The 57671-nt window shown below is 52.1% G+C and carries 59 protein-coding genes (1 of these 59 running past the window's edge); 17 read left to right on the top strand and 42 right to left on the bottom strand.

Going from position 1 to position 57671, the window contains the following annotated elements; all coding sequences use genetic code 11:
• On the top strand, positions 1-189 hold the end of the coding sequence (gene yicI, locus AC07RN_RS17070) for an alpha-xylosidase (RefSeq protein WP_478336900.1). The gene continues 2130 nt to the left of window position 1, outside the view; 189 of the gene's 2319 nt are visible here — the last part of the coding sequence; its start codon lies beyond the left edge, outside the window; its stop codon occupies positions 187-189.
• 423 nt (positions 190-612) lie between these two features.
• On the opposite strand, the gene AC07RN_RS17065 is transcribed toward yicI, so the two are convergent.
• From AC07RN_RS17065 to gmk, 20 genes are all read right to left on the bottom strand, one after another.
• The gene (locus AC07RN_RS17065; protein ID WP_011915340.1) at positions 613-2334 is read right to left on the bottom strand and encodes an AsmA family protein; all 1722 of its coding nucleotides are present in this window, start codon (positions 2332-2334) and stop codon (positions 613-615) included.
• Between the two features lie 120 nt (positions 2335-2454).
• Positions 2455-3849, bottom strand: coding sequence for a nucleobase:cation symporter-2 family protein (locus tag AC07RN_RS17060; RefSeq protein WP_478336899.1), 1395 nt, complete (start codon positions 3847-3849; stop codon positions 2455-2457).
• Positions 3850-4077: 228 nt separating this feature from the next.
• Positions 4078-4620, bottom strand: coding sequence for a fimbrial protein (locus tag AC07RN_RS17055; protein ID WP_478336898.1), 543 nt, complete (start codon positions 4618-4620; stop codon positions 4078-4080).
• A 37-nt stretch (positions 4621-4657) separates the two neighbouring features.
• On the bottom strand, positions 4658-5242 hold the full coding sequence (locus AC07RN_RS17050) for a fimbrial protein (RefSeq protein WP_011915343.1): 585 nt from the start codon (positions 5240-5242) through the stop codon (positions 4658-4660).
• A gap of 67 nt (positions 5243-5309) precedes the next feature.
• Positions 5310-5840 (bottom strand): fimbrial protein, encoded by a 531-nt coding sequence (locus AC07RN_RS17045; protein WP_478336897.1) that lies wholly within the window; start codon positions 5838-5840, stop codon positions 5310-5312.
• 38 nt (positions 5841-5878) lie between these two features.
• Positions 5879-6403: a fimbrial protein gene (locus AC07RN_RS17040; RefSeq protein ID WP_478336896.1), complete on the bottom strand. Its 525-nt coding sequence runs from the start codon at positions 6401-6403 to the stop codon at positions 5879-5881.
• 40 nt (positions 6404-6443) lie between these two features.
• The gene (locus tag AC07RN_RS17035; protein WP_478336895.1) at positions 6444-6965 is read right to left on the bottom strand and encodes a fimbrial protein; all 522 of its coding nucleotides are present in this window, start codon (positions 6963-6965) and stop codon (positions 6444-6446) included.
• Between the two features lie 34 nt (positions 6966-6999).
• Positions 7000-7521: a fimbrial protein gene (locus AC07RN_RS17030; RefSeq protein ID WP_478336894.1), complete on the bottom strand. Its 522-nt coding sequence runs from the start codon at positions 7519-7521 to the stop codon at positions 7000-7002.
• A gap of 37 nt (positions 7522-7558) precedes the next feature.
• Entirely contained in the window at positions 7559-8083 is a 525-nt protein-coding gene (locus AC07RN_RS17025) for a fimbrial protein (protein WP_478336893.1), read from the bottom strand.
• A 35-nt stretch (positions 8084-8118) separates the two neighbouring features.
• A complete protein-coding gene (locus AC07RN_RS17020) occupies positions 8119-8637 on the bottom strand; it encodes a fimbrial protein (RefSeq protein WP_478336892.1) in 519 nt (172 codons plus the stop codon).
• 26 nt (positions 8638-8663) lie between these two features.
• A complete protein-coding gene (locus AC07RN_RS17015; RefSeq protein ID WP_478336891.1) occupies positions 8664-9221 on the bottom strand; it encodes a fimbrial protein in 558 nt (185 codons plus the stop codon).
• 83 nt (positions 9222-9304) lie between these two features.
• Complete coding sequence (locus AC07RN_RS17010; RefSeq protein WP_478336890.1) at positions 9305-10270, bottom strand: fimbrial protein; 966 nt, start codon at positions 10268-10270, stop codon at positions 9305-9307.
• A gap of 4 nt (positions 10271-10274) precedes the next feature.
• The gene (locus AC07RN_RS17005) at positions 10275-12731 is read right to left on the bottom strand and encodes a fimbria/pilus outer membrane usher protein (RefSeq protein ID WP_478336889.1); all 2457 of its coding nucleotides are present in this window, start codon (positions 12729-12731) and stop codon (positions 10275-10277) included.
• A 16-nt stretch (positions 12732-12747) separates the two neighbouring features.
• Positions 12748-13452, bottom strand: a complete 705-nt coding sequence (locus AC07RN_RS17000) for a fimbrial biogenesis chaperone (protein WP_011915353.1) — start codon at positions 13450-13452, stop codon at positions 12748-12750.
• A 43-nt stretch (positions 13453-13495) separates the two neighbouring features.
• Positions 13496-14026: a fimbrial protein gene (locus tag AC07RN_RS16995; RefSeq protein WP_478336888.1), complete on the bottom strand. Its 531-nt coding sequence runs from the start codon at positions 14024-14026 to the stop codon at positions 13496-13498.
• Positions 14027-14241: 215 nt separating this feature from the next.
• Positions 14242-16323, bottom strand: a complete 2082-nt coding sequence (gene recG / locus AC07RN_RS16990) for an ATP-dependent DNA helicase RecG (RefSeq protein WP_478336887.1) — start codon at positions 16321-16323, stop codon at positions 14242-14244.
• 3 nt (positions 16324-16326) lie between these two features.
• Positions 16327-17016, bottom strand: a complete 690-nt coding sequence (gene trmH, locus AC07RN_RS16985; protein WP_235134413.1) for a tRNA (guanosine(18)-2'-O)-methyltransferase TrmH — start codon at positions 17014-17016, stop codon at positions 16327-16329.
• Positions 17017-17020: 4 nt separating this feature from the next.
• Positions 17021-19132 carry a bifunctional GTP diphosphokinase/guanosine-3',5'-bis pyrophosphate 3'-pyrophosphohydrolase gene (gene spoT / locus AC07RN_RS16980; protein WP_011915357.1) on the bottom strand — a complete coding sequence of 704 codons (2112 nt, stop codon included), beginning with the start codon at positions 19130-19132 and terminating at the stop codon, positions 17021-17023.
• A 19-nt stretch (positions 19133-19151) separates the two neighbouring features.
• Positions 19152-19427, bottom strand: a complete 276-nt coding sequence (gene rpoZ / locus AC07RN_RS16975) for a DNA-directed RNA polymerase subunit omega (protein ID WP_011915358.1) — start codon at positions 19425-19427, stop codon at positions 19152-19154.
• 54 nt (positions 19428-19481) lie between these two features.
• Positions 19482-20105 carry a guanylate kinase gene (gmk, locus tag AC07RN_RS16970; protein WP_011915359.1) on the bottom strand — a complete coding sequence of 208 codons (624 nt, stop codon included), beginning with the start codon at positions 20103-20105 and terminating at the stop codon, positions 19482-19484.
• Between the two features lie 251 nt (positions 20106-20356).
• Between gmk and ligB the strand changes: the two genes are divergently transcribed.
• Entirely contained in the window at positions 20357-22027 is a 1671-nt protein-coding gene (ligB, locus tag AC07RN_RS16965; protein ID WP_478336886.1) for an NAD-dependent DNA ligase LigB, read from the top strand.
• On the opposite strand, the gene AC07RN_RS16960 is transcribed toward ligB, so the two are convergent.
• From AC07RN_RS16960 to AC07RN_RS16950, 3 genes are all read right to left on the bottom strand, one after another.
• Positions 22024-23676, bottom strand: coding sequence for a phosphoethanolamine transferase (locus AC07RN_RS16960; RefSeq protein ID WP_478336885.1), 1653 nt, complete (start codon positions 23674-23676; stop codon positions 22024-22026). The two genes, ligB and AC07RN_RS16960, sit on opposite strands and share 4 nt — an antisense overlap.
• Before the next feature lie 115 nt (positions 23677-23791).
• Positions 23792-24409, bottom strand: a complete 618-nt coding sequence (locus AC07RN_RS16955) for a trimeric intracellular cation channel family protein (RefSeq protein ID WP_011915362.1) — start codon at positions 24407-24409, stop codon at positions 23792-23794.
• Positions 24410-24728: 319 nt separating this feature from the next.
• A complete protein-coding gene (locus AC07RN_RS16950; protein WP_011915363.1) occupies positions 24729-25592 on the bottom strand; it encodes a YicC/YloC family endoribonuclease in 864 nt (287 codons plus the stop codon).
• Between the two features lie 124 nt (positions 25593-25716).
• Here AC07RN_RS16950 and rph point away from each other — a divergent pair, with 124 nt between their 5' ends.
• Positions 25717-26433, top strand: a complete 717-nt coding sequence (rph, locus tag AC07RN_RS16945; RefSeq protein WP_133632102.1) for a ribonuclease PH — start codon at positions 25717-25719, stop codon at positions 26431-26433.
• A 60-nt stretch (positions 26434-26493) separates the two neighbouring features.
• Complete coding sequence (pyrE, locus tag AC07RN_RS16940) at positions 26494-27135, top strand: orotate phosphoribosyltransferase (protein ID WP_011915365.1); 642 nt, start codon at positions 26494-26496, stop codon at positions 27133-27135.
• Positions 27136-27179: 44 nt separating this feature from the next.
• Here the strand turns inward: pyrE and slmA are convergent, their stop codons facing one another.
• The 3 genes from slmA to coaBC form a co-directional block, all read right to left on the bottom strand.
• Positions 27180-27776: a nucleoid occlusion factor SlmA gene (slmA, locus tag AC07RN_RS16935; RefSeq protein WP_011915366.1), complete on the bottom strand. Its 597-nt coding sequence runs from the start codon at positions 27774-27776 to the stop codon at positions 27180-27182.
• A 117-nt stretch (positions 27777-27893) separates the two neighbouring features.
• Positions 27894-28352, bottom strand: a complete 459-nt coding sequence (gene dut, locus AC07RN_RS16930; protein ID WP_166638675.1) for a dUTP diphosphatase — start codon at positions 28350-28352, stop codon at positions 27894-27896.
• A complete protein-coding gene (gene coaBC / locus AC07RN_RS16925) occupies positions 28330-29541 on the bottom strand; it encodes a bifunctional phosphopantothenoylcysteine decarboxylase/phosphopantothenate--cysteine ligase CoaBC (protein WP_478336954.1) in 1212 nt (403 codons plus the stop codon). The genes dut and coaBC overlap by 23 nt, the downstream gene beginning before the upstream one ends.
• A 174-nt stretch (positions 29542-29715) precedes the next feature.
• On the opposite strand from coaBC, the gene radC reads away from it, so the two are divergent.
• The 4 genes from radC (at position 29716) to mutM (ending at position 31908) form a co-directional block, all read left to right on the top strand.
• Positions 29716-30381 carry a RadC family protein gene (radC, locus tag AC07RN_RS16920; RefSeq protein WP_478336884.1) on the top strand — a complete coding sequence of 222 codons (666 nt, stop codon included), beginning with the start codon at positions 29716-29718 and terminating at the stop codon, positions 30379-30381.
• A 216-nt stretch (positions 30382-30597) separates the two neighbouring features.
• Positions 30598-30834, top strand: a complete 237-nt coding sequence (rpmB, locus tag AC07RN_RS16915) for a 50S ribosomal protein L28 (RefSeq protein ID WP_002436699.1) — start codon at positions 30598-30600, stop codon at positions 30832-30834.
• Positions 30835-30856: 22 nt separating this feature from the next.
• Positions 30857-31024, top strand: a complete 168-nt coding sequence (gene rpmG / locus AC07RN_RS16910; protein WP_003024094.1) for a 50S ribosomal protein L33 — start codon at positions 30857-30859, stop codon at positions 31022-31024.
• 74 nt (positions 31025-31098) lie between these two features.
• The gene (gene mutM / locus AC07RN_RS16905) at positions 31099-31908 is read left to right on the top strand and encodes a bifunctional DNA-formamidopyrimidine glycosylase/DNA-(apurinic or apyrimidinic site) lyase (protein WP_011915370.1); all 810 of its coding nucleotides are present in this window, start codon (positions 31099-31101) and stop codon (positions 31906-31908) included.
• A 1-nt stretch (position 31909) separates the two neighbouring features.
• On the opposite strand, the gene coaD is transcribed toward mutM, so the two are convergent.
• From coaD to AC07RN_RS16870, 7 genes are all read right to left on the bottom strand, one after another.
• Entirely contained in the window at positions 31910-32389 is a 480-nt protein-coding gene (gene coaD / locus AC07RN_RS16900) for a pantetheine-phosphate adenylyltransferase (protein WP_011915371.1), read from the bottom strand.
• Positions 32386-33162 (bottom strand): glycosyltransferase family 2 protein, encoded by a 777-nt coding sequence (locus AC07RN_RS16895; RefSeq protein ID WP_011915372.1) that lies wholly within the window; start codon positions 33160-33162, stop codon positions 32386-32388. The genes coaD and AC07RN_RS16895 overlap by 4 nt, the downstream gene beginning before the upstream one ends.
• Positions 33162-34436, bottom strand: coding sequence for a lipid IV(A) 3-deoxy-D-manno-octulosonic acid transferase (gene waaA, locus AC07RN_RS16890; protein ID WP_478336883.1), 1275 nt, complete (start codon positions 34434-34436; stop codon positions 33162-33164). The genes AC07RN_RS16895 and waaA overlap by 1 nt, the downstream gene beginning before the upstream one ends.
• A 155-nt stretch (positions 34437-34591) precedes the next feature.
• Positions 34592-36226, bottom strand: coding sequence for a sulfatase-like hydrolase/transferase (locus AC07RN_RS16885; RefSeq protein WP_235134419.1), 1635 nt, complete (start codon positions 36224-36226; stop codon positions 34592-34594).
• An 18-nt stretch (positions 36227-36244) separates the two neighbouring features.
• Positions 36245-37216 (bottom strand): glycosyltransferase family protein, encoded by a 972-nt coding sequence (locus tag AC07RN_RS16880; protein ID WP_011915375.1) that lies wholly within the window; start codon positions 37214-37216, stop codon positions 36245-36247.
• A gap of 8 nt (positions 37217-37224) precedes the next feature.
• Positions 37225-38208, bottom strand: coding sequence for a glycosyltransferase (locus AC07RN_RS16875; protein ID WP_478336882.1), 984 nt, complete (start codon positions 38206-38208; stop codon positions 37225-37227).
• Positions 38209-38353: 145 nt separating this feature from the next.
• A complete protein-coding gene (locus AC07RN_RS16870) occupies positions 38354-39724 on the bottom strand; it encodes an O-antigen ligase family protein (RefSeq protein WP_478336881.1) in 1371 nt (456 codons plus the stop codon).
• A 251-nt stretch (positions 39725-39975) separates the two neighbouring features.
• On the opposite strand from AC07RN_RS16870, the gene AC07RN_RS16865 reads away from it, so the two are divergent.
• Entirely contained in the window at positions 39976-41079 is a 1104-nt protein-coding gene (locus AC07RN_RS16865) for a glycosyltransferase family 4 protein (RefSeq protein WP_478336880.1), read from the top strand.
• Here the strand turns inward: AC07RN_RS16865 and AC07RN_RS16860 are convergent.
• The 5 genes from AC07RN_RS16860 to rfaD form a co-directional block, all read right to left on the bottom strand.
• Positions 41058-42167 (bottom strand): glycosyltransferase family 4 protein, encoded by a 1110-nt coding sequence (locus AC07RN_RS16860; protein WP_478336879.1) that lies wholly within the window; start codon positions 42165-42167, stop codon positions 41058-41060. The genes AC07RN_RS16865 and AC07RN_RS16860 overlap by 22 nt on opposite strands.
• Entirely contained in the window at positions 42164-43267 is a 1104-nt protein-coding gene (gene rfaQ, locus AC07RN_RS16855) for a putative lipopolysaccharide heptosyltransferase III (protein WP_235134424.1), read from the bottom strand. Before rfaQ ends, AC07RN_RS16860 begins: the two co-directional genes overlap by 4 nt.
• Positions 43260-44246 (bottom strand): lipopolysaccharide heptosyltransferase RfaC, encoded by a 987-nt coding sequence (rfaC, locus tag AC07RN_RS16850; RefSeq protein WP_478336878.1) that lies wholly within the window; start codon positions 44244-44246, stop codon positions 43260-43262. Before rfaC ends, rfaQ begins: the two co-directional genes overlap by 8 nt.
• Positions 44247-44249: 3 nt before the next feature.
• A complete protein-coding gene (rfaF, locus tag AC07RN_RS16845) occupies positions 44250-45296 on the bottom strand; it encodes an ADP-heptose--LPS heptosyltransferase RfaF (protein WP_133632088.1) in 1047 nt (348 codons plus the stop codon).
• Positions 45297-45380: 84 nt separating this feature from the next.
• Positions 45381-46310: an ADP-glyceromanno-heptose 6-epimerase gene (gene rfaD / locus AC07RN_RS16840; protein WP_011915383.1), complete on the bottom strand. Its 930-nt coding sequence runs from the start codon at positions 46308-46310 to the stop codon at positions 45381-45383.
• 341 nt (positions 46311-46651) lie between these two features.
• Between rfaD and kbl the strand changes: the two genes are divergently transcribed.
• From kbl to AC07RN_RS16825, 3 genes are all read left to right on the top strand, one after another.
• Positions 46652-47848: a glycine C-acetyltransferase gene (kbl, locus tag AC07RN_RS16835; protein WP_449555341.1), complete on the top strand. Its 1197-nt coding sequence runs from the start codon at positions 46652-46654 to the stop codon at positions 47846-47848.
• 9 nt (positions 47849-47857) lie between these two features.
• Positions 47858-48883 carry an L-threonine 3-dehydrogenase gene (tdh, locus tag AC07RN_RS16830; RefSeq protein ID WP_235134428.1) on the top strand — a complete coding sequence of 342 codons (1026 nt, stop codon included), beginning with the start codon at positions 47858-47860 and terminating at the stop codon, positions 48881-48883.
• Positions 48884-49022: 139 nt separating this feature from the next.
• Positions 49023-49829, top strand: a complete 807-nt coding sequence (locus tag AC07RN_RS16825) for a glycosyltransferase family 2 protein (protein WP_449555340.1) — start codon at positions 49023-49025, stop codon at positions 49827-49829.
• Between the two features lie 17 nt (positions 49830-49846).
• On the opposite strand, the gene AC07RN_RS16820 is transcribed toward AC07RN_RS16825, so the two are convergent.
• Genes AC07RN_RS16820 through gpmM form a run of 3 tightly spaced genes read right to left on the bottom strand, consistent with a single transcriptional unit; the run spans position 49847 to position 53632 of the window.
• Positions 49847-50791 carry a divergent polysaccharide deacetylase family protein gene (locus AC07RN_RS16820; protein WP_011915387.1) on the bottom strand — a complete coding sequence of 315 codons (945 nt, stop codon included), beginning with the start codon at positions 50789-50791 and terminating at the stop codon, positions 49847-49849.
• Positions 50792-50794: 3 nt separating this feature from the next.
• Positions 50795-52054 carry a murein hydrolase activator EnvC gene (envC, locus tag AC07RN_RS16815; protein ID WP_235135802.1) on the bottom strand — a complete coding sequence of 420 codons (1260 nt, stop codon included), beginning with the start codon at positions 52052-52054 and terminating at the stop codon, positions 50795-50797.
• Between the two features lie 33 nt (positions 52055-52087).
• Positions 52088-53632, bottom strand: a complete 1545-nt coding sequence (gene gpmM, locus AC07RN_RS16810) for a 2,3-bisphosphoglycerate-independent phosphoglycerate mutase (protein WP_478336877.1) — start codon at positions 53630-53632, stop codon at positions 52088-52090.
• 246 nt (positions 53633-53878) lie between these two features.
• Between gpmM and AC07RN_RS16805 the strand changes: the two genes are divergently transcribed.
• The 5 genes from AC07RN_RS16805 to cysE all read left to right on the top strand — a co-directional run bounded on the left by AC07RN_RS16805 (position 53879) and on the right by cysE (position 56989).
• Positions 53879-54310, top strand: a complete 432-nt coding sequence (locus tag AC07RN_RS16805; RefSeq protein ID WP_011915390.1) for a rhodanese-like domain-containing protein — start codon at positions 53879-53881, stop codon at positions 54308-54310.
• A 13-nt stretch (positions 54311-54323) separates the two neighbouring features.
• The gene (grxC, locus tag AC07RN_RS16800) at positions 54324-54572 is read left to right on the top strand and encodes a glutaredoxin 3 (protein ID WP_059180467.1); all 249 of its coding nucleotides are present in this window, start codon (positions 54324-54326) and stop codon (positions 54570-54572) included.
• 33 nt (positions 54573-54605) lie between these two features.
• Positions 54606-55073: a protein-export chaperone SecB gene (secB, locus tag AC07RN_RS16795; RefSeq protein WP_011915392.1), complete on the top strand. Its 468-nt coding sequence runs from the start codon at positions 54606-54608 to the stop codon at positions 55071-55073.
• Positions 55073-56092: an NAD(P)H-dependent glycerol-3-phosphate dehydrogenase gene (gene gpsA, locus AC07RN_RS16790; RefSeq protein ID WP_235134432.1), complete on the top strand. Its 1020-nt coding sequence runs from the start codon at positions 55073-55075 to the stop codon at positions 56090-56092. The genes secB and gpsA overlap by 1 nt, the downstream gene beginning before the upstream one ends.
• 75 nt (positions 56093-56167) lie before the next feature.
• On the top strand, positions 56168-56989 hold the full coding sequence (gene cysE / locus AC07RN_RS16785) for a serine O-acetyltransferase (RefSeq protein WP_011915394.1): 822 nt from the start codon (positions 56168-56170) through the stop codon (positions 56987-56989).
• On the opposite strand, the gene trmL is transcribed toward cysE, so the two are convergent.
• On the bottom strand, positions 56986-57459 hold the full coding sequence (gene trmL, locus AC07RN_RS16780) for a tRNA (uridine(34)/cytosine(34)/5-carboxymethylaminomethyluridine(34)-2'-O)-methyltransferase TrmL (protein WP_478336876.1): 474 nt from the start codon (positions 57457-57459) through the stop codon (positions 56986-56988). The two genes, cysE and trmL, sit on opposite strands and share 4 nt — an antisense overlap.
• Between the last annotated feature and the right edge of the window lie 212 nt (positions 57460-57671).

Here is a 57671-nt window from a genome sequence, read left to right as displayed (position 1 = left end):
GTGTTTACGCTGACGGCTTCTCGTGCTGGTGACAAAGTGACGATTAACGCTGAGGGTGAGGCGAGAGGCTGGTCGATTTGTCTGCGTAACGTGCAGCGGATCGGCGGCGTGACGGGCGGTTCTCAGGCTGGAAGCGAGTGGGGCGTGGTGGTGAGTGCCCAGGGAAATGTGGTGGTGGTTACGCTGTAGTATTGCGTTTTTCCTTTACCCTCACCCTAACCCTCTCCCTAAGGGAGAGGGAATTGTTAGGTGTGGCCTGATGCAGAGAGAGAAGTCGCCACGCGGTTCGGTTTTTCCCATCTCCCTAAGGGAGAGGGAATTGTTAGGTGTGGCCTGATGTAGAGAAAGAAGCCGCAGCTTGGTTCGGCTTTTTCCCTTCTCCTTAAGGGAGAGGGGATTGTTTGGTGTGGCCTGATGTAGAGAAAGAAGCCGCAGCTTGATTCGGCTTTTTTCCTCTTCCTAAGGGCGGCGTAAATATTAGGTGCGGATTGATGCAGAGAGAGAAGTCGCCACTCGGTTCGGTTTTCCCCTCTTCCTAAAGGAGAGGGGATTGTTTGGTAGGGTTGCAGCTGAAACAACGGCTACGGCTGGCTCCGGTTTTCTCCCTCTCCCTCAGGGAGAGGGCTGGGGTGAGGGTGGAACCGTTGGCTGTGAAGTCGTGCTCACCTGGCCCGCCGTCATCGTCTGCTCCACCTTCTGTTTATCCATATTCACCGCGCTCAGCTTGCCGTTCACCGTGGGTTTCAGCGGTGCTTTCGCCTGAATGCTGCCGCTGGCGGTGAGTTGCACGTTGCCGTCACCCGCGATCGGTAATTCAGGCCAGCCCCACTGTTGCAAAATCTTAAACGGTACGCCGCGCCCGCTCAGGCTGACGGTAGTCTGGCGTGGCGGCAATTGCGAAACCGCCGCCGTGGCTTCCAGAATCCCTTTCTCAGTGAATGCACTCAGCTCCGTGATGTTCACCGCTGAAGCGTCGGCCGCGAGAGCCAGCGACGGGCGACGCACATCCACGCGGTTAAAGGTCGCCGCCGCGCCATTCAGTGTGGCATTGCCGCCCCAAATGCCCCACTGGCGGTCTTTCGCCAGGCGCAGATTTGCGCCGTAGCCGTCGAGCGAGGTGATTTGCCACGGGAACGTCGGGTCGATATCAATCACCAGATTTCTGCTCAGACCGAATTTTTTCAGCGTCACCGCGTTGAGCCATTCCGGGAGCGGGTCCATCCACAGCGTTTTCCAGTTCTGCGGCAGGGTGTATTCCAGGCCTGCCACGGCGACATCATCCAGCACCAGCGCTTTACCGTTACGCAGCCAGTTGCCGGACGTGCGCACCATGCCGCCTTCCCAGCGGGAAGTGAACTGACGCAGCGCGATGCCCTGCGGGCCGAATTCTGCATTCAGAATCGGGTCGAAAAGATGCAGCGACCCGTAGATAAACTCGCTGGCGTTCATGGATAAACGCCCTTCCTGCGTCTGCCAGTCGCCTTTGCTCAGCGTCAGATTGCGCAGACTTAAATCGAGATCGGTGACCGCCCAGTCGGGGCCTTGCAGACGTGCATCGGTGACGTCGAGACGGCCCACCTGCAACGACGGTAGCGTGGTGATCGGGGCAAAGAGATCCAGAAGCGATTTGTCACTTTGCAGGCGAATATCGTTGAGCCGCAGGGTGTCGATAACCCAACCGCCATCAGCGTTGCGCCGCGCAGTGCCGGTGAGCGATCCGCGTGCCATATCCGCACCGATGGTGCTCAGAATCACTTCTTTACCGTTGAGATCGCCCTGAATGAGCACGTTGCTGGCAGGCACGCCGTTGAGCGTGAGCGATCCGGCGCTCATCTGAATATGCGCTTTTTTACCCAACACGTTGCCCGCTTCTGGCTGCCATGGGCTCAAGCCGCCGGTGACTTTTTGCGCGCTCAGGTCCCACTCGGTATTCGGGCTGTTAAACGCCATATTATTCAATTGCAGGCGGTCGGCCTGGAAAGGCAGCGGCGCAGTCTGCGGGGAGAGATTTAACGTGCCGTCGCGCAGCGTGATGGTATCCATATGCAGCGGATCGGTGACCTGGCGGCTGCTCAGGCCGATATCGACAGTTTTGGCAACTAACGTTGCGGGTTTGCCGTCGCGGCCAAAGGTGACGTTTTCCAGAATGATGTGTGAAGGCGATGAAAAGCGGTGATCCATCAGGTCGAAGTTCAGCTCGTAATCGGTATTCACCGTGACCCAACTACTGACCTGAGCCGCGCCCCAGCGGGTTTGCACCAGAATATAGAGGGCCAGGATTACGATCAGTACCGCAATCAGAATCCAGATGAGCAGCTTTCCAATAAATTTCATGGTCTTCCATCCCGTCAAACGCACATAAAGGAGTTATGCACGATTTATGCGCAATCCTCAAGGCGGGAATGGTGTATTTAGATTTCACGGCAGGCCTTTTATGCCTGCCGTGAAGGAGGATCAGTTCTTTTCAGGCGGGAAAACGAGGTTCAGAACGATAGCGGTAATACCGCCCGCAGCGATGCCGGAGGAGAGCAGGTTTTTCACCCAATCTGGCGCGAACTGGAGGATCAGCGGCTGCTGAGACACACCCAGGCCGACGGCCAGGGACAGCGCGATAATCATGATTGCGCGGCGGTTCAGCGGCTCACGCGACACGATGCGCACGCCAGATGCCGCGATGGTGCCGAACATCACAAGCGTTGCGCCACCCAGAACCGGTTCCGGAATATGCTGTACAAAACCACTCACCGCCGGGAACAGGCCGAGCACGATCAGCATCAGCGCAACCACAAAGCCCACATAGCGGCTGGCTACGCCGGTCAGCTGGATCACGCCGTTGTTCTGGCCGAAGCAGGAGTTCGGGAAGGTATTGAACACTGCCGAGACGAATGAATTCAGACCGTTCGCCAGCACGCCGCCTTTCAGACGCTTCATGTAAACCGGGCCAGAAACGGGCTGCTCGGAGACGTCAGAGGTCGCCGTGATATCGCCGATGGTTTCCAGAGAGGTGATCATAAAGACCAGCATCAGCGGCAGGAGCAGGTTCCAGTCGATGCCCAGGCCGTAATAGAGCGGCGTTGGCACCATAATCAACGGGCTGTTAGTTGGAGCGGTATTTTCCGGCAACATGCCCAGCGCCCACGCCATCAGATACCCGGCGGCCATGGCGATCACCAGGGAAGCCACGCGCAGGTATGGGTTACGCTGACGGTTAAGCAGAATAATGATGGCCAGCACAACGCCCGCGAGCAGCAGATTTTTCGGTGCGCCAAAGGTGTTGTCGCTCATCGCCGCGTAGCCGCCACCGATGGACGTCAGGCCCACTTGAATCAGCGACAGGCCGATAATCATCACCACCACGCCGGAAACCAGCGGTGTAATAACGCGGCGCGCCATGTGCAGCACGCGGGAGATAACCATTTCCGTGCAGCTTGCCAGCATCAGCGTGCCGAACAGCGCCGCCATCATCGTGGGGACATCCGCGCCGCCGGTTTTGAGTGCCGTTCCGCCCATAATCAGCGGGGCAACAAAGTTAAAGCTGGTGCCCTGAATGGAGAGCAAACCCGATCCCACCGGACCCCAGGCTTTAATCTGAATAATCGAGGCCACACCGGAAGCGAACAGAGACATGCTGATAATGTGCTGGGTATCCTGCGCCGGGAGTCCAAGCGCCTGACAAATCAGCAGCGCCGGGGTGATCACCGCCACAAACATCGCCAGCAGATGCTGACAGGCGGCGAACAGAGTCTGCGCCAGCGGGGGGCGATCTTCGAGGCGGTAGATTAATTCACTGTTATGCTGAATCTGCGCAATCGGTTGCGCATCTTGAGACTCTATGGCGTTAGCGGACATCGGTGGCAATCCCACGGTGGAAAAGCGGGCATTTTATCTGACCGGATGGTAAAAGCAAACGGTTGCGAGCGAAAAAAGAACCAAGACTAAACGCTAACCATTTTGCGTGAGATTTGACGACGAGTAAGGGTTATCTGCGCATCAATGATATGTGCGAAGAATCATTTTGGGGCAGAAGTGTAGTTTTAGCGGGCAAAATAAAGCCCATCCGAAGATGGGCTTGAGGGATTACAGACGTTCGACTTCGATAGTCACTGCAGTGTTGATGTTACCGCCGACTGCTTCCTGACCCTTGAGCTGCACCATCTGCAGGCCAAAAACGGTATCAGTGGTAGCCGGTATCAATCCTGTGTTCACTTCCACAGGTTTGTTATCCGCATCGAAAATACCGATCGCGACGCCTTTTGCGGCTGTCGTGTCAGTCAGGCTGTTTGCCAGCGCGGTACCGTCGGCGCTGTCCGCCGTGCCGGAAAAGCGATAGGCAATTTTGCCCTGGTCAACCATTGCTGCGCATTCAGCACGACCATCTATTGCCAGGTGAACCGTGATTGGTGTCGTGGCATTATCACCTTGCTTAATCAGCGTCTCCGGCAGTTCAAGCAAGGAAATTGAGCTTTCACTTGGCAGAATACTGCAGAAAAAGGGTTTATGGCTGAGCTTGCCGCTGATATCAACAGAAGCGGAGACATCGTCCGGATTGGTATTTGCCATTGCAGGGCCGATCGAAATCAACGCTGAAATGGCTAAGCCTGCTAATAATCGTTTAGTCATTTTCTTTCCTTAATATGACAACCGTGAAGTCTTGAGATTAAAGACGCTCAATTTGCACTGTCATGTTTGTCTGTACATTACCCGCTTTAACTCCCTGGTTTTTCAACTTAACCAGCGTTAAATACAACGGGAATGAAGCAGTAAGGTTGGTTGGGTTAGTACCAGCGTTGGCATTCTCAAGAAATTTAGAGACCGTCACATTTGGCGTCAGGATATTATTATTTATATCAGTCAGCTGGATGCCAATCCCGGATGCGGCATCGCTTCCGGTATTAGTATTCGCAAGCGTAGAGCCATCGATATTATCTGCCTGACCTAAGAATTTCAGGCCAATTTTGCTGTAGTTCTCTTCTGCGTCGCAATGCTCGCCACCGAGTTGAATGTACATATGGCTATCAGCTTGTGAAGCGCCATCAGCAGTGCCTTGGTCTGGCAAATGGGTGTCAGTGTGAGTGAGGTTGATAACGTATTGACTCATTAATACGGTACAACCACTTTTTGCTGTTTCCAGTCGACCATAAATAGTCATTCCATGAGGAGTATAACTATCCGGTTCCATAGCAGCGGCTGAGCCGGCCATGATTAAACCACTCAGGGCTAATGATAATGCTAATTTCTTCATTATTTTCTCTCTCTATGAAGAATTGGCTATTAAATATGCCCAACCGTCGGGCATATTACAGGCGTTATTAAAGGCGAACGATATCGATGGTTAAAACAGTCTTGAGATCACCTTCTACAGGTGTTTGACCGTTAAGTTTAACCATTTGTAAGCCAATCGCACCGCCATCTGATGTTGCTTCAAGTTGGGTATTATTGACGTCGTAGGGCTCGTTAGTTTTGGGATTAAACAACCCAATGCCCACGCCTTGTGCTGCGCCTTCTCCGGTGAGGGTATTTGCCAGCGTCGTACCGTCAGCCGTATCTACCACACCGTGTAACTGCAGCATGACTTTGCCGAAGCAATAATTCACATCACCCGTTGTCGGAATAACAGAATAAGCGAGGTTCGTTGGCCTAGTTGCACTCTCTCCCTGAGTGGGGAGCGATTCAATATCGCCATCAATCTGCATGTAGGAGCTGCCGACAGTGACAGTACACCCGGAATAACCTTTTGCAATCATGCCATTGATTTCAACACCGGCCGAATGGTCGGTCGCCTGAGCAGCGCATGCCATAAACAGTGATGAAAATGTAAAAGCAATAAATGTTTTTTTCATTGCCACATCCTTTTAATTTATACGTAATCCAAATATAACTACAGGCGTACAATATCGATGGTTAAACCCGCCGCTACTCTACCTACAACTTGCGTTTGATTTCGCAATTTAACGAGTTGCAAATTAAAGCTGCCAGAATTTGATTCATCCGGCATCATCAGGCTTGAGTTAATACTCAGCGGCGCGTTGTTACTATCAAATAACCCAATACCCACACCGCTTGCTACCGTGTCATCGGTATGAACGTTGGCGAGCGTGGTGCCATCGGCATCATCTGCCGTTCCACGTAATTGCAATGCAATTGGACTGCTGCAGCCCCCCACGGAATAGGTCACTTCCGTTGGGTGTGTCGCTTTTTGTCCCTGAGTCGGTAAGCTCTCAATAACACCTTCGAGCTTAACCACACCCGTATGCCCATAGAGGCCGGTGATATTTACGATACAGCCAGAGCTAATACCATTAACCGTACCGTTAATATCCAGCGTTGCAGAGTTATCTTGCGCCTGAACAGCATTCGCCATGCACAGTGAAGCCACTGTCATTGCCAGTAATATCTTTTTCATTTCAATACCCGTTAATAAAGTTTGAAGCAAATAAGTGCTATTACAGGCGAACGATATCCAGGGTCAGAGAACCGTGCACGGTCCCTTCTACAGCATCCTGGCCATTCAGCTTGACGGCCTGCAGATAAATCTGTCCAACATTTGTATTGGAAGTAATCTGGTTACTGTTAATTGTGATTGGGGCTAAGTTTTTATCAAACAAACCAATGCCAATCCCTTTCGCTGCTTCAGGGCTTGTGTCAGAGTTTGCCAGCGTTGTGCCGTCAGCATTGTCTGCCTCACCGTGTAATACCACTGCTACTTTACCGACGCAACTTTCAGTGCTATTGGACATAATATTGTAGTCAAGCACGGTAGGCGTGGTGGCATTTTCGCCCTGTTTCGGTAAGTCAGCTACCAGGCCGCTCAGCGTAATGGTACTTTTCGAGGTAAATACGCTGCACTCGGTGTGGTCGCCATTAATTTGACCATTAATAGTGACGCCAGTGGAATGATCTTGAGCCTGCGCAGCGCCAGCCATAAACAGTGACGCGACAGTTAATGCCATAAATGTCTTTTTCATTTCAATATCCTTTTGTAGTTAAAATGAAATTTAATTACAGGCGAATAATATTCAGAGTCAGAGATCCGTTGAGAGTTCCTTCAACAGGTACCTGGGTATTCAGTCTGACGGCCTGCAGGTAAATATGTCCAATATTTGTGTCAGTAGTAATCTGGTTACTGTTAATCGTGATTGGGCTATAATTTGAATCAAACAAGCCAATGCCAATACCTTTCGCGGCGCCAGCAGAGGTATCAGAGTTTACCAACGTCGTGCCCTCAGCATCATCTGCCACGCCATTCAATACGATCGCAACTTTACCGGTACAAGAGCCGCCTTCACTAGCGCTAATACTATAATCAAGTACCGTAGGTGCTGTGGCGTTTTGCCCTTGAATCGGCAAATCAGCCAGTTGTCCATTCAGCGTGACGGTGCTTTGCGCGGTATATACGGTACATTCAGTGTGATCACCAACAATAGAACCATGAACGGTTACGGTTGCTGAATGATCTTGCGCCTGTGCTGCGCCCGCCATAAACAGTGAAGCCAAAGTCAGTGCCATTAATGTCTTTTTCATTTCAATATCCTTTTGTGTTTTTAAAATTAAGCGTTAATTACAGACGAACAATATCGATGGTCAGAGAACCGAATAACGTTCCTTCAACAGGGGTCTGACCATTCAGTTTTACAGCCTGCATATACAGCACGCCAGTTTTCGCTTTTGGGGTAACCTGGTTATTATTAATATCAAGCGGCTTATAGCTTGAATCAAACAAACCAATACCTACACCCTTGGCAGCAGAAGCGTTAGGGTCTGTGTTTGCAAGCGTTGTACCGTCAGCGTTATCAGCTTCGCCATGCAGCACCAAAGCAATGCTACCGATGCAAGATCCCGCGCCACCGGATTCAATAGTGTAATCAATTGCTGCACCTGCAGTGGCGTCTTGTCCCTGCGTCGGTAAATCAGCTATTTTACTGTTGTTCAGTTCGACGGTACTTCTTAATGTCGTGACGGTACATTCATTCTGGTCGGGAATCACTGAGCCACTGATATTCACAGTTGCTGAATTATTTTCAGCCTGTGCAACGCCAGCCATAAATAGCGACGCCAGCGTCAATGCCATTAATGTCTTTTTCATTTCAACATCCCTTTGTATTTCAAATAGAGTGTTATTTATAAACGAACAATATCGATGGTCAGAGAGCTGTGTAACGTTCCCTCTACAGGCACCTGGCCATTAAGCCTGACCGCCTGCAAATAGATCGTATGAATATCTGTCATCGGGTTAATTTTGTTGTTGTTAATAGTGATTGGGCTAAAGTTTGAATCAAATACGCCAATACCAATGCCTTTAGCTGATTCAGGGCTGGTATCCGTGTTTGCCAATGTCGTGCCGTCGGCGTTATCGGCCTCACCATGTAATACCAACGCAATTTTATCGAAGCAAGATTCTCCCTCACTGACGATGCTGTAGGTAAGGGATGCTGGGGCAATCGCATTTTCACCCTGAGTGGGTAAGCCCGCTAACTGGCCACTCAACGTGATGGTATTTTTCGACGTTGAGACGCTACATCCAGTCTTATCACCAGTAATTGAACCATTAATACTGATTGTTGCTGAATGATCGTTCGCCTGCGCTGTGCCTGCTATAAACACTGAAATCAAGGTCAATGCCATCAATGTCTTATTCATTTCAACATCCCTTATGTTTATAAAAACTACAGGCGGTTAATCTGAATAGTCAGCGCACCCTGAACAGAACCGGCAGTGGCTTCCTGGCCGTCAAGCTTAACCAGATCCAGACCTACGCGGTTTGCGGTTGCTGCATTAGAAGCAATAGCAACCATCGTGTCCTGATTGATGAACAGTGGGTTGCCAGTCGCTACATTATAAAGAGCAATACCGACACCCTTCGCGGCATCCGCACCGACATTGGTGTTCGCAAGTGTTGTACCGGTTGCGTTGTCAGCTGTGCCAAGGAATGAATAAGCAATTTTTCCTTGTTCAGCCATGGTGGTACATTCCTGGTCACCGTCCAGGGTAATTTCCACTGTCTGAATTCCGTTTCTTGCTGTTTGGCTTGGTGTTGCCAATTTATCAATGTCAGCTTGCAAATTAACTACAGATGCACCCAATTTAACGGAGCAAGAAAACTCATGCGTAACGGAACCGCTCACCGCTAATGTGGCTGAAACATCGTTAGGATTAACGTCTGCATGTGCTGCGCCAACCATAAACAGCGTAGAAATAGCCAGGCCTAAAAATGACTTGTTCATGAAAATATCCTTATAGTAAATATAAATGAAATAGGCGAAGCGTACTCACGTAATGCGATTACGCTTCCTTATTTCTTGCGTGGTTAAAGATAATTAATACGTAACGTTATTTGCGTCTTGACGTTGCCTTGAGAGATTTTCTCGTTTAAACGCGCATAACGGACGCTAATTGGTAATGCAAAATTATTTTGGTTCGGTAATGCAATTTCAACCGGGGTACCGGGAGTTAACGTGCTGCCGTTATAGAGCATTTCTACGCCGACACCGGTCGCGGGATTATCTTTGGCAATGTTATTAAATACAGACGGTAATTCGGTATTATTATTGCCTTCAATATTAATGCTTGCGCGTTGAGTGTTGAGGCACAACAGATTTATATTGGCCGGATAGGCGACTGATTTTTTCTGCTTATCAATGGTTGCTGCATCAATGGGCGGCAAGTCCACCTGGGGATTAACCATTTCGATAGAACAATGGGATTTTACCGGCAGTATTTTCAGCGCCAGATTGACCACCAGAGAATTATCATTGAGAGATAGTAATGACGGCAATTGCACATTGGCTATGCCGCTCTTAATGATTCCCGTTTTGATCGCTTCCAGACGAATTTTAATATCATCCGTTGTGATGGCATCTGTCGCGAGATCGCTCACCGGGCTGTTGAACGGCAGAACCCACTCTTTATGCGGATGATTCGGTTTGTCGAAGATCAGCGTAATACGCAGGCCAAGCCCAACGGAAGGGGTATTAAACACACCCGAGCCAGACTGCGTCGTGGTCATGCGACCCGCGAGCGTCTTTCTGACTTTATTGACGCATTCATTCGAAATGAGATGATGCGAACCGGTTAATTGTGCAAGCGATGCCTCTTTCTTATATAAAACGGTACCCGTAGCGGCCGTTGCGCTTTGTGCGGGCAACTGAATCACTAAAGGAATCGTTAAGTTGCTTGCTTCAATAGGGGCCTGAAGGGCACAGGACCCCGCCATCGCATTGAACGTCACGCCTTGTAGCACTGCGACAAAGACCAGAGAAATGAGCTTTTTCATCGTATTAATGACATTCCAGTGAAAGTAATGTTATTGGCAGCGCTTTATCCTGCGTGTCTATTTCAAACGGAACGGAACAGGTCTGCTTATCTCCCCATTTGAAATTGATAACGCCTTTCTCAGGGGCGGCGTTGACATACACCTGACCCTGATCGCCCACGTAATAGACGCTGTCACTGCCTTCAATACGTGCCCGTGCGCCAAACGGCAGGAATTCGCCGTTGTGTTTAACCGTCATCACGACTTTGCGCCCGATAATCGCGGTGAACTGCGCAAGCACAACGGCGTCTTTGGTTGGGGTGACTTGCGTCGACGTACTGGCAAAGTCGACGCTTTTGCTGGCACGCGTATCGATATTCAGCGGGTTGCGATGATATGTGCGCAGATCGGGAACAATCGCGTATCCGCGTGAGTCGGTCATCGTGTTCTGTCCGCCATCAAGCGTGACGTCCGGCGCGCCAGGAATCGCAACCAGCGCCATGCTGCCATTGGAATAACGCCCGGCGGTGATGCCATGGCGGTGAGCCACCAAGTTACCGGAAGCGTTCCATGAGACCGACTGGTGGTCATCACCATTCCAGGTCACATCGAGATCGCCGTAGCGACCTTGATAGTTCATGCCCGCAGAAGCGCTTTGCGTGGCAGACTGATCTTTTTGCGCAGAATAGGAGAGCTGGGTATTCCAGTTCAGATCCTGGCGATCGCCCACTTTTCCGCTCACCCCAAGCTGATTCGAGATATCACCTTCAAGCGCTGACATCGTGGTCAGGCTGACCATCGGCTGCGCTTTTGGGAACAGCTCGCTGAAAGGAACGGACAGGGTCAGTGAGAGTTGTTTATCCCATTTGGCCGCACTGTCATCACGCGTCATGCTGTACGCAAGGGAGAAACTGGCTATTTTGAACGCGCCATTCCAGCCCAACTGCCACATTCGGGACACCGTGTTGTCGAGATTCTCCGCACGGCTAAGCGTGGCGAAGAAACTGTGCTCATCGCTCACCGACTGGTTGACCGTCAGGTTGTATTCGCGGCGTTTATTCGAATCTCTAAACTCTTCACCAGAGTTAGCCCAGTCGCTGAATGACTGATACTTGTTCGCGTAAAAACGACTGTCCATCTGAATCTGAGTGTCCGATTCAGGAATGCTGTTGCGGTAGGTGAGTCGAACCATCTCGCCTTCCGTTTTATCCATATTCTCGTGGCTGCCCTTACTTTTGGTCACATCGACCGCGACGCCGCCCGCACGCTGTAAGTCAAAGCCCAAGCCCAGACTGAACGCACGGAATTTCTCATGGAACTGGCTGCCGCCATAAAGGGTGGTGCTGAGTGGTAGACCTAATGAAAGCGTCGACTGTAAAACTTCAGGTTTTTTCTCAACGCCAGACGAACTCGATAAATATTTACCGGCGGAGACGCTGTATTTCAGCTGCCCTGCGCGAAGAAGCTGCGGTACGTTCGAATAGGACACCGTGCTGTGCGTTTCGGAGCCATCGGCTTCGGTGATGGTCACGTCGAGTTTGCCGCCGTTTGAGACCGACGACAGATCGGTGATAACAAATGGCCCAGCAGGAACGGAACGCTGATAAATGACGTTGCCATTTTCTCTGACCGTAACACGCGCGTTGCTCTTCGCAATCCCGCGAATCAATGGTGCAAAACCGGTTAGCTGGTCTGGCGTCATCTCATCGTCTGAGCTGAGTTGCACGCCGCGGATAAGCAGGCTATCGAAAATGTCACCAGGCGTGCTGGCATCACCAATGGTTAACTCGCCTTTCAGCGGACGAATGGCGGTTTCAACATAATTGCTGATGTTCTGCCAGCCCTCTTCTTTACTGGCCGTGGCGTTATTACGATAGCGCCAGCGACCAATATTGATACCGTTGGTGAGGTTGGCATAAAGCGCATCAGTCGTTTCGCTGCTGTGCTTGATGTATTGCTGGCCAGAGAGCTGATACATGGTAATTAATGCCGGAATACCATCGTCCCACTCTTCGGGTGGTACACCTTGCAGCGAATCGTCATGTAAAACGGTCTGAGGCAGGGCAATTTCTAATTTAAGCTTTGAGAAGTCGAAGTTGGATTTTGCGCCAGGGATCTGTTCTTCAATAGAGACACACGCACCTTTCAGTGCGTTATCTTCGGCTCCAGATTTGAGTTTACTCATATCCACTCCAAGCTTTTTATATGTCTCGAATGAGAGGCAGGCAACAAGCTGCTTATCACTGTTTGCTTCAAATCGGACACTGCTGACCAATACACTTTTCCCATTCACATCAATATGAACGGAGTAGGTACCCGGAGGTTGAAAACCCTGGCTGAGAAGTGCGGTATCGTTAATTACCGCATTCCCATTCACTGACTGTAATAAACCTGGATCAAAATGTTCACCTGACCAGGCCGATTGAGAGCACACTGCTGAAACGGCAAAAGGCATCAACCATGTAAATTTAACGCAGCGCATACAACCAACTAATTAATTAAAAACGCTGCGTAAAGGTATTAGACGCAATACCAAAGTCATTAAGTGCATTCCATTCAACATTTGAACCAGCTGCGGGAGCGTGTTTCAGCTTAAATGATTTACTACCGAACGGCTGAATAACCGTATTATTATCCACAACAGAAACCGGTATCGTCTCTTTGTCGCAGACAATATTATTCAGCACTAAATAGAAAGGTGAATCATTTTTGGCTGTAATTGTGCTGCCTGATTGTGACCAGTGTAATTGCTTCATTGCATCACCCTGATCGCCTTTCAGTCCCGCCGGTCGGAAAAAGAATTTAATACGATTGTTAATCGCCAGAACCATGCGGCTTTCAGCTTTAGATTCTTCATCATTAAGACCCGGCACACCCTTAACGTCTAACCAGTAAAGACTTTCGCGGTCTTTCGGCAGGCCGTTACCTAAGTACATAATGCGAATAACGTTATCGCTGTGAGGCGCCAGGCGGAATAATGGCGGCGTCACGACAAACGGTAAATCTTTTTTGACCGTACTGTCACCCGCATCAAGCCATGACTGAATGAGATAGGCACGCTCTTCTGTACTGTGAATCGTCAGAGAAGCATCGCCTTCATTTTCTTTATAGACAAGGCGATCCACATTAAGGGTTAAAGAAGCATGAGATACACTTGACCATAAAAAAGTAGCCAGTATTGATGCGAGAATTGATTGTTTCATTTTTGACTCGGAATGCTTAATACAACATGATTGAATATAAGGCTTACAGGTTTTCTAACTGAACCGTTAATGATGACTGAACGTCACCCATGGTTGGGGTTTCACCCGTAAGTTTTACTAAGCGCATATAAATAGCGTAATTTCCATTGAAAACTGTCCAGGATGGAGCTAGCGTTTGGCTAAAGTCAATTGCGTGACCATAAGCATTATAGACCCCAACCCCTACGCCTTTTGCGGAAGTGTCAGCCGTTAAACTATTTAATAAGGTATTGCCTTCGGTTTTATCGGTATTACCGATAAACTTAAGGCCTGTGGTTTTACATTTATCGCCGACCATACGGATGCCAAGCGAATCACTATGGCTAACGTCTACGCTGTCACCACCTTGTGCAGGTAATGCGGAGACATTGACAGCTTTTAAGGCTAAGGCTGAAGAGCTTAATGATAATGCACAGGCAGACGCTGTATTATTAACGGTACCATTAATCTGTAAATCTGCTGAAGTATCTTGCGCATAAGCAGATGCGCAGCTTGATATACAAATAGCGGCTAATAATGCTATTCTTAGTTTCATTGTTTAAATCCCTTTGATATTTGCTTACTGAAAACACAGAAAACAACCGGTATTAAGAGTAGCTTAGGGAATTACTAATTTGAACTTTTAAGAATTCCAAAATTACACCTGCTCATGTAACTAATTAATAAAAAGCAATATATGTTTTTTTGATATATAAGGTGGGTTAAATATTGAGCTGGGTGATGTTTTTATGGGGAATGTCGGCATAACCCTTACGCATTGGAGTAGCGTTCAGTCTCTGGCATCCAGCGTTCAATCAAAGCAGTCGCCTGTTGGGGGTAGCGTTCATGAATGTGTCGCGCCAGCCGCTGAACTTCCGGAATCATTGCCTGATCGCGTAATAAGTCCGCGACTTTGAATTCCGCGTTACCGGTCTGGCGCGTCCCCAGCAGTTCGCCCGGACCCCGTATTTCCAGGTCCTTTTGGGCAATAACGAAACCGTCGTTGCTGTCACGTAACACTTGCAGACGCATTTGCGCAGTTTTGGAGAGGGGAGATTTGAAGAGCAGTACACAGTGTGAGGCTACCGCACCACGTCCGACACGACCCCGAAGCTGATGAAGTTGCGCAAGGCCCAATCGTTCCGGGTTTTCAATAATCATCAGGCTGGCATTGGGGACATCCACCCCCACTTCAATCACCGTGGTTGCAATCAGTAAATGCAATTCGCCCTGCTTAAAGCGCTGCATCACCTGCTGTTTATCAGCCGATTTCATACGACCATGCACTAGCCCGATTTGGAGTTCAGGTAGCGCCAGCTTTAGCTCTTCCCATGTCACTTCTGCCGCTTGGGCTTCAAGCAGTTCGGACTCTTCAATTAATGTGCACACCCAGTAAGCCTGGCGGCCTTCCTGGGTACAGGCGTTGCGTACACGGTCAATAATATCGCTGCGACGGGTGTCAGGGATGGCCACCGTCGTGACTGGCGTACGGCCAGGCGGCAGTTCATCAATCGTTGAGGTATCCAGATCGGCGTAGGCAGTCATCGCCAGCGTGCGCGGGATCGGGGTGGCGGTCATGATCAACTGGTGTGGGTGAAACCCCTGCTGCAGCCCTTTTTCCCAGAGCGCCAGACGTTGATGGACACCAAAGCGGTGTTGTTCGTCAATAATGACCAGAGCAAGACCCTTAAACTGCACGTGCTCCTGGAAAATAGCGTGAGTCCCGACGATCATTTGCACCAGGCCGCTGGCAATCGCTTCTTGCTGTGCGATTCGCGCTTTGCCCTTTTGTTTACCGGCCAGCCAGCCAACTTCTACGCCAAGTGGCGCAAACCAGCTACGAAAGTTGTTGGCATGCTGTTCGGCGAGCAGCTCCGTCGGTGCCATCAATGCCACCTGTTTGCCGTGTGCGATTGCGCGTAAGGCAGCCAGGGCGGCAACCAACGTTTTACCGGAACCCACATCACCCTGCACCAGGCGCATCATGGGTACATCTTGCGCCAAATCATGCTCAATTTCGGCTGTGACGCGCGCTTGCGCATGGGTGGGTTTAAACGGCAGTGAGGCCAGCAGCTTATCTTTTAAATCATCACGGGCGGTGAGCGGCAACGCATGAAAACGTTGCGCGCCAGCGCGAAGCGCCAGCATGCTCAGGTTATGGGCCAGTAATTCTTCAAGGATAAGACGCCGTTGCGCCGGATGTTGACCACTTTCTAAATCGCTGAGCTGCAAAGAGGGAGGCGGACGGTGCAGGGTACGAATCGCTTCAGGCAGGCTCATCATTCCTTGCGCCAATTCAGGCGGCAGCAATTCGGTAATGGCACAGGTATCAAGCAGTTCAAGGGCTTGATCGGTTAGTTTGCGCAGCGTTGCTTGCTTGATACCTTCGGTTGTCGGATAAACCGGCGTTAACGTTTCTTGTAATTCAGGAGTCGAGAGATCGCCCTGTACGCGATATTCCGGGTGGATCATCTCCGCGCCGAATTTACCGCGTTTTGCTTCGCCGTAGGCCAGTACTCGTCTTCCTGCAGCAAGACCATTTTTCATTGCAGCACTGAAATTGAAAAAGCGCAGAGTGAGGATGCCGGAGCCATCGCTGATCTGACAGGTCATCATTCGACGACCGCCAAAGGTGACGTTGCAGTTCAGGATTTCACCTTCAACCGTGGCATAAATACCGGGAAGGAGATCGCCGATGGCATAAAGCTGAGTGCGGTCTTCGTAACGTAAAGGGAGGTGAAGCAGGAGATCTTGTACGGTGTGCAGGCCGATTTTTGCAAGTTTGCTACTTTGTGCCGCGCCAACGCCAGTGAGTGAATTGAGCGGGATAGCGTCCAGCAGGCGGCCCTTCATGATTTATCCTGCGTACTGCATTGTGGACCACCACTCGGCATCAGCTTCGATTTCGCCCTGCGCGTTAACGTGGGGGTAGGGCAATTGCTTTTGCTTTGCTACGCGGGCGAGCACCGGATATCCGCCTTCAAACAACAATCGCTGCTGTTCTTCTTCTGGCAGCATGCTGTTTTTGCGTTCGTACATGCCTGCATTCTGACGTTGGCGCTGCGCCTCATAAAGGATTAACGCAGAAGCAACAGAGACATTCAGAGACTGAACCATGCCGATCATCGGGATAATGATGTCGCGATCGGCGAGATCCAGCGCTTCCTGGGTGATCCCGGTTTTCTCTTGCCCCATCAAAATACAGGTCGGGCGGGTGTAATCGATCTCACGAAAATCAACCGCTTTATCAGAAAGATGGGTGGCCAGGATTTGCATTCCGGAGGCTTTCAACTGCGCGACAGCCTCTGAAATCGTCGGGTGCGTTTTGACCGTCACCCAACTGTTGCTGCCGGCTGCACTGGACGCCATGGTACGCAGGCGATTACCTGGCCAGACTGCGTGTACTTCATGTACACCCACGGCATCAGCGGTACGGACAATGGCAGAAACGTTATGAGGTTTATGGACCTGCTCCATACAGACCGTCAGATCGGGCTGACGTCTGGCGAGCATTTCGCAGATACGAGCATAACGCTGTGCATTCATCAGACTAGTTTCGGTTACGGGTGACTTTAATGACGTCTGGCATGACGCGAATTTTACGCATGATGTTTGCCAGATGCACACGGTCACGGGCAGTCAGACGGATAAAGGCGCTGTAAACGCGGCCATCTTTTTCTTCTGTATTCAGACTTTGAATATTGGAAGAGGCCGTGTTGATTGCTGCCGTCAGGTTAGCCAGCGCACCCTGGTGGTTGAACATATCCACCTTAATTTCGGTGATGAATTCCTGCTCGGTCTCTTTATCCCACTCGACGGCCATAAACTTCTCAGGCTCTTTCTGATAACCACGGATGTTACGGCAGGATTCGTGGTGGATAACCAGGCCTTTGCCCGGGCTCACGTGCGCGATGATCGGGTCGCCAGGAATCGGTCGACAGCATTTCGCGAAGGTAATCAGTACACCGTCTGCGCCTTTGATCGGTAAATGACCGTGGCCCTGCGTGGTTGACTGTACAGAAGAGGCATCGCCTTGCTGCAGGTTTTTCGCCACGACAACACTCATCGCATTCCCGAGACCGATTTCTGCCAGCAGGTCGTCTAGTGCCGCGAGCTTCATGCGCTCCAGTTCACGCTGGATATTCTCTGGCGGGATCTCGGCAAGCTTACGACTGCCGCCCAACGCATGGTTGAGCAAACGGCGACCCAGGCTGACGGAATCATCACGCTTGAGGTTTTTCAACAACTGGCGGATTTTGGCGCGCGCCTTGGAGCTCACGACAAAGTTCAACCACGCTGCGTTCGGGCGTGCGCCCGGAGCGGTGATGATTTCCACAGTCTGGCCGCTGGTGAGCGGTTGCGAAAGCGGATACGGCTGGCGGTCTACGCGTGCACCAACACAGGCATGACCAATATCGGTATGCACGGCATAAGCGAAGTCGACTGGCGTAGCGCCTGCGGGCAGTTCGACAATTCGCCCTTCTGGTGTAAAAACGTAAATCTCATCCGGGAAGAGATCGGATTTGACGCTCTCGATAAATTCAAACGAGCTGCCGGCGCTTTGTTGTAGCTCCAGCAAACTTTGCATCCACCGCTGCGCGCGGATTTGTGCGGTCGTGCTGGTTTCACCGTGCTCTTTATAAGCCCAGTGCGCAGCAACACCCATTTCCGCCATTTGATCCATGTCTTCGGTGCGGATTTGCACTTCGACGGGCACGCCGTGTGGACCAATCATGGACGTATGCAAAGATTGATAGCCGTTCGCTTTTGGAATGGCGATGTAATCTTTAACCCGACCTGGTCGCGGTTTGTAAAGGCTGTGCATCTGACCGAGAACACGGTAGCAAGTGTCCGAGTCATGGACGATTACGCGAAACGCGTAGATATCCATGATCGAGTGAAAACGCTGCTCTTTGAGCACCATTTTGCAATAAATGGAGTACAGATGCTTTTCGCGACCGCTGACGCGGCACGGTATTCCCGCTTCCTGTAAACGTCCTTCAATTTCAGAGAGGATCTTTTGAATCATCTCTTTACGGTTGCCACGCGCGGCTTTAACGACTTCTTTAATCACACGGTAGCGGTTTGGGTACAACGCTTCAAAACCCAGCTCTTCAAGCTCAGTTTTAATGTGATGAATACCTAAACGGTGTGCCAGTGGGCTATAGATTTCGAGTGTTTCGCGGGCAATGCGACGACGTTTGTCCGGGCGTAATGAGCCCAACGTGCGCATATTGTGGGTGCGGTCAGCCAGTTTGATAAGAATGACGCGGATATCCTGCACCATCGCCATGATCATTTTGCGGAAGTTTTCGGCTTGCGCCTCTTTCTTGTCGCGGAATTTCAGCTTATCAAGCTTAGAAACCCCTTCCACCAGTTCGGCAACGCTTTTGCCAAACAACTGTTCCATATCCTGGTAGGTGGCGGGGGTATCTTCGATCACGTCATGCAGGAGCGCAGCCATTAGCGTTTCGTAGTCGAGTTTCATCTCGGCCAGAATACAGGCCACCGCTACCGGGTGCGTGATATAGGGTTCACCGCTTGAACGTGTTTGGCCCTCGTGAGCGTCACGTGCAACGAGATACGCCTGCTGAAGACGTTTGATTTGGTCTTCTGGCAGGTAGTGTTGAATCAGCTGATTCAGGCTTTCAAACAGATACAAGGGCGACCCGCAGGTTTAATTAACGACGGCCTTCAGCAATGGCGGTTACGGCCTGCAGTTCTGCGGCTTCCTGCTCTTGCTGCTCCTGGCGCTCACGTACGTCGAGGATCTGGTTGGTGATCAGACCTTCTTCGATTTCGCGCAATGCGATAACGGTGGTTTTATCGTTTTCTTCTGGTACCAGTGGATCTTTGCCGCCGGACTGCATCTGACGAGCGCGACGCGCGGCGACCAGTACCAGGTCAAAACGGTTACCAATTTTCTCTACAGCGTCCTGAACAGTTACGCGTGCCATACTTATAGTGCTCCACAGATGAAGAAATGACTGGGCATGATACTGAATGTGGGTTCAGTCTGCCAACAGTTTGGTGATTAAAGCGTCATGTCGCTGCTTCTGGCGGCTCATACGCAGTCGTTCGGCGCGAATAATAGTCTTAAGATCGCCAAGAGCGGTATCAAAATCATCATTCACAATCAGATAATCATATTCAGCGTAATGGCTCATTTCTGCAACTGCCTGGGCCATACGTTTCGCAATAACTTCTTCGCTATCCTGACCACGTCCGCGAAGACGACGGTCCAACTCTTCTTTTGACGGCGGTAGTATAAAAATACTGCGAGCCTGAGGCATCTTACTACGGATTTGCTGGGCACCTTGCCAGTCGATGTCTAAGAACACATTGACGCCCGTTGCCAGAACCTGCTCGATAGTTTCTCGTGAGGTGCCATAGTAATTACCGAATACTTCGGCGTGTTCAAGAAACGCTTCTCTGCCAATCATCGTTCTAAATTCATCATGATTAACAAAGAAATAGTGTTCACCGTGTACTTCACCTGGACGCGGCTGACGCGTGGTGTGAGATACCGACACTTGCGTATCGTACAACGGTTGGGTTTTTAACAGTGCCTGAATCAGGCTGGATTTACCCGCCCCACTTGGAGCAGAAACAATATAAAGCGTGCCTTGAGCCATGAGAGTCTTTCGTATGTGTTAGCGATTAAGTCCTACATACGAGCTTATTATACACGTCGCCACGGTGTGACGTAGCCTTTGTCACACTTTTTCATTTGGATTGTTGATTTTTGCGTGCCGTTTTCCAATTTTCTTGTCCCTTTGCAGCCCCAAAAAATATTACATGGAATGCCCCTCGTAAAGTGCATCTTTGCGGGTAGTCAGACCCAAACCGGACCGTTATAACTTCCGCAAACCAGGGAGGATTAACGATGTGGAAATGGGCTGGCGTAGTTGTAATGGTGTGGAGTAGCTATGGAACAGCGATATGTCCTGCGTGGTCGCATGCCAAAGCGGAACAAGAAATTGCGGGGTTAAACGCACAGATTTCTCGCTGGAATGATGCCTACTGGCAGGAAGGTAAAAGCGATGTGAGCGATGAGGTTTATGATCAATTAAACACCCGATTGAAACATTGGCAGCAGTGCTTTAATCATGAGCCTGCGACAGAGGATATTCCTCCTGCTAACGGAACGCTGCGACACCCTTTTGCACATACGGGTGTGCACAAGGTTTCTGGCAAAGAAGAATTGCGGCAGTGGATGCATTCACGACGCGATTTGTGGGTGCAGCCTAAAGTCGATGGTGTGGCAGTCACATTGGTTTATCGCAAAGGGAAGTTGGTGCAGGCGATCAGCCGTGGTGACGGCGTGAAAGGTGAAGACTGGACCGCAAGAGTACAAGCTATCCCCTCTGTCCCTTTAAACGTGAAGGGCGTACTTTCCGAAAGCGTTCTGCAAGGGGAAATTTTTTTACGGTGTGAAAGACACATTCAGCAGCAGATGGGAGGGATGAACGCCAGGGCTAAAGTAGCTGGAATGATGATGCGTCATAATGACAAGACGGTACTGGAAAATCTCGGCGTCTTTATTTGGGCCTGGCCCGATGGTCCACAGTCTATGCCGCAACGCCTTTCTGAACTCACCAAAGCTGGTTTTACCCTGACAGCGCAATATACGCGAGCAGTCAGCACGGCAGATGAGGTTGAAAAAAACAGAAAGGAATGGCTGACTTCCTCTCTTCCGTTTGTGACTGACGGCATTATTGTTCGATCCTCGGTTGAGCCAGTCGGTGAGCTGTGGTTACCGGGAGAAGGGAATTGGGTCGTCGCCTGGAAATATTCGCCGGTTTCGCAGGTAGCAGAAGTTAATGCTATTCAATTTGCGATTGGACGCACGGGTAAGATTTCCGTTGTTGCCGTACTGGAGTCAATACAACTGGATGACAAACGTGTGAAGCGCGTTAATCTCGGTTCTGTGAGCCGTTGGCAGGCGTTGGATATTGCGCCAGGCGATCAGATTTTGGTGAGTTTGGCCGGGCAGGGTATTCCGCGGGTAGATAAAGTCGTATGGCGTGGAAATGATCGAAAAAAGCCAGCACCGCCTGCATCGCAATATCACTCACTCACCTGCTTCTATGCTTCACCTGAATGTCTGGAGCAATTTTTTGCCCGACTGGTCTGGCTAAGTTCAAAGCAGATTCTCAATATGGAGGGATTGGGTGATTCGAGCTGGCGACTGTTACATCAGACTTATCATTTTGAACACATTTTTTCCTGGCTGGCTGTAACGCAGGAACAAATAGAAAAGACATCAGGTTTGAATCCTGCACGACGTTTACAGCTATGGCATCGTTTCGAGTTTGCTCGCCATCAGCCTTTCAATAAATGGATAAAAGCGCTTGGCATACTCTTACCACAAGCCGCTGCCGACGCGTTGAGCGTTCATTCATGGCGCCAATTACAAGACAAAGATGCGGTAAGCTGGAATCAGCTCCCCGGCATCGGTACAGAGAAAGCGCGAAAATTGGTAGAGTTTGTACACGATTCGCAGATCACACGTCTTGCCACCTGGCTTGGTGAGCAAGGTATTGACGGGTTCTAAAGCGAACCCGCCTTGGCTTTTCGCCATGGTGTGTGCCTGTCCGGTGAACTGAAGGTATCACGTAATTGATCGTAATCGAATATATGACGTCCGCCATCCATAACCGGGAATAACGTGGGTTGCTGATAGCATTTTTCTAGTACCGAACCGCAATTTTCAGTACCCGTAGAGATGCCAAGCCAACTGAGCATTAATTCATAGTTATTTGCCGTCGACCAGAAACCCGGAACCCAGCCCAACTGCCGTTTTTGACTGGAAATGGCTGGCTGGCTGTACCAGATAAATTGTGGAACTTCGTAAGCCTCTTTACTCGGATTACGTGAACCATGCATATAGATGGATTTCAGTTTAGGGTTTTTTTCTAACCCGTGATCTGAAAAATACAGAATCGAAGAGGCACTGCTTTGCAGGCGCTTGGCAACTTCGCCAATAAAGTAATCGGTAAAGCGAATTGCGTTGTTATAGCAATCTTCATATTTGTTGCCGGTATCAAGGATATCTGCAGATTCAGGGTAGCGGTCACACGCCATTTCATGGCTGCCGTTTATATGTAAAACGATGAATTTCCTACCGGGCTTCTTCAGCGCTTCGTCAAGCGCCGGTAGAAGCTCGGTATCATACTGAGTGTTGATCCACTGTGCTTTTTGACTGGTAGAGGCGATAGCAACAATATAATTATTGCTCTTTCCGGAGTTGCCTTGAGCACTGATCCATTCTGTGTAATAACCCGTTTTTCGCGCGATGTTGACGATATTATCTGCGAGTTTGTCGACGGTGAAATTATCCGGATCGGCTTTGCTTAATATCATCGGTACGGCAAGTACGGTAGCTGAAGCCGGGGCAATTGCATGCGCAAAAATCAGGGCATGATTTTTAAATGCAGACTCGACAGGTGTCGTATTCTGGGGGAATCCATAAAGCTGCATGTTGCTGCGACGGGCGGATTCACCCACTATCACGACATAGTTTTCGATACCCGTCTCATGGTACTGCAGTGCGGGATAATACACATTCTGCTGACCAATTTTCTCCGCCAGTGCGCTGTCTCGTCGCGCAATAATAAATTCAGAGCCCGTGTAAAAAGGGGTATTGGTCAGGATGCGTGAGCTAAGCGGATAGTAAACCTCAAGGTCTTTACGCTTTTTTAACCAGTTGGCCGTTGAGTACCAGCCCATATAGCCAACCAGTAAGATCAGGCCTATCCCTTTCGCGCGATCCCCAACGTTCTCACTGAGCGATTTAATGGCATACCAGGTGATAAAAAAGTAGGCAATAACAACCGGGAAAGTATGACCATATAGCCCCGACATACTCTTCGCCTCGGCAATATGGGTGGCCATGATACTCATGGCAAAAACGGTATTAAACTCGCTTTGGTAAACATCCCAGGTACTGAATGCGATCGCAAAATTGAGGGTCAGGATTGTGGTCAGTATGAACGTAATGATTTTACCGGGGATGCAGCGATAGATTGCTGAGGCACTCAATAAAAGCAGGCTGTTGCAAATTGCAATGCGTACCGCAAAACGTGCTGGTTGCGTGAAGAACACTGGCCATAATTGAATAAGCACAGAGAGAAGCAGCAGAATCAGAAAATGGCTGCTGAGTTTTTTATTTATGGTGAGAACTGCAGCTTTTGCAAATGGCATCGATTCTGAACGCAAATTTCCAGGCGGGATAAACGAAAATTATTATATTCGTTTTTCGCATTGGTATGGGACATCTAAAAGTGCTTTTTACGGCTGTTATGCGCCTTGTAAGAGCTTAGTGTGAGTCATGCGTGTAATGAAACACGGGAAGTCCCAATTTTAAGCGTAGTGCCAACATCCGCGCGGTAAAACCAAAGAGTAACGTCGCGATGACAACGAAATCAAGACTTGAGACATAATGTTGTAAAGCGATGTATAACACCGCCGAGGCAAAGGAAATGCCGGCATACAGCTCTTTCTGAAACACCAGAGGAATGCGTTTACAGAACATATCACGGAGAACACCGCCAAAAACACCCGTCACAACGGCGGCGATAGAGGCAATGATCGGACCTTCCCCCATATCGAGAGCAATCTGTGCGCCGATAATTGAAAATACCACCAATCCCACGGCATCCAGAATCAGGAACAGACGTCGCAAGTGCGGCATTACCGGGGCGGCAATGGTGGTCAACACAGCTGCCACCGCGACGATCACCACGTACTCTGGATGTTTGACCCAGCCCAGCGGATAGTGGCCAAGCAGGATGTCGCGAACGGAGCCACCGCCCAGCGCGGTTGCTGTGGCGATAATAATGACGCCGAACGTGTCCATCCGACGACGTCCAGCGGCCAGCGCTCCCGTCATGGCTTCGGCAGTAATTCCGACCAAATATAAAATGTGTAGCAGCATCTCTTCCCCCTGATTGAACGGGCTAGGGTAACGTTTTGTAGAACACATCACGATTTAGATTTTTTGTGCATCGCAATGAAAGGGATACTTTTACTCATGCACCTTTGCTTACATTAGAGCTTGTAGAACGGTTAATGGATTTTTAGGCATTAGTTTTTTTCATCATTAAAGATGTATTTCTGCTAACGTTACTCACTGCACAGCGAATGGTTGGGAAGAGTTAATCTGAAGCGATATTTGAGCCATCCGCACTCCGTGAGGCACAAAAAAAAGCCATTGTTATAATGGCTTTTTTAGTCAGGCTTGGGAGTAAATGACGTTACTCAATGTTCTGAATCTGCTCGCGCATTTGCTCAATAAGCACTTTCAGTTCAATGGCTGACGTGGTGACTTCGGCATTGATGGACTTAGATGCCAGCGTGTTCGATTCGCGGTTAAATTCCTGCATCATAAAGTCGAGGCGACGGCCAACGGCTTCTTTTTTCTTGAGAATGTTGTACGTCTCTTTAACGTGAGCATCGAGTCGATCAAGCTCTTCCGCGACGTCAACACGCTGTGCCATTAGCACTAACTCTTGCTCAAGACGGGTGTTTTCCAGCTGAACTTCAGCATCTTCAAGTTTGGCAATCAGGCGTTCGCGCTGCCACTGCAGTACTTCGGGCATGTGAGCACGCACTTTGATGACTTCTGCACTGACACCCTCGAGGCGCTGTTCAATCATGCCTTTTAATGCCTGACCTTCCGTTTCGCGCGCTTCAATAAAATCATCCAGAGCCCCATCGAGCGCACCGAGGATTTCGGTAGTGATCGCGTCCAGGTCTTGCTCTCCAGCGGCCATCACGCCAGGCCAACGCAGGATATCAACCGGGTTGATTTCACCTTCGTCGCTCTGCATTTTGACCCAGTTCGCGGCATTCACCAGCTGTTTAGCCAGTTTTTCATTGAGGATCAGCTCCCCTTGAGCGCTCGCATCGGGTTCAAAACGCAGGTTACATTCAACCTTACCGCGCGTCAGGCGAGCACGAATGCGCTCACGCACGACCGGCTCAAGGCTGCGAAACTGTTCTGGCATACGGAAATAAGTTTCCAGATAGCGCTGGTTCACCGAGCGCATTTCCCAGGTAGCGCTACCCCAGCTACCTTTGATTTCACGCCGGGCGTAGGCGGTCATACTGCGTATCATAGACATTCCCGTTTTTAGAGGACAGATGGGGGATTATAGCTTTCGTGGCTTTCACAGGATAGGAATAAGCGACTTTAATCCGTATAATGCGCAGCCACATTCGTTTCAAGCCGGAGATATCATCATGCGTCCATCAGGCCGTAGCGCCAATCAGGTGCGTCCCGTCACCCTGACCCGTAACTATACAAAACACGCTGAAGGTTCCGTGCTTGTTGCATTTGGCGACACTAAAGTACTGTGCACTGCCTCAATTGAAGAAGGCGTACCGCGCTTTCTGAAAGGCCAAGGCCAGGGCTGGATCACGGCTGAATACGGTATGTTGCCGCGCGCAACGCATACGCGTAACGCCCGCGAAGCAGCGAAAGGCAAGCAGGGCGGTCGTACCATGGAAATCCAGCGTCTTATCGCTCGCGCGCTTCGTGCCGCTGTCGACCTGAAAGTGCTGGGCGAATTCACCATTACCCTGGACTGCGATGTGATTCAGGCTGATGGCGGTACACGTACGGCTTCCATCACCGGGGCATGCGTTGCACTGGCTGATGCGCTGAACAAGCTGATTGCCGCCGGTAAGTTGAAAAAGAACCCGATGAAGGGAATGGTTGCCGCTGTCTCCGTGGGTATCGTAAACGGCGAAGCACTTTGCGATCTGGAATATGTTGAAGACTCCGCAGCCGAAACCGACATGAACGTGGTGATGACCGAAGACGGTCGTATCATTGAAGTACAGGGCACGGCAGAAGGCGAGCCATTTACTCACGAAGAGCTTCTGACCTTGCTGGCGTTAGCCCGAGGGGGAATCGAATCTATTGTCACGACGCAGAAAGCGGCGTTAGAAAATTGATGTAAGGGCGACGTTGTCGCCCTTTTTTTTGTCCGTAGAAAAGTCTTGAGGAGCGAATCCATGAAACCCTATCAGCGCCAGTTTATTGAGTTTGCGCTTAACAAGCAGGTACTTAAGTTTGGCGAATTTACACTGAAATCCGGGCGTAAAAGCCCCTATTTCTTCAACGCCGGGCTGTTTAATACGGGGCGCGATCTGGCTTTATTAGGCCGTTTTTACGCCGAAGCGCTTGTGGATTCAGGGATTGATTTCGACCTGCTGTTTGGTCCTGCGTATAAGGGTATCCCGATTGCGACCACCACGGCGGTTGCGCTGGCGGAACATCACGATCGCGACGTGCCGTACTGCTTCAACCGTAAAGAAGCCAAAACCCATGGTGAAGGCGGCAATCTGGTCGGTAGCGAACTGCAGGGCCGCATTATGCTGGTGGATGACGTAATCACCGCAGGCACGGCAATCCGTGAATCGATGGAAATTATCCAGGCTAATGGCGCTTCGCTTGCTGGCGTGTTGATTTCTCTCGATCGCCAGGAGCGTGGCCGTGGCGAGATTTCAGCCATTCAGGAAGTTGAGCGTGATTATGGCTGCAACGTGATTTCAATCATTACGTTGAAAGACCTGATTGCCTACCTGGAAGAGAAACCTGAGATGGCGGATCATCTGGCGTCGGTGCGCGCGTATCGGGAAGAGTTTGGCGTATAAGACATTTAGCCCGGTAGCGTGACGCTGACCGGGCTTCTTCTCGTTTACTGCAGTTGCGCAGCCACGAGCGGCCAACGGGTGTCGAAATCATCCGTTGGGCGATATTTAAATTCACTGCGGACAAAGCGAGAAAGCATTCCTTCACAGAACGCTAACAGCTGTCCCGCCAACACATTTTCATCCGTGGTATAGCCTTCACCTTCACGCATTTTCTTTTCGCGCAAAACCTGGCGCAACTGGGCTTCAATGCGTTCGAAAAGCTGATTGATACGTCCCTGAAGCTTGTCCTGCTCAAACATGAGGGCATGCCCTGTCATGATTCGCGTCAGGCCTGGATTGCGCTCGCCGAAACCTAAAATCAGTAAAACAATCAATCGCAAGCGTGCGGTGGTGTCTTTTTCGTCTTTAAGAATCAGATTGATACGGGTAATGAGGCTGTCTTCGATAAACTCGATGAGGCTATCAAACATCCGCGTTTTGCTGGGGAAATGACGATACAGCGCCGCTTCTGACACGCCGACAGAGGCCGCCAGTTTTGCGGTAGTGATGCGTTGACTGCCATCGCTGGATTCAAGCATCAGAGCCAGAGATTGAAGTATTTCTTCGCGACGGTTCCTTTTCGCGGTTTGTTTTTCTGCCATGTTACAAAATACCCCTGAAAATAAGCGCCTGTCCGGCTGGCATCCACACAACGACCGCAAACAAGCGTTTGCGGTGTGTTATTGCATTATTACGCTGCGTGTTGCGTATCGTTGGGCTTATTTGCGCCCAGAGTGGCCGAAGCCGCCTTCGCCACGGTCGGTGGCATCAAAATCGTCTACCAGATTAAATTCAGCCTGAACCACAGGCACAAAGACCATCTGCGCGATACGTTCGCCCGGCTCAATCGTGAAGCTGTCCTGTCCACGGTTCCAGACAGAGACCATCAGCTGACCCTGGTAGTCGGAATCAATGAGCCCGACCAGATTGCCCAGCACAATACCATGCTTATGACCAAGACCAGAGCGAGGCAAAATCACCGCCGCCAGTGAAGGGTCTGCAACGTGAATCGCAAGACCTGTCGGGATCAGCGTGGTTGCGCCTGGCGCCAGCGCGACGGCGTCATCGAGACAGGCTCGCAGGTCAAGACCGGCGGAGCCGGAGGTGGCATAAGTTGGCAGCGGAAATTGCTGGCCAACACGCGGGTCCAGAATCTTAACGTCGATTTTTTTCATCATAACGGGTAACGATCTCGTCCAGTAATTGTTGGCCCAGGAGTTCCTTGCGCTCAAGCGGTAAGACTTTATCTCCATCCTGCCAGAAAAGGTGTAATGCATTGCTGTCGCTGTTAAATCCTTGTGCCGCCAGCGAAACATCGTTCGCGCAAATCAAATCGAGATTTTTGCGGGTCCGTTTTTGCCGGGCGTATTCTTCCACATTATTTGTTTCGGCGGCAAACCCAACGACGTAAGGTCGATGGCTTTTTAGTGCGGCAACACCGGCGACGATGTCAGGATTCTTCACCATTTTTATCGTTAATTCATCGCCTTGCTTTTTAATCTTGGCATCAGAAATAGTCTCGGCGCGGTAATCGGCGACGGCCGCGCAGCCGATAAATATTTGCTGCATCTGCGCGTGCGCTTGAACGGCCGCTTCCATTTCCAGCGCGGTCGTGACATCAATGCGTTGCACAAAAGGTGGCGTGGCTAACGAGACCGGCCCGCTGACCAGCGTGACCTTTGCTCCGCGTTTTGCTGCTGCCGCGGCAATGGCAAACCCCATTTTCCCGGAGCTGTGGTTCGAGATGTATCGCACGGGATCCAAGGGTTCACGTGTTGGACCGGCAGTAATCATGATGTTGAGATGTTGCAGATCGTTGACAGGCGCAAAATGCGTGGCGGCCATATCGACAATGGCAAGCGGATCGAGCATACGTCCTGGACCTACGTCCCCACACGCTTGGCTCCCGCTGTCGGGACCCCAAATGAGCAAACCACGTGATGCCAGAACCTCAAGATTATGTTGGGTCGCGGCATTGCGGTACATCTGCTGGTTCATCGCTGGCACGACGGCGACAGGTGCGGGCGTAGCCAGACAAATCGTTGAAACCAGGTCGTTGGCCATGCCTGTTGCAACGCGAGCGATTAAATCCGCCGTTGCGGGAGCAAGAATAACCAGGTCTGCCCATTTGCCCAGTTCAATATGGCCCATTGCGGCTTCAGCGGCCGGGTCGAGCAGGCTATCGGAAACCGGATACCCTGAAACAGCTTGTAGGCTCAACGGGGTAATAAACGCTTTACCGCCTTCCGTTATCGCGACCCGTACGTCTGCACCGCGATCTCGCAAGCGCCGCACCAGGTCTGGCGCTTTATACGCAGCGATGCCGCCGCTCACGCCAAGGACGATTTTTTTGCCAGCCAGGCTCATCATGATTCTTTCCTGTTGGGTTTATCCAGAGGGAAACATTTTATCACAATACGAAAATCGACGTAAAAATGTGCGTGGTCCACTTTGCGAGGCGCTACGCAAGAACGAAAAGTCCCCGTCGAGTGGCGAGGATTCCTGTGTCAGCATAATGAAAGCAAAACAGGGAGAAGGGACATGGATGACGAGTTGACGCTTTTGCCGCGGGAGAAAATGCTGAGTTTTGGTATCACCTCACTGACGGATGCAGAGCTACTGGCACTTTTTTTGCGCACCGGTACATCAGGAAAGAGCGTGTTTGTATTAGCGCAGGAGCTGTTACAGCATTTTGGGTCACTGCACGGGTTATTGAACGCCAATCTGGACGAGTTTCGGTATGTCGAAGGAATCGGGCTGGCTAAATTTGCGCAGCTTAAAGGCATTGCCGAGCTCGCCAGGCGCTACCATAGCGTGCGGGTACTTGGCGATAATCCACTGTTAAGTCCTGAAATGACGAAAGATTTTCTGCAGAGTCAGCTCTCTGATGCAGAACGTGAAGTCTTCATGGTGATTTTTCTCGATAATCAACATCGGGTGGTAAAACACAGCCGCATGTTTTCGGGAACATTGAGGCATGTTGAGGTTCATCCGCGAGAAATTGTGCGAGAAGCGATAAAAGTGAATGCAGCCGCCGTGATCCTCGCGCATAATCACCCCTCTGGTTGCGCTGAACCGAGTAAAGCCGACAAAGACATCACCGAGCGTATCATCAAATGCTGTCAATTCATGGACATTCATGTACTTGACCATTTTATTATCGGTCGCGGAGAGTATGTTTCTTTTGCCGAACAGGGTTGGATTTAGACCCTTTCTCGCGATCCATCGGGATCTTTGTCTGTTCGGGACTTGAGCACATCGTCGAGTCAGCGTATACTACGCCACCTTTGAGAATCTCGGGTTTGGCATTTGGGCCTGGCAATCGAGAGTTCACTTAGAACCGCGATGACCGGGCTGTAAAGCCTGACGAGGCGCCGATACCCCATACGAAGCTCGAGCTAATTTGATTTTTGGAGAATAGACATGTCCCGAGTCTGCCAAGTTACTGGCAAGCGTCCGGTGACCGGTAACAACCGTTCCCACGCACTGAACGCGACTAAACGCCGTTTCCTGCCGAACCTGCACTCTCACCGTTTTTGGGTTGAGAGCGAGAAGCGTTTTGTCACCCTGCGTGTATCTGCTAAAGGTATGCGTGTTATTGATAAGAAAGGCATCGATACAGTTCTGTCCGAACTGCGTGCCCGTGGCGAAAAGTACTAAGTACTTAAAGAGGAAATAAATCATGGCTAAAGGTATTCGTGAGAAAATCAAGCTGGTTTCTTCTGCTGGTACTGGTCACTTCTATACCACCACGAAGAACAAGCGTACTAAACCGGAAAAACTGGAACTGAAAAAATTCGATCCAGTTGTCCGTCAGCACGTTTTATACAAAGAAGCTAAAATCAAATAATTTTAGATTCCTTGTAAAGAAAAACCCCGCAATCGCGGGGTTTTTTGCATTCTGTGTCTCTCAATGGAGGAAACATGCCTGAATTACCTGAGGTAGAAACCAGCCGTCGTGGTATCGAGCCGCATCTGGTGGGCGCGACCATTCTTCATGCTGTCGTGCGTAATGGTCGTCTTCGCTGGCCCGTTTCCAATGAGATACATACCCTGAGCGATAAGCCGGTTCTGAGCGTGCAGCGCCGCGCAAAATACCTGCTGCTGGAGCTACCCGACGGCTGGATAATCATTCATCTTGGGATGTCCGGGAGTTTGCGTATCCTCAGTGAAGAGTTACCGGCCGAAAAACACGATCACGTGGATTTGGTCATGAGCAACGGCAAAGTGCTGCGCTATACCGATCCGCGACGCTTTGGCGCATGGTTGTGGACCAAAGAGCTTGAAGGGCACAACGTGCTGGCGCATCTCGGCCCAGAGCCGCTGAGCGAGGCGTTTAACGCTGAGTACCTGAAAGCGCGGTGCGCCAAAAAGAAAACGCCGATCAAACCCTGGCTGATGGATAACAAGCTGGTGGTAGGGGTTGGGAATATCTATGCCAGCGAGTCGCTTTTCGCAGCCGGGATCCATCCGGACAGGCTCGCATCGTCGCTCTCAGAGCAAGAGTGCGAGATATTGGTGAAAGTCATCAAAGCTGTTTTGCTGCGCTCGATCGAGCAGGGCGGGACGACGCTGAAGGATTTCCTGCAAAGTGACGGTAAGCCGGGGTATTTTGCGCAGGAACTGCAGGTGTATGGCCGTAAAGGCGAGCCGTGCAGAGTGTGCGGGACGCCCATCGTGGCGTCGAAACATGCGCAGCGCGCGACGTTTTACTGCCGCCAGTGCCAGAAATAAGTTATTTGAGCTTTTCCATCAACGCCTGGTGAACGTTCGCAGGCAGAAAATGCGTCACATCCCCCGCGTGGCGCGCCACTTCTTTCACCAGTGATGATGAAATAAACGACCACTCTTTTGACGGCATCAGAAAGACGCTTTCCAGCTCCGGCATTAAATGACGGTTCATGTGTGCCAGTTGCATCTCATATTCAAAATCAGCCACGGCGCGCAATCCACGAATCAGAATATTGGCCTGCTGCGCGCGGGCGAAATTCGCCATCAGATCGCTAAAGCCCATCACCTCAACATTCGGCAGGTGTTGAAGCGCGGTGGTGGCGAGCGCGACGCGCTCTTCTAAATCGAACATGGGTTTTTTGCTGGGGCTGGCAGCAATCGCCAGAATCACGCGATCAAACATGCTGGCAGCACGCGTAATGATATCAATATGACCGTTAGTGATGGGATCGAAGGTACCCGGATAAATCGCTTTTGTGCTCATGGCTCACGTTTCTCTGAGTAGCCGCGGTTTAACGCCCACAGCTCGGTATATTTGTTAAAAGTATACTGTGCATTCACCACCGCCAGTAACCAGCCTTGTTTGCCGTCCAGGACACCGCCGCGCAGCAGCAGTGTTTTCAAAAATGCCCCTATCGTATGCGTAAAGATTCCCGTCAAAGAGGTCTTCTTGCCGCGCTGGTGGCGTTCTTGTGCCCAGGCCGTGGCGTAGTCGAGTTGCTTGCGCTGGAAGCTCGCAAAATCCCGGCAGGTGAGATGCAGGAGATCGCCGTTCAAAGCAATGACCTGCGCCTGATGACAATCGAGAGATTCGTGGACCAGATTGGCGTTGTACTGATAGCGATCGCGCTCATAAAGGCGCATCACGCGGTCAGGATACCAGCCGCTGTGACGCATAAAGCGACCCAGGAAATAGTTGCGGCGAGCAATGCTATACACCGCGCCAGGCTGCGGCGAATTCAGTACGGTTTGAATGGCTTGCTGGAGTTCCGGCGTGATGCGCTCGTCAGTGTCGATCATCAGCACGTAGTCGCCCGTGGCAAAAGACTGCGCGCGCTGACGCTGAATGCCGTAACCCTGCCAGTCGGTATCGATGAAGACTTTCACGCCTGCGGCACGGGCGATTGCAACCGTATTGTCCTCGCTTCCGGAATCCAGCAGGACAATTTCGTCAGCCCAGGCAACGGACGCGAGGCAGTCCGGCAGCAGGTCGGCAGCGTTTTTGGCGATCATCACGACCGACAGACGCGTTGACATTAATGGCTCCGCTGCGGCAAGTAAGGCTGTAGAAGTTGCAGCAGACGGGTCAATGCGCCCTGATTCTGATGCAGCACTTCAACGGCATGACGACCGTACCACAGACGGTAATCTTCATCGGTGAGCAGGGTTGAAACCTCTTTCACGACAGAGTCTGTATCGGTCACGGTAATCAAGCCATCGGCTTGCTGCAATTTGGCGCAGATATCTTTGAAGTTAAAGGTGTGGGGACCCATCAGCACAGGAATGGCATGTGCGGCAGGCTCCAGCGGATTGTGTCCGCCGCGTTCAACCAGACTTCCGCCCACGAACGCCAGATCGGCAATGCCGTAGAGCAGCATCAGTTCGCCCATCGTGTCGCCAATCACCACCTGAGTGCTACCCGATGGGATCTCGCCAGTGCTGCGCAGCGTGAAGCTAAATCCGCCTTTCTGCACCAGTTCACGGGCATCCTTAAAGCGTTCGGGATGACGCGGAACCAGAATCAGCAGTAAATCCGGGAATTTTTCGAGCAGTTTGCGATGCGCCTGCAGAATAATCTCTTCTTCGCCATCATGGGTGCTGGTTGCGATCCACACTTGACGGCGTGGTGCCCACTGGCGGCGTAACGTGAGGGCACGCGCCGCGAGTTCTGGCGTGACGGAGATATCAAACTTCAGACTTCCGGTCACAGCGAGCTGATTACGTTTCAGCCCAAGGGAGATAAAGCGCGCGGCATCTTCTTCGTTTTGGGCGGCAATCAGCGTAATTTTGGACAGCAGGCGACGCATGAATTTACCCAGCTTGCCATAGCCTTTCGCGGAGCGTTCAGACAGGCGGGCGTTAGCCACCACCAGCGGAATTTTGCGGGCATGCAGGGCGGAAATCATATTCGGCCAAAGCTCGGTTTCCATCACTATCACCAGCTTTGGACGCACGGTGTTGAGGAAACGGTTCATGGCGCAGGGTAAATCATAAGGCAGATAAACGTGATGCACGTCTTTGCCGAACGCCGACAGCGCGCGTTCAGAACCCGTTGGCGTCATGGTGGTGACGGTAATTGGCAGATAGGGATAACGGTGGCGCAATGCACGAACCAGCGGGATGGCCGCCAGCGTTTCACCGACGGACACGGAATGCAGCAGAATACCGTCCGGCATAACTTTATTACGACAGTAGCCATAACGTTCAGCCCAACGTTTTCGATACGCAGGCGCTTTACGGCTACGAAGCAGCAGTCTTAGCCACACCAGCGGCTGAATAATGTAGAGCAGAGCGGTATACAACAATTCCAAGCGATTATCCGTTTTTCAGTTTCAGCGGGCAAATTCTAAGCATTTAGGCCGTTTAAAGCTATCTCTTTGGCATTTTAGCTCACTTGTCTGCCTGCGTTACATTCGTTCAACGATAAAAAAACGGGCAACTGTTTGCCCGTTTGATAACTTGCAGATTAACGCTCTGCTTCAGGGAGCGCATTCAAGTGGTAGGTCACACGCTCCGACAGGCCACGAATATCACCGCCTGTGATGAAGAAGCTGTCATCTTTCTGATTCGGGTTGCTGACAGAATAGCCCAACATTTTATTGATAAGCGTCGCAACCTGATAGTGGTTCAGCGGGACTTGCGGGCTGATCGCATTCATTGAATACGCCGGATCGTTGCTGAAATAGAGGAACGGCACTTGGGCAATCGGCATTTCTACGACAGAATGACCAAACAGCCCGCCGTCGCCCACGCGTTCTCCGTGATCCGAGGTGATGAACACCAGTACCGGCAGCTTGGATTTCGCCATCGTAGTGCGGATGGCAGACGCCAGCTCTTTATCGTACAAACGCACGGCATCGTCGTACTCGTTCTTCTTCTGCTCAACGTCATTACTCAGACGCGGCGTCGAGAACTTCGCAAACCCCTGCGGGATATTTCGCTCATAAGGGATATGCGGTGCACGGCTGTTCAGCACCATCAGGAACGGTTTGTTCCAGTCCAGCGTGGCTTTCTCGACAGATGGCGTGAGTACGACGTCTGCGCCTACATCCGGAGCCGGGCGAATTTGCGTATCTTCCCACAGATCAATGTCGTGGATACCGATCCAGTTGCTCAGTCCTTCCAGACCTTGCGCCGAAATAAAGGCGGTCTGATAACCCTGTTTTTTCGCATTCGCAAAGATATTGGTCGACTTAGACTTGTACGCGCCGTAGTTATCCGGCTCGCGCAGGTTATTCACCAGCATAGGAATGGCAACACGCGTCGACACGGCGTTAGACACCACCAGGCGTCCTGTCCCCTGATATTGTTTCAACAGGGCTTTCAGCTCTGGCGTGGTATCGCGCTCATAGCCCAGCGCGCTGACGTGATGCGGGTTAAGGCTTTCGCCAATCGCCAGGATGATGGAGTACTTGCCTGCCTGCGTTCCCTCAACCGGCGTCACCTGGTAAGGTTCGTAATGGGTCACGCTCTGGTTTTCGCCAGACAGGGCTTCCGGGATCAGACGAATGGCGCTATAGCTCATGGCTGACAGCCCGTTGCGCAGTAAAGAGTGGCGCAGGTCGGGGTTGAACTTGTACATCTGCCCATCGATGGCCTTGTAAAACTGACCCGCGAACATAACGACGATAGCGAGCAAGCAGGGCATCGCGAGCCATTTATGCCACTGAGGTGCCATGCGACGGGTGAAGACCAGTGCAAACACCACCGCCAGCACCATGATCGCGAAGTAGATCCCCAGCGATCCGAGACTGTCGGTGATTCCGCTGGCAATGTCTTTGGTTTCGACAAACGCAAGCCACACTTCGCTTGGGCCGTAGAACTGGCCGTAAAACTGGTAATAGATCGCTTCTGATATCTGCACAATAAACGTGACGGCCAGCAGCAGGCGCGTGACGAAGAAACGCGCGCTGACAGCAGCCAGCAGTGAGATGATCAGATACAGCGAGATATCACCGGCTTTCGGTTGATATACATGGTCTTTTAACAGAATGATGATTTCAGAAAGTGAAAACAGCACCAGGAAAGCCAGCGTCAACACTACTGTCCGCACGATATTGCGGCGTAGTGGGAGTGATGATTGTGCAGATGTTTTGAACATGTTCAGACTCAATCTAACTCAGAACTTTTTAGTTAACGGACGAATCGCTTTACCTAAACCAAAGCGAAGTGCGCGAACCAGCGTGGGGCGATTGTGCAATCCTTTACGCCAACAATCCTCAAACAGGGCAAACCAGCGAGCGGCAACCGCTTCACGCGAATAAACCTGCAAACGTTTTTCTCCTTGCTCACGCATCTGGCGATACAGTTCAGGAGAGTTTTTGAGTCGCATAATGGCGTCAAACGCTTCGTCAGGATTTTTTGCAATCAGATAATCCAGCTCGCTTTCACGAATGGCGCGGTAAGACGGTTCGTCATCACACACCATCACGGTTTTGCCCAGCCAGTTATTGATTAATTTACTGGCGGGTTTGCGCGCGAGCTTGTGGTCGTGCGATTTACGGAAACTGATGCAAACATCAACGTCCTGATAATTTGTCCAGTTATCAAATGAAATGCGCAGTTCAATTCCCTGCTCGGCCAGGCGCTGTTTAAAATCGCCTTCACGATATTCTTGCGGAAAGCTGTCAACGCGGCCGAAAAACGCCACGGTTTTCACCGTTTCATCATTACGCACGCGTGGCTTCACGCCAGGCTGCGGCCAGTACGGCACGAAAATGCGGTTACTGTGCCCGTCAACTTCAGGGTTCTGATCAACAACAATATCGGCACCCACAACCGGAGGGCGATCGGCACGTGCAACGACGGTAAATCCGCGCCATGGTTTAACGCGAGAGCCGAAATCATCATTGTGCATCAGGTTGATGGCATCCGGCCGGCATTCGGAGCCAAACGAACATTCAATATCGTCGCCGTAGTAGTGTTTCAACGCCAGCGTGGTTTGAAATGTCCAGCCGCCGCGTCCACCGCAATAGAAACGCTCAGGGATGTCATCCGGATTAACGCGGTTATCCAGCAGCGTCTGAAAATCTGCGTAGTTTTTCGCGATGAAGTCTGCGCGGGAAACCGCGTGGAGTTTGAGTTTGCTCATAATGTCCGTTAGCCGAGAATTTTTTTAAGACGGAAATAGCGACGTCCTAAACGCCAGCGCTGGCGGAAACCGCGCGCATTTTGCCAGATCATAGACCAGATACCGCGATCAAAAAGCTCGCGCGTGATCTCGCGCTTTTTCGCCATATCTTCAATGTTGTTGATGCTGTGCAGAATGCCTAAGCCTTCTTTCGCGATTTGCCACTGGCACGCCGGTACACGTTTTACCTGTTCCGGATGGCGCTTGTTGATCGCATCCAGCATCTCCAGGATTTTCATATAATGCCGAGAAGAACGCATACGCGTGTCGTCCGTGCCTGGCGTATGTGAAACCGAGGCAGAATGAATCAGATAATCGTAATACACTTCATCAACATACTGTACGCGTTTGGCGGTCAATAACACTTCCGTTGTCCACGGAATATCCTGATGACGCAGGCCATGCTCAAAAGTGAAACCCTGCTCTTTGATAAACGCGTGACGGTAGATATTGAGCCAGGTGACGTGCAAGAACTTACGCGATTCAAGTGCCATTTGCAGCCAGGTTGGGCCATCCAGCACACCGGTTGACGTCAACTTGTCAGAGGGGAAAATCTTTTTCGACGGACGCCCGTCATCGTAAATATAGGTGCCGTTACAGGTCGCGACATCCAGTTGACCGGCGAAAGCCATTTCAAGCAGGCGAGGATACATCCCGGGATAGATAACATCGTCGATATCCGGAAAGGCTACATACTCGCCTTGTGCGACAGCAAGGCCCGCATTACGTGCCGCTGATACACCGCCGTTCTCCTGGTCAATAACCTTGAAATCGCTAAATTCGCTGGCGTAGCGGGCGATAATCTCAGCGGAACCATCAGTCGAACCGTCATTAACAATGACGAGTTCCAGACTGTCCAGATTCTGCTTCTTAATGCTGTCAAAAAAAGCACTCAGGAAGGATTCACCATTATACACAGCGACAATGAGGCTTAATTGAGGCGTTCCAGACATGCTTACTCCGTATTATTCCGCGCTGATGCAGCGATAAACGTTTTTAACGGTAACGTGCGATGGCATTTCGACAGCCGACAGGCTAAAGAGTTCTGACGACAGGCGAGCGCCAACGGGTATTCTATTTGGCGCTCGCTACAGGTTCTCAGGAAAGGGTTTCTTTATCTTTTGCCGTGCGTTGCGCGCACATGCCGATAAGCAGCCCGGTCAAGAGCATATATTGTTCCAGGTAATGATCTTTGAGGTTGTGATCGACCATGGTTCTGGAGAAGAAGCCGATGGTAAACAGCAGCAAGAACATCCCCACCATCGAGTTACCGTGGCGGAATTCACGCCAGCCGACGTACCAACAACCCGCCAGCAAAATCAGCCAGCCCGCAATCCCTGCAATGCCATTCTGGATACCAAATTCAATCAGACCGTAATGGCTGTGTGGAATATTAATCCGGTTATCCTGAGTATCGCGACGCAGTACGTAGCGGAACGCTTCTTTGCGCGGTCCCATGCCTGCGGGGTGTTCAGCGACCAAACCCCAACCCTGGCGGAAGAAACTGGCGCGACAACCGTTGGAATGGTTCATCGGCCGACCGGCCTCATTTCGAGGAATAATCCCGTTTGTTTTGTTGTAGCAGAAGCTGGTAAAGGGAGCATTCCAACCAGTGATCGCATCACTTTCAAGGCTTTGCCAGCGAGGGTCAGTTTTCCAGGATGCGTACCCCAGTAACACGGAGGCGATAATGATAGCGATCAAAATACTGCCCGTGAGCACTACGCGACTGCGTCGCATATTATGGAAGCTTAACAACACAAAGGTCGAGAACAGGCTACCCACCAGGCCGATAGTGCCCCAGCGAGTATCAACTAATGCGGTACAGACCAGGTTGCAGACTAACATCAGCGCAAGGACTGAGGTTTTCAGGCGTAAAAAACGCTGATGCAGCAAGCCGCGCGCCAACAGTTCCGCCAGAATAAAACCGGTGATCATATTCACCTGGAAACTCATGCGCGTGCGGTTAAAGACTATCCGCGTTTCACCCCAGTGAATCACACCGTCACGCCAGTAGAGCCAAATCGTATCCAATAAATGGATGCACACGACGCCCCAGAAAAAGAGAACGACCAGCGTGAAGAATCGTGCGGCAGAAATCGAGGGTACCTGGCTTTGAAGAGTGGGTAAGAGGACCAGGCCTGCGCAGAAAAGTAAAACCGGTCGCAGCCATTGCCCGTCCCAGGTCGACACCATCTCTTTAATATCAGGCGTGACAAAAAAACCGTTAATCAGGATATAAAAAGTTAATACCCATATCGCAATGAGCACGAACTTAATTTTACTGAAGTTAAGATTTTTTTTCGCTGTGGATGAGCTGAAGAAAAGACCCAGCGTGACCACAACGATGGGATAGATCAGGCCATTGCGATGAAATGGAAGCTGGTCATTAGGTATTGGCCAGACAAAACACAAAGCCAGTACAGACAGGGCTAAAAGGCCCGTCAGGATGTTACGAGTATTTGTCATATTTATGGTACTGGTTAAGAATTTCGGCTTTTAAACCGGTTAGTTAACAACGCTGTACGTTAATTCCACGGATATCCGGAGGGAATAAAAGCCAGAGAAAATTACCACAGAAGCCCTAACTACAGAAGGACAATGTTTGTAAGCAAGAATAATCCGCTAATTTTAAGAGGGGCCTGACTTTGTACATTATACCGCTGACAGCGTATATAATGCCTTGATTAGGCAGCGTTCAGCCCATCAACAGGAAATTTATGCACATTGTTCACACTGAAGCAGACGGCGGCAAAGGCGGGCAACCATTACGAATTATTAATGAGTCGCTCGGGCTGATTCAACGCGGTCATCAGGTGACTATTCTCTGCCCGGAAAGCGCGCCGTTGCACGCGTTGGCACAGAATGCCGGGCTGACAGTCGTGACCATGCCATTAAGGCGTAAAAATCTCAAAAACCTGCAATTACTCCGCCACTGGCTCAAACAGCATCGCCAATCTATTGATGCCATCAATAGTCACAATTCAGCCGATACCTGGCTGGTGGCACTCGCTAATCTCACGCTTTCGAATCCAGTACCGCTGGTGCGCACGCGCCATGCATCGGGTGTGCCGCGCAAAAACTGGACAACCCGTTGGCTGTTTCGCAACGCCTGTGCCCACATCGTGACGACGGGTGAAGCGCTCCGCCATCAGGTGGCGGATATCGGCGTTCCGATGGCGCAAAGCACGTCCGTACCGAGCGGAGTTGATACGCAACGCTTTCATCCGGCGGATAAACAGGATGCCAGAGAGCATTGCGGACTTTCGCAGGATGATTTTTGGCTCGGCGTGGTCTCGCATCTGCGTCCGAATAAAGGCCATAGCGTGTTGCTGCGCGCGCTGGCAAAGATCGACAATCCGCGCATTAAGCTGGCGATTGTCGGGGAAGGCCCGCATAAAGCGACGCTGGAACAAGAAATTGTGGCGCTGGGATTACAGCAGCGCGTGCTGATGGCAGGACATCGCAGCGATCCTGAGCGATGGTTCCCGGCGTTTGATATCGCCCTGAGTCCGTCGCACGACATGGAAGGCGTTCCGCAGGGCGTCTTGCAATCCCTGGCATCGCGGATAGCCACCATTGCCACCGACGCGGGTGGAACCGCAGATGCGGTGATCAATGGTAAAACCGGGATTTTGATTGCTCAACGTGATGAATCTGCGCTGCAAGATGCGATCGTTAAACTGTATGACGATGCAAATCTTCGCGAGACACTGGCGCAGCAAGGATTCGATTACCTGTGCGCCCATTTCACTCGCGAGTGCATGCTGGATGCGATGGAGAAAGTCTTTTCCGATGCGGCTCAGCGCAGCACGTCGCGATAAAGTGCCTGCAACTCTTTAGCCATATGATCCAGAGTGTAAGGTTCTGCGGTGGCGCGCGCCGCCGCAGAATAGTTAACGCCCTGTTCGCGGCCTTTTAACCATTCGCCGATCGCCTGCTGATAACCTTGGCTATCCAGCGCGTCACGCACCCAGCCGTTCACGCCTTCCTCAATCCACTCTGCTGCGCCACAACCGTGGCTGGTTAATAGCGGCAATCCACAGGCCAGCGCTTCAACGCAGACATTCGGGAAGGGATCGTAAAGTGTAGGTAAAATCAGGGCATCGGCTGTGCCGTATACCTGACGCACATCCGCGACGGGTCCCAGGAAACGCACGCGTGAAGCCACGCCCAGCGTTGCCGCCAGCTTTTCGAATTTGCGTGCGTGTTTATCGCGACCCGCGATCAACAACCAGACATCCGAATCCGGCACAATCGCATGCAGCGCTGTCGCCACACCTTTTCGGCTAAATCCTGAACCGACATATGCCAGCACCGGTGCAGTATGCGGAATGCCCCACGCATCACGCTGCGAAAACGCGCGAACGTCCGGGCTAAAATGGGCGGTATCGACGCCGTTATAGATAACGGTCAGCTTGTCGTCCGGCAAGGCGAAACGACGGGTGATGTCATCGCGCACCATCTTCGAATTACAGATCACTTTTCGCAGTTGCGGATGGGTAAACATCTGCGCTTCTGCCTGCAAAATGTAGCGGTGATAGCGACTTAGGGACTGCGCCCAGCGCGCCAGCGGTGACAAAATGCGGCTGTACTGCTCAAGCCAGGTGGCATGCACGCCGTCGCCCGCGCGGAAAATCGTGGCGCCCGGAATTCGCTCATGGCTTTGAACAATGTCGAACCCGGCAAACTGCGCGGCGGCGGCCTCGGCAAAACCCGATTCGCGGCTCAGACGATTGCGAAAGGGCGGATTCACCGTCAGCGTCTGCCAGCCAGCGGCGTCTTCCCACTGGCGCGCGATCAGCGTGACGTCGAGTTCGGTGTCCTGCGCCAGCACGTTGAGCGCGCGCGAGACAAAACGCTCCGCACCGCCGTTGGGATTGTAAGTCTGTCGAACGATCGCCAGCTTCATGAAAGGGTTTCCAGCAGCATCGTATCGATCGCGCTCAAGACCTGCTGCGGGGTAATCGCCGTGATGCAGTCGGAAACGCCTCCGTCACCGCAGCCTGCTTTGCCGCAAGGCTGGCAGGTAAATCCGGCGGTAATCACGCGATAATTCACGCCCCACGGTGCCCATTTTATTGCCCCGGTCGGGCCAAAGATGGCGACGGTTGGGGTGCCAACGGCGCTGGCGAGGTGCATCGGCATGGAGTCCACGCCAAAGTAAACACGCGCGTGTTTCATCAGCGCGCCGAGCTCTTTCAGATTGAGTTGTCCGCTTAAATCAAAGACAGGGTGAGTGAGCGCAGCGCGCAGCTCATCCATGTAAGCCGACTCTTCTTTTGACGGCGCAGCGGAGAGAATGATCGGCAGCCCCCGGGACGCGAGATTATTGATCGTCGCCGCCAGCTTATTGATTTCCCAGGCCTTGAACATCCAGCGCGAAGTGGGATGCACCAAAATATACGATTTTGAGGTCAGCCCGAATCCTGCCAGTTTTTCGGCGATTGATGCTTCCGCTGCATCGCCAGGAACGAACAGCGTATGTTTATCTTCATCACATTGCGGGTGAATACCGATGCGACGCAGCGCGTCCAGGTTCACTTCCACCATATGACGGCTGTTGTCCTGAATGGCGGGATACAGCGTCGTAAAGGATTTCACCCAGCGACGGCGCGCCAGCCCGCTGCGTTTGTCCGGTTTGAAACCCACGGATACGCGCGGTTTTAGACGACGCGCAAGACGCGCACCGTGCCAGTGTTCAGTCAGGTTAATCAGCACGTCGTACTGGCGGCCTTTGAGGGTATTCACCAGCGCACGATACAGACGGAACTGCTCAAACCAGCCTTTTTTGCGCCAGTTACGGCCTATCGTATGTACCTGATCAATATGTGGATGGCTGGTGAGCATCGCCTGGGTGTCGTCATACACCAGCGCGTCAACTTCGACGTCCGGCCAGTTTTTTTTCAATACGGTAAAGACCGGAGAGGTCAGCAAAACGTCACCATGGTGACGCAGCTTGATGATCAGCACGCGCTTGGGTGGACGCTCCGCTGAGAAAAATTCAGACATAGGCTCTCTCTGCTGCCAGCAAAGGCTCTAATTGCGCATAAACCGCAGTGGCGCTGAGCGTGCTCAACTGCGAAGAATTTTCAGGGCGGCAGATATATTGATTTTTTCCGTAGCCGCCAATCAGACCCGGATCCGTTGGGCCGTAGAGCGTAATATTAGGACGATCCAGCGCAGCCGTCAGGTGGCTGAGGCCGGTATCAACCGACACCACCGCCGTTGCGCCCGCCAACTCCTGCGCCACACCATCCAGCTTCATGCGAGGCAGAACGTCAACATAGTCAAAGCCGTCCGCCAGGCGTCTGGCGCGCGCCTCTTCATGCGGTGCCCCCCACGGAAGTTTGATGCGTATATCGGATTCGCTGAGCAAACCAATTAGCTCACGCCAGTGTGATTCCGGCCAGTGCTTATCGTCACGGGTAGTGGCGTGGAGGAAAACTAAGTAAGGCTGGTTGTCTTGCGACGCGCCACGCAGGAAATGCTGCGAAATAGCGTAATCACCCTGAGCTTCAGGTTTGTGATAACCGAGGCTTTTGGCGAACAATTCGCGGGTGCGTTCGACAGCGTGCTGCTGCTTGCTGATGCGGTGGCTGCGGTTATAGAACAGGCTCGCCAGCGGCTCGCGCGCGCTTTGCCAGTCCATACCGTGCTTCACACCGTGCGCCAGACGCGTCACCAGCGCGGCGCTTTTTACCAGCCCCTGCGCGTCGATAATTGCATCGTACTGCTGAGCCTGTACCGCCTCGCGAAAGGCTTTGCGTTCGGCTTTCACCGGCGCGGAAAACCAGGCTTTACGCCAGCGGCGAATCGCCACCGGGATCACGCGGTCGACCGCTTCGTGCCAGGTCGGGATCTGCGCGAAGCCTTCTTCCACGACCCAGTCAAAACGGATACCAGGGATGGCACGCATCGCATCCGTCAGCGACGGCAGGGAATGCAAGACGTCGCCCATTGAAGAGGTTTTAACGATCAGTACCCGCATTCGTTATCCTTCTTCGCTCAACAGCAGATCGTTGAGTTCGTCGAGGACGCGCTGCGGCGTAATGTCGATCAGGCTCTGGTGATAGCCTTCGGCGGCATCACCTTTTCGCACTTTGTGATAGCCCGTGATCAGGCGGATGACGCGAGCTTTGTGCGACAGCGGTGGCGTGAAGTCCGGGCTGCTTGGGCCATAAAGCGCGACCAGTGGGCGATTGAGCGCCGCCGCAACGTGCATCAGACCTGAGTCATTCGTCACCACCGCTTTACAGGCGGCCAGTAAAATCACCGCCTGTTCGAGCTGCGTTTCACCGGCCAGATTACGACACCAGGCCTGCTGTTCATTGCTCAGCGTCGCGAGGATTTCGTTGCCCGCTTCGTGATCTTTCGCCGAGCCGAACAGCACAATCTGATAGCCTTCGTCGATCAGCTGTTTGGCTAATTCGGCGTAGTGATAGTGCGGCCAGCGTTTTGCCGGACCGAACTCTGCGCCAGGGCAGAAACCAATCATCGGGCGTTCTGAAGAGAGGTTAAAGGCATTGCAGGTTTGCGATTTTTCGCCTTCATGCACCTGCAACTGCGGCCACAGCAGCGGCTGCGGTAAATCTTTCGCCGTGCGCATCACGCCTTTATCGTACGCCAGAGCAACATAGCGCTCGACCATCAGCGGCCAGGCCTCTTTATCCAGCACGCGCGCGTCATTCAGCAAACCGTAGCGCATTTCGCCACGCCAGCCGGTACGGTGAGGCACGCCCGCAAAGAAAGGCACGAGAGCAGATTTAAAGGAGTTAGGCAGCACGTAAGCGCGGTCGTAACGTTTCGCACTCAGAATGTGACCCAGCTTGCGGCGTTGACCGATCTCCAGCGCCCCGTGGCCGAGCGGCATCGGGATCGCTTCGTTCACTTCCGGCATGCGCGATAAAAGCGGACGGCACCACGCCGGTGCCATCACGTCAATGATCGCCTGGGGATAGCGCGCCTTGAGCGTGCGATAAAGACTTTGCGACATCATCATGTCGCCCACCCATGACGGGCCGATCACCAGTATTCTCATTCACTTCATCCTTCAAACTGTCTCTGCGTTGGCTGCTTTTGTTCACCCCCGTTACATCGTTATCCAATGCGCCCGGGGATTCACTCAGTTGCGATTCAGCCAGGCCATATATTCCGCTACGCCTTCGGCGACAGTCTTAAATGGCTTGTCGTAACCGGCAGCACGCAGGTTGGTCAGGTCTGCCTGTGTGAATGCCTGATAGCGGCCTTTCAGTTTTTCCGGGAACGGAATGTACTCGAGGCTGTCTTTTTTATGGAAGGCCAGCGCGGCGTCAGCCACGGCCTGGAAGGATTCTGCGCGGCCTGTGCCCAGGTTAAAGATGCCGGATACACCGTTTTCCCAGAACCACAGATTGACCGCTGCCACGTCGCCTACGTAGACGAAATCGCGCTTAAAGCCGTCGCTGCCTTCGAACAGTTTCGGGGTTTCGCCGTTGTTCAATTGGGTATTCAGATGGAAAGCAACGCTCGCCATGCTGCCTTTGTGACCTTCGCGCGGACCATAGACGTTGAAATAGCGGAAGCCAACGATTTGAGAGTTCGCTTCTGGCAGAATTTGACGCACATATTCGTCGAACAGGAATTTGGAGTAGCCGTACACGTTCAGCGGCTGCTCGTATTCGCGGGATTCGATAAAGTCAGACGTACGCCCGCCGTAGGTGGCCGCGGAAGAGGCATACAGGAACGGAATTTCGTGTTCCAGGCAGTAGTGCAGCACTTCTTTAGAGTACTGATAGTTGTTATCCATCATGTACTTGCCGTCCCACTCGGTGGTGGAAGAGCACGCGCCTTCATGGAAGATGGCTTCGATTTCGCCGAACTCTTCACCCGCCATAAGCTGGATCAGAAAATCTTCTTTATCCATGTAGTCGGCAATGTTCAGATCCACCAGGTTTGCGAACTTGGTGCCATCTTTCAGGTTGTCTACTACCAGAATGTCGGTGATGCCTTTGTCATTCAGGGCCTTGATAATATTGCTGCCGATAAAGCCTGCGCCGCCGGTAACGATGATCATAACTGTAACCTTTGAAGTGTGGAGTCCGGGGACAATCCCGGACGCTAATATTCATATCATATCATTAGTATGGCGACCCTTCAGCCATTCACCGATATGCACTTCATCCTTCAAGCTACCTCTGCGTTGGCTGCGCTCAGAAACCCCGGTCACATAGTTATCTATGCTCGCGGGGATTTCTTCGCTTGCCGCCTTGATGCAGCTTGAATGATTTTGTTTATATGCAATAAATGCTACACGTGATTTATGCTGCAAAAACGAGAACTCATGATGCGTCATCTCGTATCGACGTATAGGTTTGGATAATATGTGCCGAAATTTGCCGAGTCTGGAGAATTGCAATGCGTGGTGATTTTTACAAACAGTTAAACAGCGACCTGGAAACCGCTCGCGCGGAAGGGTTGTTCAAAGAAGAACGTATCATCACTTCTGCGCAGCAGGCGGATATCACCGTCGCTGATGGCAGCCATGTGATCAACTTTTGTGCGAACAACTACTTAGGTCTTGCGAATCACCCTGAGCTGATTGCTGCCGCTAAAAAGGGTATGGACACTCACGGCTTCGGAATGGCCTCTGTGCGCTTTATCTGCGGTACGCAGGACAGCCACAAAGTGCTTGAGAAGAAGCTGGCCGATTTCCTCGGCATGGAAGATGCGATTCTCTACTCTTCCTGTTTCGATGCCAACGGCGGTCTGTTCGAAACGCTGCTGGGCGCGGAAGACGCGATTATCTCTGATGCCCTGAACCACGCGTCCATCATCGACGGCGTGCGTCTGTGCAAAGCGAAGCGTTTCCGCTACGCCAACAACGACATGCAGGAGCTGGAAGCACGCTTGAAAGAGGCCCGTGAAGCCGGTGCTCGCCATGTGCTGATCGCTACCGACGGCGTGTTCTCGATGGACGGTGTGATTGCCAACCTGAAAGGCGTGTGTGATTTGGCCGACAAATATGACGCGCTGGTGATGGTCGATGACTCTCACGCAGTCGGTTTTGTTGGCGAAAACGGTCGCGGTTCCCACGAATACTGCGACGTGATGGGCCGGGTAGACATCATCACCGGTACGCTGGGCAAAGCGCTTGGCGGCGCATCCGGCGGCTACACCGCCGCACGTAAAGAAGTGGTGGAGTGGCTGCGTCAGCGCTCGCGTCCGTATCTGTTCTCCAACTCTCTGGCCCCGGCTATCGTCTCTGCCTCTATCAAAGTGCTGGAAATGGTCGAGTCCGGCGCTGAACTGCGCGATCGCCTGTGGTCCAACGCCCGTCTGTTCCGCGAAAAAATGAGCGCGGCGGGCTTTACGCTGGCGGGTGCCGATCACGCGATTATCCCCGTGATGCTGGGCGATGCGGTTGTGGCGCAAAACTTCGCGCGTGAGCTGCAAAAAGAGGGAATTTACGTCACCGGGTTCTTCTTCCCGGTGGTGCCAAAAGGTCAGGCGCGTATCCGCACCCAGATGTCTGCGGCGCATTCACCTGAACAAATTGAGCGTGCGGTTGAAGCCTTTATCCGCATCGGCAAACAACTGGGCGTGATTGCCTAAGGACGTGTGATGAAAGCGTTATCCAAACTGAAAGCCGAAGAAGGGATTTGGATGACCGACGTGCCGGAGCCGGAAGTCGGTCATAACGATCTGTTAATCAAAATTCGCAAAACCGCGATTTGTGGCACTGACGTGCATATTTACAACTGGGACGAATGGTCACAAAAAACCATTCCGGTGCCGATGGTTGTCGGTCACGAATATGTCGGTGAAGTGGTTGGCATTGGCCAGGAAGTAAAGGGCTTCAAAATTGGCGATCGCGTTTCCGGCGAAGGCCACATCACCTGCGGCCACTGCCGTAACTGCCGTGGTGGACGCACGCACCTGTGTCGTAACACCGTTGGCGTAGGCGTGAACCGTCCGGGCTGTTTTGCGGAATATCTGGTGATCCCGGCGTTTAACGCCTTCAAGATCCCGGACAATATTTCTGACGATCTGGCGTCCATCTTCGATCCGTTTGGTAACGCGGTTCACACGGCGCTGTCATTCGATCTGGTCGGCGAAGACGTACTGGTGTCCGGCGCTGGCCCAATCGGCATTATGGCCGCCGCCGTGGCGAAACACGTTGGTGCGCGTAACGTGGTGATCACCGACGTTAACGAATACCGCCTGTCGCTGGCGCGCAAAATGGGAGTCACCCGCGCGGTGGACGTCTCCAAAGAGAACCTGAACGACGTGATGGCCGAGCTTGGCATGACCGAGGGCTTCGACGTGGGCCTGGAAATGTCCGGCGCGCCGCCAGCGTTCCGCTCGATGCTGGATACCATGAACCACGGCGGACGTATCGCCATGCTAGGTATTCCGCCGTCAGATATGTCGATCGACTGGAACAAAGTTATCTTTAAAGGTTTGTTCATCAAGGGCATTTATGGTCGTGAGATGTTCGAAACCTGGTACAAGATGGCGGCGTTGATTCAGTCTGGTCTGGACCTAACGCCGATCATTACTCACCATTTCGGGGTTGATGATTTCCAGAAAGGCTTCGACGCGATGCGCTCGGGCCAGTCAGGAAAAGTCATTTTGAGCTGGGATTAAAAAAGAAAGCGCCTTCGGGCGCTTTTTCGACTATTTCACACTTTTCACATCTCTGATCGGCTTATTTGGCCTTTTTCTTCGCTTTTTTACCCACACGCTTATAAAGTTTGTTTAACATTCGTTTACTTTTACAGCGCCTATGCTCAAGCTTACCGTTTGTTTATTGACCTGTAATTCAGCGCGCTTGCTGCGCGAGGTTATGCCTCCGTTACTGACTGTTGCGGACGAATTTATCGTGGTGGATTCCGGAAGTACTGATTCGACTCTGGCTATCTGTCGAGAGTACGGTCTTTCTGTCCATCATCATCCTTACGCGATGCACGGCGCACAGATGAATTATGCGATTGATTTGGCAACGCATGATTGGGTGCTGTGCATGGACAGCGACGAAATCCTGGATGCCGAAACGGTCGATTTCATCCTGGCACTGAAAGCGGGCGAAGCGCCTCCGGTCAACTTTGCCTGGCGTATTGCGCGTTACTGGTATGTGCTTGGCGAAGAAGTGCGAACGATTTATCCCATCTCCTCACCGGATTATCCGGTGCGTCTGTTCAATCGCACTCGGGCGCGATTCAATCACCGTCCGGTCGATGACAAAGTTGAAGGCAATGTGCAGGCCACCAAAATGCCGGGACGCGTGCGGCATGACACGTTTTACACGCTTCATGAAGTCTTTAATAAACTGAATAGCTACACGTCGCGGCTGGTGAAATACCAGAAAGTGAGGCCGTCTATTGGGCGCGGGGTGATCAGCGCAACGGGTGCATTTTTCAAATGGTATCTGTTCAGCGGCGCATGGCGACAGGGGAAAGTGGGGATCGTGACGGGGCTGTACGCGGTCTCATACAGTTTTTTGAAATATTTTAAGGCCTGGTATCTCTATCAGGATAACGAAAAAGAAAAGTCCACGGCGGAAAAGCCAGTGGACTCTCATCTCATCGAATGATGACTGACTGCAATAAATTACGCCTTTCTATCCCAACCCTGCCATTGATGCTGGACGTATTTCACCAGTGAGCTTTGGCCCACGCTTTCGCCGATCACCGAGAAGAATCGGGTGGCATACACCGGTTCCAGCGGCTGTTTTGGCTTGCAGAGGCTCACACCCTTGAACGGATTTCGCGGTTTTGTCGCTGGGTTTGTGCCTGGCGGCGATGACGTATCTGGCCGTGAGGTATCTACTTGCGGCTCGTTGAGCAGATCGCTCGGGCGTACCAGCGTGATATCCGACGGAAGCGTTGGCAGCATTTGCTGCAAGACGCGCACGGTGGACGGATGGGGATGCCCAATCGCGATAGCCGACCCGTTGCGGCGTGCGAGCTGAACCGCACGATTGAACTGAGCGCGAATATCCGCGTCGTTCTGCGTGTCGTCCAGGAAGACTTTGCGCTTAATCACCTTCACACCAGTGCCCTGCGAGGCGCGCAGAGCCTGGCTATTGCCGATAGTCATGCTATCGAGGAAATAGAGATTGTAGCGCTCCAATGCCTGCATCACTTTTTGCATTCCAAACAGGCTCGACGTCATCGCGCTGCCCATGTGGTTATTCAGTCCGACGGCAAAGGGCACTTTTCCGTAAGCATCGCGAATAATGCGCTCGATCTCGTCGCTGCTCATGTCCGGGCGTAAGGTGTCTTTTTCCAGCGGTTGTTTACTGAGCGGCGCCATCGGCAAGTGGATCAGCACTTCGTGCCCGCTATTATGGGCTTTGGTCGCCATTTCGCGCGCATGTGGGGCATTGGGTAACACGGCAACGGAGATGGCAGTGGGCATCGCCAGCACCTGATTCTCGTTGTGTGGGCGATAACCGAAATCATCAATGACGATGGCAAGTTTGCCTGCGTAAACCGGTGAAGCCAGCGCCAGCGCGCTGATGACGGATAAAACAAGACGACGAAATTGAAGCAAAACTTATCTTCCCAACCACGGCTGTGGATTGACCGCCTGACCCTGGCGACGAATTTCGAAATAGAGTGACGGGCGGCCCTGACCGCCACTACTGCCCACAAGGGCGATGGGTTGTCCGGCACGGACCTGTGTGCCTACGCTGACCAGTGCGCTCTGGTTATAGCCGTAAAGACTCATGTCGCCTTTGCCGTGTTCAACCACCACGACAAGACCGTAACCCTGCAGCCAGTCGGCGAGGATCACGCGGCCATCGGCGATGGCTTTGACTTCGCTACCTTCGGAAGCACCAATAACGATACCCTTCCAACGTAGCTCACCCTGCAGTTGTTCGCCATAGCGATGCAGAATCGAACCACGTACGGGCCAGAACGCCTGTCCGCGAGGGGCACCAAGGCCGCCGGTACGCGAGATGAGCGAGCGCTCGCTTTCGGTCGGTTTATAGGTTGAACCTTTACGCGACGCTTCTTGCTGGCGATCTTTTACGGCCTGCGCTTCACGGGCTTCTTTTTCGGCCCGGGCTTTGGCTGCCGCTTCGGCACGCGCAATGCTGTTACGCAGTTTGGATTCGTTGGCACGCATTTCACCGAGCTGCGTCTGACCTTCCTGAATCGATGACTCCAGACCGGAAAGCGTTTTCTTACGCTCGTTCCGCGCCTGTTCTAGCTTCGCCTGTTGCGCCTGCTGATCGTAAAGCAGGGTCTGCTGCTGGCTTTGCTTCTCTTCAAGCTCCGCTTTCTGGGTGTTGACCTCTTCGCGCGTCTGCTTAAGCTGCGCGATGGTCTCCTGGCGAGCCTGGTTCAGATAACCAAAATAGGCCTGCAAACGCTGGCCGCGCTGGCTCTCTTCACCGCTGAGAATCAACTGAATACCGGTATGCTCACCCTGACGGAATGCCGCATCAAGCTGAGCGGCAAGATTACGTTCCTGGGCGTCGCGCTGGCGTTCAAGTTTGGCAATCGACGCGTTCATCTCATCGATTTGCTTATTGAGCAGTGAAAGGGTGTTTTGCGTTTCGCGTAATTTCCGCGCGGCGGCGGAAATGGCTTCTTCCTGCTGTTTTAACTGCGCAAGCAGTGAAGCGCGTTGCTGTTGCTGCTGGCGAACCGCGCGCTCTTTAGCGGCGATATCGGCCTGAATCGATTTGAGCTGATCGCGATCGTCAGCGTGGGCGGATGTGGCGCACAACAATACGCCAGCGCTAAGCGCGCTGGCGTAAAGCAAAGGTCTGACTGAAAACCGTAGCGGCTTCACGACCCATGTGATTGAAAAAATCGCCTTTCCCCTCATGGGGAAGGATTATTCCACGATGAACAGCGGCTTGCCAGTCATCTCTTTCGGGATTTCCATCCCCATCAGCGTCAACATGGTGGGTGCGATGTCAGAAAGCTTACCGCCTTCCACCGCTTTCAGAGATTTCTCACCCACATAAATCAGCGGAACGGGCAGGTTTGTGTGCGCCGTATGCGCCTGGCCGGTCGACGGATCGCGCATCTGCTCAGCGTTACCGTGATCGGCGGTTATCAGCAACTGACCGCCAACGGATTCAACAGCTTTGGCAACTTGCTCAACACAGTGGTCCAGGGTTTCAACCGCTTTCACTGCTGCTTCCATCACGCCGGTATGGCCAACCATATCGCCGTTCGGATAGTTACAGATAATGGTGTCATATTTGCCGCTTGTGATTGCCGCGACCAGTTTTTCTGTCAGCTCAGCAGAGCTCATTTCTGGCTGCAGATCGTACGTCGCCACTTTCGGGGAGTTAATCAGAATGCGGTCTTCGCCTTTGAACGGCTCTTCTACGCCGCCGTTAAAGAAGAAGGTCACGTGCGCGTATTTCTCGGTTTCGGAAATGCGCAGCTGCGTTTTGTCGTGCTTCGCCATCCACTCGCCAAGGGTGTTTGCCAGTGAAGCTGGTGGATATGCGCACGGCACTTTGATGTCAGCGGCGTATTCGGTCAGCATGATGAAGTCGAGGTTCACCACTTTCTTACGGGCGAAACCGTCAAAATCAGCATTCACGAACGCACGGGTGATTTCACGCGCACGGTCGGCACGGAAGTTCATGAAGATCAGCGCATCGCCGTCTTCCATAGCGGCGTCAGCCTGGCCTTCAGCACGGATCACGGTTGCTTTCACGAATTCGTCGTTCTCGTCACGCGCGTAAGCGGCTTCCAGACCGGCAACGGCGGTATCAAACTGGAACTCACCTTTTGCCAGGGTCATCAGGTCATACGCTTGCTCAACGCGATCCCAGCGGTTATCGCGGTCCATTGCGTAGTAACGGCCAATGATCGAGGCAACACGGCCTTTGCCCAGCTCGGCAAATTTATCTTCAAAGGTTTGCAGGGAAGATTTGGCGCTGCGCGGTGGGGTGTCGCGACCGTCCAGGAAAGCATGCAGGTAGATTTTTTCTGCGCCGCGCTCGGCTGCCATTTCTACCATCGCCAGGATGTGATCTTCGTGGCTGTGAACGCCGCCCGCAGAGAGCAGACCCATAATGTGAACCGCTTTGCCTGCGTTCACGGCTTTATCGACAGCACCGGTCAGCGTAGGGTTTGAGAAGAACGTGCGTTCTTTAATTTCAACATCCAGACGTGTCAGATCCTGATAAACAATGCGGCCCGCACCCAGGTTGACGTGTCCGACTTCGGAGTTACCCATCTGGCGATCTGGCAGACCCACTTCCAGGCCGGACGCATCGATCAGGGTATGCGGACGTTGTGCCCACAGCGCATCCATTACCGGGGTTTTTGCGTTGAAAATGGCATTATCCTGGCTGTCTTCGCGATAGCCATAACCATCCAGAATCACCAGTACCATAGGTTTTTTAGAAACCGACATTGCGACATCCTCATGCTCAAGAGACAAAAAATTTGCGTAATTTTACTACAGCTGAATCGATAAAGTAGCCTCGGAAGATCAAAGAATACGTTGGGACAGGGGCCATGAAGGCGATTTTGCATTATTTTTTTCGTGGCATGCCGCAGAAAATGGATTAGCTTATTCCCGCTGGCTGTATTTGCCACACCGCACAGGTATACTCCTGTCCTGGTTTTTTTATCACTACGTCGGGAGTTGTTACCCCCCATGCAAGAAATTATGCAATTTGTTAGCCGCCATCCGGTACTGAGTATCGCGTGGATTGGTTTACTGGCAGCTGTGCTGTTCACCACTTTCAAAGGCCTTACTTCTAAAGTTAAGGTTATCACTCGTGGCGAAGCAACGCGTCTTATCAATAAAGAAGACGCCGTCGTTGTGGACCTGCGTCAGCGTGATGATTTCCGTAAAGGTCATATTGCAGGTTCTATCAACCTGCTGCCTGCTGAAATCAAAGCAAACAATGTTGGTGAACTGGACAAGCATAAAGCGCAGCCGATTATCGTTGTCGACGGTACCGGTATGCAGGCGCAGGATCCGGCCAGCGCGCTGATCAAGGCGGGTTTTGAAAAGGTTTATGTGCTGAAAGACGGCGTCTCCGGCTGGAGCGGCGAGAATCTGCCTTTAGTTCGCGGTAAATAAGAGGAACGACGTTATGGCCAATATCGAAATGTACACCAAAGCGACCTGCCCGTTCTGCCATCGCGCGAAAGCACTGCTGAGCAGCAAAGGCGTCACCTTTCAGGAACTGCCTATCGATGGCGACGCGGCAAAACGTGAAGAGATGATCAAACGTAGTGGCCGTACGACGGTTCCGCAGATTTTTATTGATGCGCAGCACATTGGCGGCTGTGATGACTTGTATGCGCTTGATGCACGTGGCGGGCTTGATCCCCTGCTGTAATAGCGTTTTAGGACAATTAAAAAGGGTATTTCCATGTCAGAACAAAACAACAACGAAATGAGTTTCCAGATTCAGCGCATCTACACCAAGGATGTCTCTTTCGAAGCGCCAAATGCGCCGCATGTTTTCCAGAAAGATTGGCAGCCAGAGGTTAAACTTGATCTTGATACTGCGTCTACCCAACTGGCAGACGACGTGTATGAAGTTGTACTGCGCGTGACCGTCACCGCCTCGCTGGGCGAAGAAACTGCATTCCTGTGCGAAGTACAGCAGGGCGGCATCTTCTCCGTGGGCGGCATTGAAGGTAATCAGCTGGCGCATTGCCTGGGTGCATACTGCCCGAACATTTTGTTCCCGTATGCTCGCGAATGCATCACCAGCCTGGTATCCCGCGGTACATTCCCGCAACTGAACCTTGCGCCAGTTAACTTTGATGCGCTGTTCATGAACTATCTGCAGCAGCAAGCTGGCGAAGGTACTGAAGAACATCAGGATGCCTGATGAGTACAGTTAATGCGTCAATGACTGTGATCGGTGCCGGCTCGTACGGCACTGCTCTTGCTATTACCCTGGCAAGAAATGGTCACGAAGTGGTGCTTTGGGGCCACGATCCTAAACATATCGCGACGTTACAGAACGATCGCTGCAATGTTGCGTTCCTTCCTGATGTTCCTTTTCCTGATTCGCTGCACCTCGAAAGCGATCTCGCTACGGCGCTTGCTGCCAGCCGCAATATCTTAGTTGTCGTGCCAAGCCATGTGTTTGGTCAGGTGCTGCACCAGATCAAGCCGCTGATGCGTGCTGATGCGCGTATCGTGTGGGCAACGAAAGGACTGGAAGCGGAAACGGGACGTCTGTTGCAGGATGTAGCCCGTGAAGTGCTGGGTGATGATATTCCGCTGGCCGTGATCTCCGGACCGACGTTTGCCAAAGAGCTGGCCGCTGGCCTGCCGACGGCAATCTCTCTGGCGTCAACCGATCAAACCTTCTCCGACGATCTCCAGCATTTGCTGCACTGCGGCAAAAGCTTCCGCGTCTACAGCAACCCGGATTTTATCGGCGTGCAGCTGGGCGGCGCGGTGAAGAACGTTATCGCGATCGGCGCGGGTATGTCTGACGGTATCGGCTTTGGCGCGAATGCGCGTACGGCATTGATCACCCGTGGACTGACCGAGATGTCGCGTCTTGGCGAAGCCTTAGGCGCCGATCCTGCCACCTTTATGGGTATGGCCGGTTTAGGCGATCTGGTGCTGACCTGTACCGACAACCAGTCTCGTAACCGCCGCTTTGGCATGATGCTCGGACAGGGCATGGATGTGATGGGCGCGCAGGAAAAGATTGGTCAGGTGGTTGAAGGCTATCGCAATACCAAAGAAGTTCGGGAATTGGCGCACCGTTTTGGTGTCGAAATGCCAATAACCGAGGAAATTTATCAGGTATTGTATTGCGGAAAAAATGCGCGCGAGGCAGCATTGACCTTATTAGGTCGCTCACGCAAGGAAGAGCGCAGCAGTAGCTAATGCAGGGAAACGTTGTCGCCCAACGGCACGGCCAGCAGAGACTGACCGGTCGTCTAATTACGCCTGGAGTATGCAATGCCGTGTGAAGAACTGGATATCGTCTGGAACAATATTAAAGCCGAAGCCCGGGCTTTAGCCGACTGCGAGCCTATGCTGGCCAGTTTTTATCACGCGACGTTACTCAAGCATGAAGATCTCGGCAGCGCCCTGAGCTATATGCTCGCGAACAAACTCGCTTCTTCAATCATGCCCGCCATTGCCATTCGCGAAGTCGTTGAAGAGGCGTATGCCGCCGACCCCGAAATGATCGCTTCTGCCGCCTGTGATATTCAGGCCGTGCGAACGCGCGACCCGGCGGTGGATAAATACTCCACGCCGCTGCTGTACCTCAAAGGTTTTCACGCTCTACAGGCCTACCGCATCGGCCACTGGCTGTGGAACGAAGGCCGTCGTGCGCTGGCTATTTTCCTGCAAAATCAGGTTTCCGTGACCTTCCAGGTGGATATTCACCCGGCAGCGAAAATCGGTCGCGGCATCATGCTCGACCACGCCACCGGCATTGTTGTCGGTGAGACGGCGGTTATCGAAGATGACGTGTCCATTCTGCAATCCGTGACCCTTGGCGGTACGGGCAAAACCAGTGGCGATCGCCATCCAAAGATTCGCGAAGGCGTGATGATTGGCGCGGGCGCGAAAATTCTCGGCAATATTGAAGTCGGACGTGGTGCGAAGATTGGTGCGGGATCGGTTGTGCTTCAACCCGTTCCACCGCACACCACCGCCGCAGGCGTGCCAGCGCGAATCGTGGGCAAACCCGAGAGCGATAAACCGGCGATGGATATGGATCAGCATTTCAACGGCATTCACCATACCTTCGAGTATGGTGACGGTATCTAGCTTCTGAGCACGGCGCCGGCATATCCCAGCTGGCGCCAGGCTTCATACACCACGACCGACACCGCATTAGACAAATTCATGCTGCGGCTGTCCGGCATCATTGGAATACGGATTTTTTGCTCAGCGGGCAGAACATCCAGAATAGTGGCTGGCAGGCCACGCGTCTCCGGACCAAACATCAGATAATCGCCTTCCTGATAATTCACTGCGCTGTGCGCCGGTGTGCCTTTGGTCGTCAGAGCAAACATGCGCTGCGGATTTTCCGCTGCTACAAAGGCCGCGTAATCGTGATGGCGAACGACGGCCGTAAATTCATGATAATCCAGTCCCGCGCGGCGCAGGCGTTTGTCGTCCCACGTAAAGCCCATCGGCTCAATGATATGCAGACGAAAACCGGTATTGGCGCACAGGCGTATGATATTGCCGGTATTCGGCGGAATTTCTGGTTCGAATAGTACGATGTTAAGCATGCTGTCCCCTGGAGCCTATCCCGTTAGGCTCTGAAAAATACGGGGGCAGGATAGCAGAATCTGCATCTTTTCTCCCTCTCCCTGTGGGTGTACGGTCCGGGGACATCATGAACACTTGTTCGGGGACATGGTAGACACTTACAACTAAGGCATACGAACCCCTTTTCCGGAGTCGCTTATGCCGTGGGATGCGAGAGATACCATGTCATTAC

It is taken from the genome of Lelliottia sp. GFLA7 (assembly GCF_056490165.1).
This window is presented reverse-complemented; position numbering and strand designations above follow the sequence as displayed.

Coding starts and splice junctions, on each gene's coding strand:
- AC07RN_RS17065 (WP_011915340.1), bottom strand. CDS start 2,334: ATGAAATTTATTGGAAAGCTGCTCATCTGGATTCTGATTGCGGTACTG.
- AC07RN_RS17060 (WP_478336899.1), bottom strand. CDS start 3,849: ATGTCCGCTAACGCCATAGAGTCTCAAGATGCGCAACCGATTGCGCAG.
- AC07RN_RS17055 (WP_478336898.1), bottom strand. CDS start 4,620: ATGACTAAACGATTATTAGCAGGCTTAGCCATTTCAGCGTTGATTTCG.
- AC07RN_RS17050 (WP_011915343.1), bottom strand. CDS start 5,242: ATGAAGAAATTAGCATTATCATTAGCCCTGAGTGGTTTAATCATGGCC.
- AC07RN_RS17045 (WP_478336897.1), bottom strand. CDS start 5,840: ATGAAAAAAACATTTATTGCTTTTACATTTTCATCACTGTTTATGGCA.
- AC07RN_RS17040 (WP_478336896.1), bottom strand. CDS start 6,403: ATGAAAAAGATATTACTGGCAATGACAGTGGCTTCACTGTGCATGGCG.
- AC07RN_RS17035 (WP_478336895.1), bottom strand. CDS start 6,965: ATGAAAAAGACATTTATGGCATTAACTGTCGCGTCACTGTTTATGGCT.
- AC07RN_RS17030 (WP_478336894.1), bottom strand. CDS start 7,521: ATGAAAAAGACATTAATGGCACTGACTTTGGCTTCACTGTTTATGGCG.
- AC07RN_RS17025 (WP_478336893.1), bottom strand. CDS start 8,083: ATGAAAAAGACATTAATGGCATTGACGCTGGCGTCGCTATTTATGGCT.
- AC07RN_RS17020 (WP_478336892.1), bottom strand. CDS start 8,637: ATGAATAAGACATTGATGGCATTGACCTTGATTTCAGTGTTTATAGCA.
- AC07RN_RS17015 (WP_478336891.1), bottom strand. CDS start 9,221: ATGAACAAGTCATTTTTAGGCCTGGCTATTTCTACGCTGTTTATGGTT.
- AC07RN_RS17010 (WP_478336890.1), bottom strand. CDS start 10,270: ATGAAAAAGCTCATTTCTCTGGTCTTTGTCGCAGTGCTACAAGGCGTG.
- AC07RN_RS17005 (WP_478336889.1), bottom strand. CDS start 12,731: ATGCGCTGCGTTAAATTTACATGGTTGATGCCTTTTGCCGTTTCAGCA.
- AC07RN_RS17000 (WP_011915353.1), bottom strand. CDS start 13,452: ATGAAACAATCAATTCTCGCATCAATACTGGCTACTTTTTTATGGTCA.
- AC07RN_RS16995 (WP_478336888.1), bottom strand. CDS start 14,026: ATGAAACTAAGAATAGCATTATTAGCCGCTATTTGTATATCAAGCTGC.
- recG (WP_478336887.1), bottom strand. CDS start 16,323: ATGAAGGGCCGCCTGCTGGACGCTATCCCGCTCAATTCACTCACTGGC.
- trmH (WP_235134413.1), bottom strand. CDS start 17,016: ATGAATGCACAGCGTTATGCTCGTATCTGCGAAATGCTCGCCAGACGT.
- rpoZ (WP_011915358.1), bottom strand. CDS start 19,427: ATGGCACGCGTAACTGTTCAGGACGCTGTAGAGAAAATTGGTAACCGT.
- gmk (WP_011915359.1), bottom strand. CDS start 20,105: ATGGCTCAAGGCACGCTTTATATTGTTTCTGCTCCAAGTGGGGCGGGT.
- ligB (WP_478336886.1), top strand. CDS start 20,357: ATGTGGAAATGGGCTGGCGTAGTTGTAATGGTGTGGAGTAGCTATGGA.
- AC07RN_RS16960 (WP_478336885.1), bottom strand. CDS start 23,676: ATGCCATTTGCAAAAGCTGCAGTTCTCACCATAAATAAAAAACTCAGC.
- AC07RN_RS16955 (WP_011915362.1), bottom strand. CDS start 24,409: ATGCTGCTACACATTTTATATTTGGTCGGAATTACTGCCGAAGCCATG.
- AC07RN_RS16950 (WP_011915363.1), bottom strand. CDS start 25,592: ATGATACGCAGTATGACCGCCTACGCCCGGCGTGAAATCAAAGGTAGC.
- rph (WP_133632102.1), top strand. CDS start 25,717: ATGCGTCCATCAGGCCGTAGCGCCAATCAGGTGCGTCCCGTCACCCTG.
- pyrE (WP_011915365.1), top strand. CDS start 26,494: ATGAAACCCTATCAGCGCCAGTTTATTGAGTTTGCGCTTAACAAGCAG.
- slmA (WP_011915366.1), bottom strand. CDS start 27,776: ATGGCAGAAAAACAAACCGCGAAAAGGAACCGTCGCGAAGAAATACTT.
- dut (WP_166638675.1), bottom strand. CDS start 28,352: ATGATGAAAAAAATCGACGTTAAGATTCTGGACCCGCGTGTTGGCCAG.
- coaBC (WP_478336954.1), bottom strand. CDS start 29,541: ATGAGCCTGGCTGGCAAAAAAATCGTCCTTGGCGTGAGCGGCGGCATC.
- radC (WP_478336884.1), top strand. CDS start 29,716: ATGGATGACGAGTTGACGCTTTTGCCGCGGGAGAAAATGCTGAGTTTT.
- rpmB (WP_002436699.1), top strand. CDS start 30,598: ATGTCCCGAGTCTGCCAAGTTACTGGCAAGCGTCCGGTGACCGGTAAC.
- rpmG (WP_003024094.1), top strand. CDS start 30,857: ATGGCTAAAGGTATTCGTGAGAAAATCAAGCTGGTTTCTTCTGCTGGT.
- mutM (WP_011915370.1), top strand. CDS start 31,099: ATGCCTGAATTACCTGAGGTAGAAACCAGCCGTCGTGGTATCGAGCCG.
- coaD (WP_011915371.1), bottom strand. CDS start 32,389: ATGAGCACAAAAGCGATTTATCCGGGTACCTTCGATCCCATCACTAAC.
- AC07RN_RS16895 (WP_011915372.1), bottom strand. CDS start 33,162: ATGTCAACGCGTCTGTCGGTCGTGATGATCGCCAAAAACGCTGCCGAC.
- AC07RN_RS16885 (WP_235134419.1), bottom strand. CDS start 36,226: ATGTTCAAAACATCTGCACAATCATCACTCCCACTACGCCGCAATATC.
- AC07RN_RS16880 (WP_011915375.1), bottom strand. CDS start 37,216: ATGAGCAAACTCAAACTCCACGCGGTTTCCCGCGCAGACTTCATCGCG.
- AC07RN_RS16875 (WP_478336882.1), bottom strand. CDS start 38,208: ATGTCTGGAACGCCTCAATTAAGCCTCATTGTCGCTGTGTATAATGGT.
- AC07RN_RS16870 (WP_478336881.1), bottom strand. CDS start 39,724: ATGACAAATACTCGTAACATCCTGACGGGCCTTTTAGCCCTGTCTGTA.
- AC07RN_RS16865 (WP_478336880.1), top strand. CDS start 39,976: ATGCACATTGTTCACACTGAAGCAGACGGCGGCAAAGGCGGGCAACCA.
- AC07RN_RS16860 (WP_478336879.1), bottom strand. CDS start 42,167: ATGAAGCTGGCGATCGTTCGACAGACTTACAATCCCAACGGCGGTGCG.
- rfaQ (WP_235134424.1), bottom strand. CDS start 43,267: ATGTCTGAATTTTTCTCAGCGGAGCGTCCACCCAAGCGCGTGCTGATC.
- rfaC (WP_478336878.1), bottom strand. CDS start 44,246: ATGCGGGTACTGATCGTTAAAACCTCTTCAATGGGCGACGTCTTGCAT.
- rfaF (WP_133632088.1), bottom strand. CDS start 45,296: ATGAGAATACTGGTGATCGGCCCGTCATGGGTGGGCGACATGATGATG.
- rfaD (WP_011915383.1), bottom strand. CDS start 46,310: ATGATCATCGTTACCGGCGGCGCAGGCTTTATCGGCAGCAATATTATC.
- kbl (WP_449555341.1), top strand. CDS start 46,652: ATGCGTGGTGATTTTTACAAACAGTTAAACAGCGACCTGGAAACCGCT.
- tdh (WP_235134428.1), top strand. CDS start 47,858: ATGAAAGCGTTATCCAAACTGAAAGCCGAAGAAGGGATTTGGATGACC.
- AC07RN_RS16825 (WP_449555340.1), top strand. CDS start 49,023: ATGCTCAAGCTTACCGTTTGTTTATTGACCTGTAATTCAGCGCGCTTG.
- gpmM (WP_478336877.1), bottom strand. CDS start 53,632: ATGTCGGTTTCTAAAAAACCTATGGTACTGGTGATTCTGGATGGTTAT.
- AC07RN_RS16805 (WP_011915390.1), top strand. CDS start 53,879: ATGCAAGAAATTATGCAATTTGTTAGCCGCCATCCGGTACTGAGTATC.
- grxC (WP_059180467.1), top strand. CDS start 54,324: ATGGCCAATATCGAAATGTACACCAAAGCGACCTGCCCGTTCTGCCAT.
- secB (WP_011915392.1), top strand. CDS start 54,606: ATGTCAGAACAAAACAACAACGAAATGAGTTTCCAGATTCAGCGCATC.
- gpsA (WP_235134432.1), top strand. CDS start 55,073: ATGAGTACAGTTAATGCGTCAATGACTGTGATCGGTGCCGGCTCGTAC.
- cysE (WP_011915394.1), top strand. CDS start 56,168: ATGCCGTGTGAAGAACTGGATATCGTCTGGAACAATATTAAAGCCGAA.
- trmL (WP_478336876.1), bottom strand. CDS start 57,459: ATGCTTAACATCGTACTATTCGAACCAGAAATTCCGCCGAATACCGGC.